Source organism: Pseudofrankia coriaricola, from assembly GCF_032027725.1.
Classification (GTDB): domain Bacteria; phylum Actinomycetota; class Actinomycetes; order Frankiales; family Frankiaceae; genus Pseudofrankia.
Window position 1 is genome coordinate 1 of sequence record NZ_JASNFO010000117.1, and the last position, 43,116, is coordinate 43,116.

A 43,116-nucleotide genomic window follows, 5' to 3' on the forward strand; every position below is an offset into this window, starting at 1 on the left:
TCTAGACCTGTCTTCCGCACGTCCGTGCGGTGAGACAGTTGCTTGATCCCTTGTTCGGACCACGTCGGGATGATCGCGATCCGTAGTGACGGGTCTGGGACTGTTCGTGGCTGTGTCGGTCGCCAGGGACTACGGGCCGCCGAGCGTCGAGAAGCCGCTCGGCGCGCTCCCCGTCGTGCGCGACTACCTGGACCGCCTCGGCCTCGTGGACACGATCGATCGGCTCGCCCCGATCCGCGACAAGGTCAACCGGGCCACCCACGGCGAGGTCATCGCCGCGCTGGTCGCCAACCGGCTGACCTCGCCGACCCCGCTGCTGCACGTCGCGACGTGGGCCCGGGAGTGGGCGGTCGAGGAGGTGTTCGGCGTCGCGCCGGACGTTCTGAACGACGACCGGGTCGGTCGGGCGCTTGACGCGCTCGCCCCGGTCTGCGAGGCCGTCGTCGGCTCGGTCGGCGCCGCGGCGATCGCCGCGTTCGGCCTCGACGTCTCCCGCGTCCACTGGGACATGACGTCGATCTCGCTGCACGGTGCCTACCCCGAGGTCGACGAGGACTACGCGACCCCGAAGTACGGCCGTCCCAAGGACCGCCGGCCCGACCTCAAGCAGGTCCAGACCGGCCTGGCGACCACCGGTGACGGCGGGATCCCGCTGGTGCACCGCGCCTACGACGGCGGCGCTGGCGAGGTCTCCCAGGTCACCGGCGCGATGCGCGCGCTGACCCAGCTCGCCGGCCCCAGGCGCTTCCTGCTGGTCGGGGACACGAAGCTCGTCTCCTACGGCAACCTGACCGCGCTGACGTCCACGCCCGGAGTCACGTTCCTCGCGCCGGCGCCGAAGGCGGTCGTGCCCGCGGACGTCCTGGCCAGCCAGGACTGGGCCACCGCCACGATCATCGACCACGTCGCGGCCCGGGACCGCGACAAGCCGATCCACGAGCGGGCGGCCTACCGCGCCCGCGAGGGCGTGACCACCCTGCGCGGGCCCCGCAAGAAGGACCCGCCGGTCACCGTGCGCACGGTGTTCGTCTGGTCGTCCGCGAACGCGCAGGCCGCGCAGGCCGCCCGCGCGCTCAAGCTCGCCCGCGCCCGCGACGACCTCGACACCCTCGCCCGCGCCGCCGGCAGCCACCACCTCTACCGCACCGAGGCGGCGGTGCAGGCCCGCCTGACCCTCCTCGCGACGAAGCACCGTGTCTCCCGCTACCTCGTCGCGGCCACCAGCGTCGACCCGGACACCGGGAAACCGGCCCTGGCCTGGCACTTCGACCAGGCCGCCCTGGACGCCGAGGCCACCATCGACGGCTGGTACGCCCTGCTGACCAACCTGGACCCCGAGATCGGTCCCGCCGAGGTCCTCGCCCGTTACAAGGGCCAGGAGGTCTCCGAACGGCGCTACGGCACGTTCAAGGGCCCGCTCGCGGTCACGCCGATGTTCCTGCACTCCAACCAGCGGATCCACGCCCTCATCCACGTGATCTGCCTGGCCCTGCTCATCTTCTGCCTGGTCGAGCGCCAAGCCCGGCTCGGCGCCGGCCCCGACGGGAAGATCCCCGGCCTCTACGCCGGCCGTCCCGCCCGCCCCACCGGAGCACTCGTCTTCGGCACGCTGAGCAGGCTGCGCCTCGTGCCCGCCCAAAGCGACCAGGTCGCCTACATCCCCCGCCCCTCGGCTCTGCACCAGCACCTCCTCGACATCCTCGGTGTCGACCCGACCCAGCCACCTTGATCAGAAACCAGGCCGGTCAACACATCGAAACCCCATGTGCGGAAGACAGGTCTAGACGGCGAGCTGGCCGGGCGCCGGGACGGAGGGGAGCACGCCAACTGCCCCCATCGACTCGTCAAGGAGGTTCGCGAGCCGGACCCGGCCCTCGGCAGCGACCCATACCGTCTGGGCGGCGTCCAGGCAGGCGAGCGCGGCGCCGGCGATCGCGACCGCGCGTGGATCGGCACTGTCGGAGGCCGCGGTGGGTGGACGTGGTGGCAGCCGGGGCGCCAGATGAGGAGCGAGCAGCTCCCGCCAGCGGGACTGCTTTTCCAGATGACGGGCCTTCAGGCTCGGCGTGTCCCGCAGCATCCGCAGGACAGCCAGCGTGCCGGTGGGGTCGTGGTCGTTGTGTTTCGCGATGACCTCGAAGGCACGACGCAGGGCTGTCCAGGCTGGCTCGTCGTCGGGGCGCTCGGCGAGGGCGGAGGCGAGTTGCTGACCGCCGTACTCGAGGTTGCCCAGGACTACGTCTTCCTTCGACCCGAAGTAGCGGAAGAAGCTGCGCTTGGAGATCCCTGCCTCCGTTGCGATCTCCTCAACACTCGTGCCGTCGTAGCCGCGTTCCACGAAGAGCCGCATCGCGATGGACATCAGATCGGCCTGCACCGCCCGGCGGGTGCGTTCCCGCAGGCCAGGCGAGAGCTCCTCCATGATCTACAGTGTAACCCAACGTCAAAACTGTCACCGGGTGCCAGGTTAGGCGTATGGTGCTCGTGGATACATCATGCGACCGGCGACGGCAGGAGCGGCCTGATGGCGGCAGACAGCAGGGTGTGGTTCGTGACGGGGTCGTCCCGCGGCTTCGGTCGTTCGTTCGTCGCGGCCGCGCTCGCTCGCGGCGACCGCGTCGCGGCGACCGCGTCGCGGCGACCGCCCGCGGCCTGGGCAGCCTGGCGGACCTGGTCGAGGCCAACAGCGAGGCGATCCTGCCGCTGCGGCTCGACGTGACCGACAAGGAAGCGGTGGGTGCGGCCGTGAAGGCCGCGTACGCCCATTTCGGACGTCTCGACATCGTCGTCAACAACGCTGGGTACGGCCTGGTCGGCGCCGTGGAGGAACTCGACGAGCAGGCTATTCGCGGCCAATTGGAAACGAACTTCTTCGGCGCGCTGTGGGTGACCCAGGCCGTGCTTCCTTATCTGCGGGAGCAGGGTTCCGGTCACATCGTGCAGATCTCCTCGGTCAGTGGCCTCGCGGCGTTTCCGACTCTAGGCGGCTACAACGCGTCCAAGTGGGCGCTGGAGGGGCTCAGCGAGGCGCTGGCTCAGGAGGTCGCGAGCTTTGGGATCGCGGTGACCCTCGTCGAGCCCGGCCTTTTCGGGACCGACTGGGCCGGCTCGTCCGCCGCTCATGCCACCCCGGATCCCGTGTACGACCAGATGCGCCAGGCCATGGTGGCGATGAATGGTCAGGCCGAGGTCGGCGACCCCGCTGCCGCCGCGGCGGCGCTGCTGAAGGTCGTCGACGCGGAGAACCCTCCGCTGCGGGTCCTGTTCGGTAGCCAGCCCGCCCAGGTCGTCAAGTACATCTATGAGCAGCGGCTGAAGACCTGGGCGGACTGGGAACCGGTCGCCCGGCAGGCCCAGGGTTCCTGAGATTGAGGGGGACACAAGAGCGATGACTGTTCGACCTGCATTATCCTGCGCGTTCCCGCCGAGCTCCCGGGTCGTCGAGTACGCGACGGCCGCCGAGGAACTCGGGTACCGGCGGATCTGGCTGTACGATTCCCCGGCCCTGTACGGCGACATCTGGATGGCGCTCGGCCGGCTCGCCGCGCAGACCACCCGGATCGGCCTTGGCACCGGGGTCGCGGTCCCGAGTCTGCGTCATCCGATGGTCACGGCCGCGGCGATCAGCACGGTCGAGGAAATCTCGCCCGGCCGGCTGGTGGTGGCATTCGGTACCGGCTGGACGGGCCGCATGACCATGGGGCAGAAGCCGATGAGATGGGCCGACCTGGCCGCCTACACCCGGCAGGTGCGCGGCCTGCTGGCCGGCGAGGTCGTCGACGTCGACGGCGGCGCCTGTCAGATGATGCATGCCCCGGGATATGGGGCGCCGCGGCCGGTCGAGGTGCCGATCTGGGTGGCGCCGGGCGGCCCCAAGGGATTCGCGGTGGCGCGGGACCTGGCCGACGGCGTCATCGTCTCGGAAGTCCCCAGTGAGCAGGACCGAGGCTGGAACAACTGTGCCCTGCTCATGTTCGGCACCGTGATCCGACCGGGCGAGGACCACACCAGCCACCGGCTGATCGAGGCGGCCGGCCCCTGCTACGCCACCAGCTTCCACTACGCCTGGCACTATGCCCCACAGGCCCTGCCCGGCAAGCCGGGCGGTGCCGAATGGCTGGCTCGCCTCGAGGCCGAGCGCCCGGCGCGGGAGCGTCACCTCGCTGCCCACCAGGGTCATCTGTGCACGGTGACCGAGCGGGACCGCCCGCTGGTCGACGCGGCTGGTCCGGCGATCCTGGGCTCGGGGTGGACCGGCGACGCCGCCACGATCGCGGCCCGCCTCGACGAGGCCGGTGATGCGGGCGTGACCGAGGTGGTCTACATGCCGGTCGGTCCCAACATCCCCGACGAGCTACAGGCATTTGCCCAGACAACGAAAACGTGAGCCGCCGGCCCCTTGGCGACCACACCAGGACTGTTGCGGCCGGCCGTCGCAGTGGTCTGCGCCGGCAACCAGGATGCTCCGTCATCCTCTGCTACGAATGCGGTCTCGTCCCGCCTTCCGATAGCGACCTGCCGAGATAGATGCATGCGCACGCTTCTCGTACACTGGGACACCTGGACCGGCGAGCGCGCGGAGGCGCGGCCGACGGGGACTGCGGGTGGAGGCGGAGATACTGAACCGTGCGCATGCAACTTTCGCCCCCGGCGGGCGGCGACGGTGAGCAGCCCGGCGGCTGGGCCGGGCTCGACGCGGTCCTGCGCCGGGCCGGCGCCGCACTCGACGGGCCGCCGGAGCTGGTCGCGCTGTGGATGTTCGTCGCCCGCGCTGGCCGCGCGCTGCGCGCCCTCTCGGAGCCGGGGCTGGCCGCCGTCGGGATCGACACCTCGGATTTCGCGATCCTCGCGGCACTGTGGTTTCGCGGCGAGCCGTTCCGCGCATCGCCCGGGGCGCTCGCCCACGACGTCGGCCTGTCCCAGAGCGGCACCGCCCGCGCGCTGCAGCGCCTCGAGCTGCGCGCCGCGATCCGCCGCCACGGCCACCCCGCCGACCGGCGGGCCACGATCGTGGAACTCACCGACGCCGGCGCCGCATTGGTCCACCGCCAGCTCGCCGAGATCTCCGCGACGTTCGCCGACTGCCTGGACGCCCCGGGCGGCACCCCGGAGGGTGACACGGTCGACCTGCGGCTCGTTGCCGCAGCCTTCGCCGCGTTCGCCGACCGCGTCGAGCACGCCGTCCGCGCGAAGACGGTGCCCACGCTGCCGGAGCCCGCTACCACGCCGAGGCACTGATCGCGGCCTCGCGGCCGGGAGATGAGGACACCCATGGGCCCGGCCGGGCGCGCGACGATCGTCGGCCTGCACAACACCCGCCAAGCCCGTCGGCGCCCGCGCCGCTGACCGGGCGTTCGCCACCGCCGGGCTCGCTCGCGCGGATGTCGACGTCGCCGAGCTCTACGACCCGTTCTCCTTCGAGGTCATCCGCCAGCTCGAGGCGTTCGGGTTCTGCAAGCCTGGGGAAGGCGGCTCCTCGACTGGTTCGAGCTCGACAACGTCTGCTGGGAGTCCGACTTCCCGCACTCCGACTCCAGCTGGCCGAACGCCCCCGAGGACGTCATCGCCAACCTCGGCCACCTCCCCGACGACACCATCAACAAGATCACCTATGAGAACGCGTTACGCCATTACCAGTTCGACCCGTTCGCGACCCGGCCCCGAGAGCAGTGCACCTCGGGGGCGCTGCGTGCCGGGGCGACCGACGTCGACGTTGTCACCCGCGTCGGCCGGGCCGCGGACGAGCGCGACCTTGCCGCCTGGAAACGGATGACCTCTCACGCCGGGCGGGCCTGACCGATGGCCTCATACCCCCTCGATGACGTCCGCGTCCTGGAACTGGCGACAGGGATCGCCGGGCCTTACTGCGGCAAGCTGTTCGCCGACGCCGGCGCCGACGTTGTCAAGCTCGAAGGCCCAGGCGGCGACCCGACCCGGTCCTGGTCGGCGTCCGGCGTGCATGCTGACGGCGACGGGGCGCTCTTCAGATTCCTGAACACGTCGAAACGCTCCGTCGCCGCCGGCATCGACAGCCCGCGCGGCCGGGCGCTCGCCGCCGCCGCCGACGTCATCGTCGTCGGCGGCGACCTGGCCGCGCAGCCCGCCGGCCCCGGCCCCGCCTTCGTACGCCAGCTGGCGGCGGACAGCCCGCGCGCCGTCGTGCTCGCGATCAGCCCCTGGGGGCTCGTTGGACCGTGGCCGGACGAGCACCGCCCGGCGAGCGAGTTCCTCTTACAGGCGCTGTGCGGGTCGATCGCGTGGCGCGGTGAGCCCGCCGGTCCGCCGATGCAGGCCGGCGGCCGGCTCGGTGAGTGGGCGTCCGGCGCCTATGCCGCCGTCGTCGGCCTCGCCGCGCTGCGTGGCGCCCACCTTCGGCCAGCACAACGACGAGGTCTATGGCGACCTGCTGGGTTTCATGGCCGACGAGATCGACAGATTGCGCGAGAGAATGCTGATCAGCGAACGGCCGGCTGGTGTCTGACGTGATGGCTGGACCCGCGCGGCGATGTTGGTCCCGGCCCCTCCCCGCTCCGTCGCCACCAACCTGATCTTCAGCGACACGATCTACCAGCTGTTCCGCCCCGACCTCGACGTGGCGGCCCGACTGCGAGGAGAACCGACCATGGCCATATCCGACGACCTGCCGGCGCTCGCGGTGCCGGCGCGTGAGATCCCGGTTCCGCGGTCGGTGAGCCCCCAGGCGCGGGCCATGCTGGCTATGGGGCGGACGGAGACACGCGAGTACCCCGCCCTGGATGACGCCGACGCATGGCGGGCGATGATCAAAGCCGCGGACGAGGCGGTCCTGTCCATGCTGCTCGGGCGGGCGTCGGGACTCCCGTCCGACGTGGAGGAGATCGAGGTCGCCGGGGTTCGGGTCTACACGATCAGGCCCCAGGACGTGCCCGTCGACGACCGGCGCGTATTCCTCGACGTTCACGGCGGTGCCCTGATTATGGGCGGTGGTGAGTGCTGCCGGGTCATGGGTGCCGGTACCGCCGCGCGCGTCGGCGCACCCGTCTGGGCGGTCGACTACCGGATGCCACCCGACCACCCGTACCCGGCGCCGCTGGACGACTGCGTCGCCGCCTACCGCGCGCTCCTGGAAGAGCATCGGCCGGATGAGATCATCGTGGGTGGGGCGTCGGCCGGCGGCAACCTGGCCGCCGCGCTCATCCTGAGAGCGCGCGACGAGGGACTGCCGTTACCGGCGGCCGCGGTGCTGAACACGCCGGAAGTCGACCTCACCGAGTCGGGAGACACCTTCCAGACCAACCTCGGCGTCGACACCGTCCTGCCTCGCAGTCTGATGCCCGCCAACCTTCTCTATGCCGGCGGGCACGATCTCGCCGACCCCTACCTGTCGCCCTTGTTCGGCGACTTCGCCAAGGGCTTTCCACCCACGCTGCTCGCCAGCGGGACACGCGACCTGTTTCTGTCGAACACGGTGCGCATGCACCGGGCCCTGCGAGCGGCGGGCGTGCCGGCCGAGCTGCACGTGCTCGAGGCCGCGCCGCACGCCGCCTTCCACGGAGCCGCGCCCGAGGACCGGGACCTCGACCGTGAGGTGCGCCGCTTCGTCGACCTCCACTGGGGCAGGCTGGCGTGACGGCGGTCCGGCCTCCTTCTGGAAAGCCGGACCCACACGGTCGCCACCCTCAGCGGCTCGAGCAATGACGCCGTCAGCGGAAGTTCGCCGCGTCGCCCTGGTCGGGGAGGTCGAGCAGGGCGGCGTAGTCGACGAACGCGCGTAGGGTGTTGCCACCGTCCACGGTAAGCAGTTGTCCGGTCACCCAGGAGGACTCGGGTCCGGCGAGGTAGCGGACGGCCTGGGCCTGGTCCTCGACCTCGCCGTGCCGGTTGAGGGCCTGGTTGGCCAGGAACTGGGCCATCATCGCCTGGTTCGTGAGGGCCTTGGCGGTGGTCGGGGTTCGGGTCATTCCCGGGCGGACCGCGTTGACCCGGATGTTGAGCCGGCCGAGTTCGTCGGCGGCGACCCTGACCAGCTGGTCCACCGCCGCCTTGCCGGCGGCGTAGGACGCGATGTACCGGGTGGAGAGGGTTGCCGCGGTCGAGGAGATCGCGACGAACGAGCCGCCGCCGGCGCGCACCATCGCCTGCCCGGCGTACTTGAGCAGCAGGTAGACCGGGCGGACGTTGCGGTCGATCTCCTGGCTGAACTGGTCGTCGCCGTACAGCAGCACCGGCCAGATGCCGCCGCCGCCGGGGACGACGACGGCGATGTGCAGCCTGCCGTCGTCGGAGGCCGCATCGACCGCTTCCCGAACCTGGGTGCCGTCGAGGGCATCGGCGACGTGGTGGGCGACTGTGAGCCCCTCCTCGGCCAGCGTCTTCGCGGCGCCGACGAGCTTGGACTCGGTTCGACCGACGATCGTGACCTGGGCTCCGTCCCGCACGAGCAGACGGGCGGAGCCCAGGCCGATGCCGCTGCCACCGCCGATCACGATGGCGTGCTGTCCGGCCAACGGCTTGCTCATTCCCGGCCTCCCTGGGCGGTGGTGGCCGGCGGGCGACCCGGGGGCGTCGGGGGCCCGGCCGGCGACTCTTCCGATGGTTTTCCGGTGCGGGGCGGTGGCCTGTATCGAGCCTGGCGAGGCCTACTCGAACGAGCCGCCGCCGTCCACGTGCAGGGTGAGCCCGGTGACGTAGCCGGCGTCCGGGCCGGCGAGGTAGACCGCCGCGCGGCCGATGTCGTGTTCGGGGTCGCCGACCCGTTTGACCGACAGGCCGGCGACCGCCTGCTCGAGCTCGCGTGGATGCTGGTCGAAGAATCGGCGCATGCTCTCGGATGAGGCGAACGGGGCGATGGCGTTGACGGTGATGCCGTGCTGTCCCCATTCCCGTGCGGCGGCCTTGGTCAGCCCGCCGACGGCCGCTTTCCCGGCGATGTAGGTGCCGAAGCCGGGCAGGCCCTGTAGTTCCGATCCGGAGCGCAGGTTGATGATCCGCCCGTCGCCCTTCAGGTGCGGGAAGGCGGCGCGCATGAACGACAGTGTCGCGCCCGGCCCGGTCGCCAGGGCCAGGGCAAGATCCTGGTCGGTGGCCTCTTCCAGGGGCACCCCTGACCGTGCCGCCATCGCGTTGTTGACGAGGATGTGCAGCCCGCCGAACCGTTCGACGGCCGCCGTCACGCAGGCATCCACCTGCTGGGAGTCGCGGATGTCGCAGGGGTAGGCGAGGGCCTGGGCGCCGCGTTCGGTGATTTCTTTGGCCACCCGTTCGGCGTTGTCGGCGTCCAGGTCCGCCACCGTGACGCGGGCGCCTTCGGACCCGAGCGCCAGCGCGATCCCGCGGCCGATGCCCTGGCCGGCTCCGGTCACGATCGCCACCCTGCCGTCGAGGACGCCCATCTGCATCTCCCCTTCCAATTCCCGGGCTCCGCCTCGCGCCGAGGCAAACCGCGGCTAAAATATACAATCTACACTATGGTTCATGGTGGAGCTCAGGCGCTGGCCCGTCTCACGGTTTGATCAGGCTGGAACACGATGCCTTCACCGTCTCGACATACTTCTTGTCCTTGAGGCCCACCAGCGCCGCGCACGGAACGTTCACGACGTGGTTGATCGGCCACTGCGTCGCCGGCAGGGCTCCCTCCACGCTGTGCGTGAAGCCGCTGTTGGCGCTCTCGAGGAAGGAGTCGACGGTCAGGTCTCTCCCGGTCTTCTCCAGCACACTCAGGAAGAGGTCGGCGGACCAGTACCCGGCCAGCGCGGGCAGGCTGAGCACCTGGTTCGGCCTGGACTGGCGGCTGATCGGTGTCGACATCTCCGCGCCCCAGGTCGACCTCGCCCGCCGCAGGGGCCTCATCGCGGTGGTCGCCAGCGCCGGGCGGCTCCCACTTGGTGACCAGTCCGTCGCTCGTGCCGAGAGGAGTGCGTGCCAGTTCCGCGGAATGATGAGCACGCCTCCGGGTCCTGGCCGCGGTCTGGTGCGGTTGACCGCGCGAGTAGATGGTACTAATAATACTAGCACTATGAGATGGGCGGTTGATCATTCTTCGCGGGAGGCATTGCCACTCCAGATCGTGGCGTGTGTACGCCGGGGCGTGGCTTCGGGGGAGCTTGCCGTCGGCGAGCAGCTGCCGCCGGCGGCCGAGCTGGCGGGGGCACTGTCGGTCGACCGCAACACGGTGTTGGCCGCCTACCGGCAGCTGCGCGACGACGGCGTGCTGGAGTTCCGTCGGGGCCGCGGGGCACGGGTCGCGTCCGCCGTCACGGAGCCGGCCCCGGTTACCGAGGCGGCCCAGACGCTCGTGGCTGTTGCCCGCCAGCACGGCCTGGGGCGCCACGACCTGCTTCGCCTCATCGAGAAGCTGACGTGACACATCGAGAGGATGGTGCCCAATGACGGCATCCGAGCTACCCGGCCAGGGCCGGTACTCGATCTACACCGGCCGAGTGACGAACTGGCCGCTGGTGGTGGCTCTCGGCGCCGCCCTGATGGTGCCGCTGCTGCTCCTTGGAAGCCTGTCGCACGGCAGCTGGCTCGACCCGGCCGGCCCCGCGACCCCGCTGCTGGTAGCCGCTGCCGCCGTGCTCATCAACGTGCTGACCGGATTGAGCGTCAGGACGGCGGCGGGACCCAACGGGATCTCGGTCCACTGCGGGGTGCTCGGATGGCCACGCCGCACCTACCGCCTGGAAGAGATCGAGCGCGCCGAGGTGATCGACCTGTTGCCGTCGCTGTGGCGCGTGTCCCTCGGCTTCTGGTGGACCCCTCGCCACATCTACTTCACGGTCCGGACCGGACCCGCCCTGCGGCTAGCCATGCACACCGGCCGACGCGTGACGATCACCGTACCGGACCCCCACGCCGCGGTCACGATCATCCGCGAGGCGAAGTCCGCGTGACAATTCGACTCGACGTCGAGTACGCCTTGCCCCACTCGGTCTCCGCGACAACGCACGGAAATGGGCGTGCTCGCTGGATGAGGACGAGCTGATCGAGCATTGGGCGCCAACCCCCGGGTCCGCCGAACCCAATAACAAGTCGGCACTTCACCGCCGTTCACCTCACGAACGTGTCACGGTGCCTTTCCAAGAATTGACGGAGTGACGTGGCCTGCCGTCCGATCACCGTCTCGATAGTGTCGTAGACATCGGCCGGGTCGACCAGCGAGCCGTTGATTGTCCGCTCGAAAGTGTTGCGGACACAGCTCATGTAAATGGGATCGTAGCCTGCCGCGACCATTTGCTCGTAGAAGATCCGCGGTTCCGCTGGCTCGTACCGCCAAGGCCGTCCCGTTACCTCACCGAGCAGGTCGGCGATCTCGGTGATCGACGCGGCCTCGGCGGCGAGGTCGTAGGCGCGTCCGTGGTGTGGCTTGGGATCGCGCAGCACCGTGGCCGCCACGGCGGCGATGTCGCCGATGTCCACCCAGTTCGGCCGCCCGTCGCCGACGAAGTGGGTGAGAACGCCGGGCGCCCCCAGGCTGAGCCGCAGATTCTGCATGAACCCGGATGGTCGTACGTGCGTGAAACCGAGCCCGGAGCGCTCGATGTACGCCTCGACGAGCTGATGCCAGATGAAGTGGGCGACGGTGGTGTCCTCGGCGGCGGAGACGCCGAGATGAACCACATGAGATACTCCCGCCCCATTCGCCGCATCGACGGCCGCCTTGGATTGGGCGAGCATCCGGACGTCATAACCGGTGAGAATAAATACCTTGTCAATCCCCTCAAAAATCGACTGGATAGCGTCCAGCCCGCCCGTCTCCGCGTCGTCCAGATCGAGATGACGCACCTCGATCCCGCGTTCCCGCAGCGGGCGTGCCGCCTCCTGTCGGCGGGTGGCGGCGACCAGACGAAGCAGCCCCGTCTGGTGATCGGGAACGAGTTCGTCGATGAGCGCCGAGCCGATCGCTCCGCTGGCTCCGATGACCAGAACTGCTGGTGGCGACATGTCCTCTCCCTTGGGTCGAGTCTTCGGCGTGCCGACCTGAAGGAAGGTAAAGCCTCACGTCAGCGTGAGGGTCAAGCGATTAGAATAGCGATCATGCGAATCGGTGAGTTGGCGCATCGCACCCGGGTGAGCGTCCGGGCCCTGCGCTACTACGAGGAACAAGGTCTCCTGGTGCCCGCCCGGGCCGCCAACGGCTACCGTGAATACCCCGAAGCGGCCGTCGATCTGGTCAGTTGCATCCAGTTGTTGTACGCGGCGGGTCTGTCCAGCGCCAAGGTCGCCAAAGTGCTTCCCGCCGCATGCCGCGAAACCAGAGGCATGGTCGTCGTGTCCGCCGAGGTCAACGGGGAACTGCAAGGAGTGCGCGCCCGCCTGGCGGAGGAGATCGAGGAGCGCCAGGCGTCGCTGCGCCTGCTCGACGAGGTCATGGCGGCCGCATGCCAGGTCGGCGCCCGGAAGGCCGCGGCTTAACGGCCGCTGCGTTCAGGCCGCTGTAGCGGCCCGGGCGTTGAGGCCCTGGAGTCCTAGCTCTGAGATGCCGGACTGATCACATGGCAGGACGGGAGTATCGAGCCGAGCGCAGTGGGCCGATGTCACGCATGGATGACCCTTTCAAGATGATCTTCCGGCGGTCGATGCGGGTCGAGGTCCGGACGGTGTTCGACAAGCCCGTCAGGACGCGACGTGGATATCGACGACGCGTCCTTCGGGGTCGTGCAGAATGTGGTCTCCTGGCTCGAGAAAGAGATCCATCTCGCCCTGGCTTACGGTGAGGCCCAGGCGGATCATGCCGGTCTCACCTCGACTGCCCGCGGGATACAGTTCGAGAACAGCACCCCCACTCAAGGTGGCGGCATAGTGTTCCGGACCGGAACCATGACGCTCCCGCTCGAACGCGAGCCCCAGGCTTCGGTAGAAGTCGCGACAGGCGGACACGTCAGCACAGTAGAGAACGATAAGAATGATCTGGGCGCCCGCCATCCGCCCATGATATTTCCTCTACGAGGTCCCGCCACCCAAGCCTGGTCGGGTCGGGTCGGGTCGGGTCGGGTCGGACTAAGCGTCCCCGCCGGGGGCGACGCACCAGGGGTTCTCCTCGTAACGGATGTGGTACTTCGCCGCGATCGGGTTGATCTTCGCCGGATCGAGTGCGCCGTTCGTGAGAACGGTCGGGCCGGCCTCGAACAGGTCCTCAAGGTACTTCTCCCAGCCTCCGGGCGAGGAGATCTGCAGGACCCGCGGCGGTGGCGTCGACACGCGGCGCAGGGCATGCGGGACGCCCTGGGGAAGCAGGGTGAACATGCCACGCGTCGCGGTGTAGGACCGGTCGTCGAAGTCGACGCCGAGCTCACCGTCGAGCACGTAGATGCACTCGTCCGCCCCAAGATGGACGTGCCGGGGGATGTCGACGGCGACCGAGACCTCCAGCAGGGAGAACCGTCCGCCGGTGTCCTCCGTCCTCGCTTTGACCGCGAAGGCGGGCGGCAGCGGGAACCGCCCAGGGCGGATCTGGCCCTCGTCGAGCATGATGAAGCGACCGTCAGACATGATCAGCGACCTCCAGCTATGAGGTAGTTCTGGAACAGTCTGTTCCGAAGATATGGAACAGACTGCCCCACAGTTGGCAGGTATGCAAGTGGCTGATGGCCGCGTCGGCCTCAGGTCAGCCCGGGGCAGCCTTCGGCTCGGCTCCCGGCAGGCCGACGGGTGAAGAAGGGGAGGTCGCGGAGGGTGACCAGTAAGGCCGGACGTCCGTCGGGTGCGGGAACATCGGATCCGCGGGTGCTGCGCAGCCGCGCCGCCGCGCTCTCGGCGGCCCGCGCGATCCTCCTCGAGGGCGGGTCGGAGGCTGTCACCCACGTCGCCGTCGCCGCCCGCAGCGGGGTCGGACGCACAACGCTGTACCGGCACTGGCCGGACACCATCGCGCTGCTGCGGGACGTGCTCCGGGAGCAGATGGAGATCGATCACAGCGTTCCCATGGGCGACCTGCGCGACGACCTGGTCCGCGAACTGGAGGTCGTGCGCGACCAGCTGCATCAGCCCCCGCTCGAGCGGACGATGCGGACGATGATCGAGCGTGCGCCCACCCATCCCGCCTACAGCGAGCTCAAGGAGTTCCTCTATCGGGAAGGCACGCGTGTCCTCGCCGAGGTGGTGCGGACCGGTATCGCGCGGGGCGAGCTTGCCCGGCAGCTTGACCCGGACCGAGCCGTCGACCAGCTGGCCGGACCACTGATCTATCGGCGACTGCTGGCCGGACGGACGTTCACCGCCGACTACGTCCGGGATCTCGTCGACGACTTCCTCCGGGCCCACAGCCCCCGGCCGTGAACGGGCGCGCTTCGCTGCGGCATGCCCGAGACGAGGGGCGGCGAGCGCGCGGTCAGCCGCGGAAGTACGTTCGCAGGTCACCGACGAGGACGTCGGGGCGTTCCATCGCGGCGAAGTGTCCGCCGTCCGGGAACTCCGACCAGTGCACGATGGCGGAGTTGTCGCGTTCGGCGAACGTCCGGATCGTCGTGAAATCGTCGGCGAAGACCGCCACGCCGGTCCGCGAGGGGTTCACCTCGGGCTCGCGTGCCGCCCTGGCCTCCTCGAAGTGGTAGCGACCCGCGGTCGCCTGGGTGTTCGTGAACCAGTACAGCGAGACCTGGGTGAGGATCTGCTCGCGGCTCACCAGGCTGGTGCCGTTGCCGAAGTTGTTGAACAGCTCGCTCCAGGCCAGCTGCCCGACCGGTGAGTCGGCCATGGCCACCGCCACGGTCTGCGGGCGGGTCGCGTTGATCTGGTTGTAGCCGCCGACGGACTGGAACCACTTGAGGTGCTCGAGCGCGGCGTAGTCCTTCGGCTCGAGCTTCGCGAACTCCGCCGGGTCGCCGGAAGGGAACGAGAACAGCTGCAGCACATGCAGGCCGAGGAAGCCCTCCGGCTGCAGGAGACCCAGCTCGCGAGAGATCATCGCGCCGGCGTCGCTGCCGTGCACGCCGTACGACTCGTACCCGAGCCGCCGCATCAGCCTGTCGACCGTCTGGGCCACCCGCCGCATGGTCCAGTCGCGGCCGACGAGCGGCGTGCTGTAGCCGAAACCGGGGATCGACGGCACCACGACCGAGAACGCGTCGTCGGCGCTGCCACCGTGAGCGACCGGGTCGGTGAGCTGGTCGATCATGTCCAGGTAGTCGACGAACGAGCCCGGGTAGGTGTGCAGAAGCAGCAGCGGGGTCGCGTTCTCCTCCTTCGACGGTACGTGGACGAAGTGCACGGTCTGGCCGTCGATCTCGGTCAGGTAGTGCGGGAACGCGTTCATCCGGGCTTCCTGGGCGCGCCAGTCGAACTTCGTCACCCAGTACTCGACCATCTCGGCGAGATAGCTGTTCGGGACGCCGTACTCCCAGTCGTCGGTGGGAGCGGGCTGCGGCAGCCGGGTGCGGGCCAGGCGCTCGCCGAGGTCGTCAAGGTCGGCCTGCGGAACCTCGACGCGGAACGGGCGGATGTCGTTCGTGGTCTTCGTCATGGCCCCAACCTAGAAGCCGTATAGGAACACCTGGTTCCTATATATGAGACGATCTCCGGCGTGCTCGAAACATCGTCCCGGCTGCTCGCGCTGCTGGCACTCCTGCAGTCTCGACCGACCTGGACGGGATCGGAGCTGGCGGACCGACTCACGGTCACCACCCGCACCGTCCGCAACGACATCGACCGGTTGCGCGACCTCGGCTATCCCGTGGACGCGGTCCGCGGGCCCGCCGGCTACTACCAGCTCGGCGTCGGGGCGAAGCTGCCGCCGTTGCTGCTGAGCGACGAGGAGGCGGTGGCCGTCGCGATCGGCCTGCGCGCGGGCCGCGGTGTCAGCGGGATCGAGGACAGCAGCGCGCGGGCGTTGAGGAAGCTCGAGCAGGTACTTCCGCATCGGCTGCGGCGTCAGGTGAGCGCTCTGCACGAGGCGACGTCGGAGGGCCCGACGAACACCGGCAGCAACGTTCCGGACCCGGTCGTGGACTCGGCGGTGCTCGCGACGATCGCCGCGTGCATCCGGGACCACGAGCTGCTTCGCTTCGACTACACCGCCCCCGCCCGCGCGGACGAGTCGCCGCGGCGCAACGACGCGTCGGCGCCCTTCGGAGACTGGCCAGTCCTCGTCGAGCCATACCGGCTGGTGAGCTGGGAACGGCACTGGTACCTCGTTGCCCGCGGCCCGGAGACGGGCGCGTGGCACACCTACCGCGTCGACTGGATCGCGCTCCGGATGACGACCGGACGCCGGTTCACGCCGTCCGAACTGCCCGGCGGCGACTACCCGAGCTTCGTGCTGCGCGACGTCGCCCACGCCGGGTGGAAGGTACACGTGCGGATCACCGTCCACGCACCGGCGAGCGAGGTGCTCTCGCGGATCAACCCGACCGTCGGCGTGGTGGAGGCGACCGACGACTCCACCTGTGTCCTCGTGACAGGAGGAGACAGCATGGAGATCATCGCGGTCTACATCGGCATGCTCGGCTGCGACTTCACGGTCACCGAACCACCCGACCTCATCGAGCACCTCCGCGCGCTCGGCAACCGCTACCTCGGGGCCATCCAACCCCAACCCCAGGCTAGATCCTCCGAAACGCCGAGCTCCCGCCGGCGCTGACACCCCTGTGTTGTCAACCGGCCCGAGTCCAGACGCGCCGCGTCCACATCCTCGGCGTGACCGCCCGGCGGGCCATCGTTCAGGAGAACTTCGCCGCCGGCCGGCCAGGTGGCGCGGACACTATGGTCCAAGTGTCGTAGACGAGGCCGGCTGGGACGCGGTCGACGCGCTCGTCCGGTTCCTCGGCGACACTCCCACACGATCGAGGTGCCCAACGATGTCGGCGCCGCGCGGTCGGCGATCGTGGGTCAGATTTGGGGCCGACGGCGGCGGAGCCCAAGTGCGACGACGACGGCGGCGATCAGGACGATCACGGAGGTAGCGCGGTAGCCGGCTGCCATGGCGTCTGTGAAGGCATTGACGGCTTGGGTGTAGATCGTTGGTCCGAGCTGTTGTGCGGCGCCGAGTGTCTGGGAGGTGGAGTCGGCGTGTTCTTGCAGGGAGGTCGGCAGGTTGTTGGCGAAGTGGCTGGTGAGGATGGTGCCGACGACGGCGACTCCGAGGGCGGCGCCGATTTCGCGGGTAGCGCTGTTGAGTCCGGATCCCATGCCGGCGCGGGCTGGTGGGAGCGAGGTCATGATGCCTGTGGAGAGGGTTGGCACGCTGAGTCCCATGCCGGTTGAGATGGCCAGGAGCGCCAGGCCGTAGGGCGGGTAGGGAGTTGCGGAGGTGACGTAGGACAGCGCCGCGAGACCGGCGGCGAGGAGGATCATGCCGCCGGTGACGACAGTGCGGGTGCCGATTCGTCTGGCGATGGCGACGCTGCGGCGACTGATGGCGATCATGCCGATGGGGAGCGGCAGGATGGCCAGGCCGGTGACCAATGGGGAGTATCCCTTGGCGTACTGGAGGTATTGGGCGTTGACGAAGAACAGCGCGAACAGGCCGAAGAAGACGGCTGCGACGCCGATCGTCCCGGTCCGTAGCTTGGCGATGGCGAAGACCCGCGGATCGAGGAGCGGGTGCGTGCCTCGCAGGGCGTGAGTGAGGAACAGCGCGAACAGCAGCGTCGCGGCGGCGAATGAGCCGAGTACGAGCGCAGAGGTCCAGCCGTGGTCCGGGCCTTCGATGATGCCGAAGAGGAGCGCGAAGACGGTCGCGGTGAGAAGGGCCGTACCGACCAGGTCGAGGCTGGCGCGGTGCCGTTCACCGCGCGGCGCGACGCGCACCACCGCGACAGCGAGCAGCAATGCGAGTGGTCCGATGACCAGGAACAGTCCCTGCCAGGGCAGCCATTGCAGGACGAGGCCGCCGCCGAGGGTGCCGAGGGCGCCGGCGGCGCCGGTGGCAGCGGTCCAGGTCGCGATGGCGTGGGGTTTGCGTTCGGGCGGCGTGACCTGCATGAGCAGCGACAAGGTGGCCGGCATGACCAGGGCAGCGCCGAGCCCAGTCACCACCCGCCCGGCCAGCAGCATCGTGACATTCGGCGCAGCAGCCGAGAACAAGCAGCCGACCGCGAAGACTCCCAGTCCGGCGAGGAGCACGCCCTTGCGACCGATCCGGTCACCGAGCGCTCCGGCAGGGATGAGGAGGCAGCCGAACACCAGAATGTAGGCGTCGACGATCCACAACAGTTCCGTGGAGTTCGGGTGCAGGTCGCTGCCCGACAACTTCGGCAGGGCCAGGTTGATCGCGGCGACCATCGCGACCACCACCACCACACACGACGACATCAGCGCGGGCATCGCCCGCGACGGCGCCGAGCGCGCGGCGTCGGGAGTGTCGACAGACATCACAAAGGACTCCTTGGTCAGGCCAGGGCCACGCAGCGGTGGGCGTGGGAATCAGGCGGCCTGCCAAGAGGGCAGGCCGCCGCTCCGTGGGACGGACGGAGACAGGGAGGGTTCTAAAGTCCGTGCCGGCGATCGCCGAGCACGGTCTGGGAGACGCGGGCCTCCATCGCGGCGGAGAACACGCCACCAGCGGCGTAGTGGTCCTCCACCGCGCGTTCGACGTCCTCCTGTACCAGGTCGGCGTTGATGGCGATCGCCGCCGCAGACCCGGCGCCGGCCGAGGTAATCACCTGGGCACGCGGATCGACCACGTTGCCGGCGGCCCACACACCGAAGGTGTTGGTCCGGCCGGTGGCATCGACGGCGGCGAAGCCGGCCGCATTGACCTCGCAGCCCAGACCGGCCAGCAGACCATCGGCGTGCGGCAGGTTGCCGGGCCGGACGAACACCGCCGTCCGCGCAATCACCCGACCATCGACCAGCTCGACACCGACCAACCGGTCGGCCTCGACCACCAGCCGCGCGGCCTCACCGCTCACGACCCGAATCCCGCGTGCCTCCAACTGGACGCGTTCGGCTGAGGTCAGGTTGCAGGTGTGGACGAAGAAGACCACATCGTCGGACCACTGCCGCACCAGTTGCGCGTGCTGTACAGACCCGGGCTGGGTGCCCAGCACCCCGATGGGCTGGTCCCGGACCTCCCACCCGTGGCAGTACGGGCAGTGCAAGAGATCCCGGCCCCACCGCTCGCGGACTCCGGGGATCGGCGGCAGTTCGTCGCGGACACCGGTCGCGACCAGGATCCGCCGCGCCTTGAACACCCGGCCGCCGGCCAGGCGAACGAAGAACCCGGCGTCGATCCCCACCACCCGATCCTTGACCAACTCCACGCCGTAGTAGGTCACCTCGGCCCGTCCCGCGGCCAACAGGTCGGCCGGCGGCACTCCGTCGCGGGACAGGAACCCCTGCATGCGGGCCGCGGGAGCGTTGCGTGGCGCTCCGGCATCGATCACGGCGACCCGGCGCCGCGCCCGGCCCAGCACCAGCGCCGCACTCAAGCCGGCCGCTCCGCCGCCGACCACCACCACGTCATAGACCGTTGTCTCCATAGCGATCACCTCCACCCCGAGGGTTCGCCTACGGCTCGGATTTGACAACTTCTGTTGCCATTTCCGGGAACGCGTACTGGACTGGCTGGTATGGAGAACTCGCCAGCAATCACGGCCGCGCTGGCCGAAGTCGGTCCCCGCCTCAAGCGGGCGCGAGCCCAACGGGGCATCACCTTGACCGAACTGGCCGCGGCGACCGGGATCTCCAAGAGCACTCTGTCCCGGCTGGAAGCCGGCCAACGCCGGCCCAGCCTGGAACTGCTCCTACCGATCGCGCAAGCCCATCAGGTACCCCTGGACGAGTTGGTCGGCGCGCCCGAGGTCGGCGACCCCCGAGTCCGGTTCACTCCACGGCACCGCCACGGCCGCATCGTCGTCCCGCTCACCCGGCAACCAGGCGGCCCGCATGCCTGGAAAGTGATCATCCCGCCCGAACCGATCGAACCCGAACTTCGCACCCACGAGGGCCACGAATGGCTCTACGTGCTGTCCGGACACATGCGACTGATCCTGGCCGACCACGACATCACCATGGGCCCCGGCGAAGTCGCCGAGTTCGACACCCGGCTGCCGCACTGGTTCGGACCCGCAGGCGATGCGCCCGTCGAAATCCTCAGCCTGTTCGGCCCGCAAGGCGAACGCATCCACGTCCGCGCCACCCATCGCAAGATCGACAACGTGCGACCACCGTCAACCAATCGCAGCCGTACTGGTGGTCGCCGCACCATGTAGCGCACGAGCCTGCCGGAAGCACCGACGATGCAGACCCGCCTCATCGTCACGTCTGCGCCGGGCGCCGCGCCGCGACACCCTTCGTCAGCAGCCACATCGTCAGGCCGAGCTCACCAACGACAGCGGGGCAAGAAGGACCGCGCTCGCCGGACCGCCGTAGTCCGTGACAAGCAGGCCGGCGAGGCTGTCGACGGCGTAGCCGACGCCTGCGGCGACAAGCACGACGGCGAGCGCGCGCGGGACATACCGCGACCGGTACAGCAGCAGACCCGAGCGCGATCAGATGGACACCGAAGACGACGAGTGCCAACTGGAAGACGGCGTCGCGTCGGCGCGCGACCTCGACCCGCGCGGCCCTTGCCCGCCGCCCCTGGGCGATCGGCCTCATGGACTCGCGGACCAACCCGGCCCCGCCACCCTCCGCCACCACGACGCGTTGATCGGGAACCTACGCGGCGCAGGCTTCTCCCTTGCGAGCGCCGCCTCCGCGATCGCCGTTCTGGACAGCTACATCTACGGTTTCGCGCTCCAGGCACTCAGCCTGCCGTTCGAGACTCCCGCCGAGGTCGAGAACGTCGCTGCGCCGATGCTGAGCCAACTGACCGCGGACTATCCCCATCTCACTGAGATGATCAGTGGACCACGCCCTCAGGCCCGGCTACTCCTTCGAGCACGAGTTCGAGATCGGACTCGACCTGATCCTGGGTGTCCTCGACCTCGGCGCCAACGTCATCAAGGTGGAGCCGCCCGAGGGAGAGGCGACGCCACCGGCCGCCCAGGAACAACCGGGCACGCCATCATCCGCATCGACGCGGACCGGATCATCAGCTGGGGACTCGATCAACCCGATCAGCTAGAAAAAAGCAGGCGCGCCTTTCCCGCCGGGCGCAGCGCACGACCACACCACAACTGATGTTCCAGAACATTCCAATTCGCCCAGAACGGACAAGGGAAAGGGATGGCACGCCGTAGCTGCGCATGACACCGCGACGAGACCCCGTCCGGCGGAACGCAGCCCCGCTCCCCGCCCGAAGCGGACAGGACTGGGTCGTGCTGGCTGGACCGGTCCCGGGTGTGATCGACGCCCTCGGGGGTTCGAGCTCGACACACGAGCAGTCCCTCGATCTGACCGATGAGCACAGCCGCAAGCTCGGCGTCCAGGCCAGTGTCAACGCCAGCCTGTCCCAGCTCCCTGAGGCCAGTCAACGCCGCTACCTGGAATGAGCTGGACGGGGCAGACCTCAGGAACGCACTCCTGGTCCAGGCGAGTGGCGTGTGCGCGATCGCTCCCTGCACAATTGGGGGACCGCTGATGGTCAGCGCCTCCCGACGCCCGCAAGGAGCACCTCATCACCGGCATCGTCGTCCCCGAAGCGGACGGACCCACCGTCGTCGGGGGCCGTGCCGTCGGAGGCGGTGCCGTCGGGCGGTCACCGCTTGTGGTTCTCGTGCATGGAGCGCGCGACCAGGCGTCGAGCTTCGACCGCGTCGCCGAGGCCTTGGGCGGAATAGACGTCATCTCGTACGACCGCCGCGGCTGGGGCGAGAGTCCGGCCTGGGATGGCGCGCACGCCGGAATCGCCGGTCACACCGACGATCTCCTTGCCATTGTCGGGGATCGGCCCGCGACGGTCGTCGGGCACAGTTGGGGCGGCCACGTCGCGGTGGCGGCGGCCATTCGCCGGCCCGACCTCATCATGTCCGTCGGCCTCTGGGAGACGGCCATCCAGTGGGCGCCCTGGTGGCCGGTGGAGCATCGGCAACTCATCATCGACGCGGTCGAGCGGGTGAAAAGGAAGCCGCCGGGAACGCCCCAACAAGACCGCGAGAGAACGCTGTTCGTGGCGGAGGCGACGGAGATGATGTCCCCGCCGTACGACTTGGCCCGCCTGAAGGTCGGGTGCATCGCGGGCTATGGGACGGGCCCCTATCCCCTTTTCGGACCCGGCGTGCGAGCCTTCGCCGAACTCATGGGGGTCGAGTTGTTCGAGCTGCCCGACGCCACCCATATGGCCCATCGCGAGAATCCGGAAGATTTCGCGCGGTTCGTGCGGCGTGCGATCGCGCTGGGCCAGCCGACCGGAGCTTCCTGACTGCCGCGGCGTCCCGCCAGCATTCGCCTGGGTAGGTTCCAGGCCAACGTCGCCGTGTCACGTACGGTTCAGCAGTCCTTTGATCACATGGAAGGATCGTCGTCTTTGCGTTGCGCTGGGTTGTCTGGCGATCTGGTCAGGTCTCCAGGTCAGTGGGGATACCGATGGGCAGCCAGCGGATGCGGTCGCGGACGTCCGGCGGCGCGTCCGCGAACTCGCGTTCGATGACGGTCCGGGGTTGCTGGAAGTGCTTCCATCCCTCGTAGTGCACGGGTACGGCGGTGTGCGGTCGCACGGCGCCGAGCAGGTCGACGGCGTCGCGGGCGGTCATGGTGTAGCGCAGCGGCCCGGTGACCGGGAAGCGCACACCGCCGAGGTGCACCAGCGCTAGCCCGACCGGCAGCCGGTCGGCGACCTGCCGGACGCCTCCGTAGAGGACGGTGTCGCCGGAGATCCACAACACACCGTGCCGCTGTCCGTCCCAGCGCAGGGCGAAGCCGACGACGTCGCCGACGATGGGGTGGCTTAGCGGCGGTCCGTGCCGGCAGGGGGTGGCGGTGACCTCGATGGACGGTCGGCCTTGACCCTCCAATGTGGTCGATGCCCATGGGCTCAGCCCTCGCGCACCGCCGCCGAGCCGCGCCGCCCCGGACACCGTGGTGACGACCGTGCCCGCCGAAGGCAGGAGCTTCCGACCGGCATCGTCGAGGTTGTCGCCGTGGTGGTCGTGGGTGAGCAGCACCGCGTCGATGGGCCCGAGCGCGTCGGCCGGGATGGCCGGGTCGGCCAGCTTGCGGGACGAGGTCCCCCAGCCGAACGCGTACGTGCGTCCGGCCGGGTCGAACGTCGGATCGGTCAGCAGCCGCCAGCCCGCGAACTCGATGAGCACGGTCGGTCCGCCGATGTGGGTGACACGGACAGGGCTCATGACCGTGCGTGCCGCAGGGCCCAGTCGAGGACGTAGTCGGCGATCTCCTCCCAGCCCTTCTGGGCGGGCAGCAGGTGCGCGTACCCGTCGTACTCCTTGATCTCGGTGATGGTGTTGGACTTGTAGTGCTTGGCGTTCGACTGCTGGATGGCCGGCGGCATGATGTGGTCCTCGCTGCCGGAGATGAACAGCAGCGGTGCGCGGTCGTCGTTGTGGTAGTTGACCCAGGTGTCCTGGTGGCCGGGCTGGAAGTTGGCCAGGACGCTGCCCCAGAGGATCCCGCCGTTGGCGGGGATGTGGTAGCGCTCGTAGAGGGCGCGGGACTCCTCCTCGGTGAACGTGTTGGTGAACGCGTACGTCCACTGCTCGAGCGAGAGCCCGACGGACTTGTGCCGGTTGGCCGGGCTCTTGAGCACCGGGAACGTGGACTTCACCTGGGACAGCGGCGTAACTCGGACACCCTCGGTGGGCGCCGAGTTGAGCGCGACGCCCGCGGCGCCGCGGCCGTGGTCGAGCAGGACCTGGGTGAACGCGCCACCGGCCGAGTGACCCATGATGATCGGCGCTCGGTCAAGGCCGTCGATGATCCCTTCGATCTTCTCGATGATCGCGGGAACGGTGACGTCAACGATGATCTCCGGGTCGGCCCGCAGGGCCTCCACCTCCACCTCGAAGCCCGGGTATCCCGGGGCGATCACCCGGTACCCCTTCGCCTCGTAGTGCGTGATCCAGTGCTCCCAGCTGCGCGGTGTCACCCAGAAGCCGTGGACGAGAACGATCGTGTCGGGCGTGGTCATGGGTTCCCCTAGGGTGTGCCAAGGAAGGCGAGCAGGTCTTCAGAGAGGTGCTGCTTGTGGGTGTCGGCGATGCCGTGCGGCGCGCCGGGGTACACGGTGAGCGTCGCGTCCTTGATCCGGTCGGCGGACGCCTTTCCGCCGACCTCGAACGGGAAGCCGGTCTCGGACTCCACCCCGGCGACCCGGATGACCCGGATGACCCGGAGGTCGGTGGCGGCGCCGGCGGCGTGCTCGAGCAGCGCGGTCTTGCCGATGCCGGCGTCACCTTGGAGCAGAGAACGCCGCTGAGCCCCGACGCGTACGGCCACGACGAGTTCATCGAGGCGTTCGCGCTCCTTCATCCGCCCCCTGAGCACGGCTCCCCCTCGGTAACACTTCGATGGGAACCCTAGGAGCGGAGCGCGCCGGTGACGGGGCTGTGCGTGCACCGTTGTCGGCTCACCGTGCACACCAGGCGGCGCACATGGGATTTGTTCTCGACACAGCGGACCTGCCGCCGGGCGAGCGGATCGACGCGGTCTACGCGGCGATGATGGCGGCGTCCGTCCCGTCGTACGTGACCCACGAGAACCCGGACGGCGATATCCGCACTCGCCTTGAGCTCTGGGACCTCGGCGCCGCCAACATCTTCACCGCCCGATCCTCCGGCCTCCGGCTGCTCCGCACGGCGAAGCAGGCCAAGCAGGACGCCGCGCCCGTGGTCGCGCTCTCCGTCCAACTACTCGCAGACGGCCACCACGAGCAGCTCGGCCACCGGCAGATCGTGCGGCCCGGTGCGCTGATGATGGTCGACCTTTCGTCGTCGTACGACTTCTCCTGGACCGGCGTGGGCGGCGCCGGCTGCATCCAGATTCCGTTCGACCAGGTCGGCCTCCCAGTAGACGTCATCCGCCGCGCGGCGGCCAACCTGCGCTGCAGCCCGCTGTACGGCCTGGTAACCGACCACGTCGCCCACCTGGTCCGGGACGCCCCCAGCCTCAGCGCCGACCCGGCCGCCTCCACGCTCGGCCGCGGCAGCATCGAGCTGGCCCGCGCCCTCCTGGCATCCGCCGCGCACGCCGAGCCGCACGCCCGCGCCGTGCTCGCCGAAACGCTGCTCACCCAGATCCGCGCCTACTGCCGCCAGCACCTTGCCGACTCCGACCTGCGGCCGGCCGTCATCGCGGCCACCCACAACATCTCCCTGCGCTACCTGTACAAGATCTGCGCCCAGGCCGACTTCAGCCTCGAACAGTGGATCATCGGCGAGCGGCTGCGGGGCGCCCGAGAGGAACTGATGCGGCCGGAGAGCCGCCACCGCACGATCGCGATGGTCGCCCGACGCTGGGGCTTCAGCGACCCCACCCACTTCACCCGCCGGTTCCGCGGCACGTACGGCCTCACCCCGCGCGAGTGGCAGCGCATTTCCGCGGAACAGCACCGAGCCGCGAGCGGGCAAAGCTCCGAGTAGAGTCCTGCTCTGACCTTTTGCCCTGGAACCGGCTGCCCTGATCAACGCCAACGGCGAACTCCAACCGCACACCCGCTGACGGTCGAGAAGAGCGGTCAGGCGGACTGGCCGCGGGCAGCCTCCCCGGTCTCAGGGCCTCCACAAGTAGGGGGTCGTCGTACTCACCTTGACCAGGCCTGAGCGCTCGAGGATCGGCCGGGAGTACTCGGTCGAGTCGCTGTGGATGAGTGTCTTGCCAAGGGCCAGCGCGGATCGGGCGCGGGCGGCCGTCAGCGCACGATAGATGCCGCGGCCGCGCCATTCCTCGAGCGTGGCGCCGCCCCAGATCCCCGCGAAGTCGCTGTCCGCGACTGGTTCGAGCCGGCCGGCGCTGACGATCCGTCCCTCGGATTCTGCAACCCACAGCTCCATCCCGTCGCCGCGCGCCAGCCTGCGCAGCAGCACGTCGGCCATCTCGTCGGAGACGGGCTCACCGAAGGTCTTGTCCTGCATCGCGCTCATGGCGCGAACGTCCCGCTCCTCGCTGATCCGCCGCAGCGTGACGCCGTCGGGCAACGGCACGTCAGCCACCAGGGTCGCGACCTCGCCGATCATGATCGACTCGGGCTCGTCAGGGCTGAACCCGTGGGCGACCAGGGATTCGGGCAGGCCGGGTGCCCGGTCGTGACCGCGCGTCTTCCACTCCACCCTCTTGATCGAGGTGTCGGCCCGATAGTGCGCCAGTGCCGCCGACACCAGCCCGCTGATCTCGTGCGCGTTCGCGTCACCGAGGTCGCGGTAGGTGACGAAGCCCCGCCCGCCGGCGAACGTCACCAGGCGGAGCGGCCCAAGCCGGGTGACCGAGACCGCGCCCGGCGTCTCGGCATCGGTACGTAACTGCTCGTCGTAGGCCCGGAGGAGCTCGGCTTTATCCAACACTCCCGTCATCCTCATGACCTGCTGCAGAACCGGCAACTCGATTTCGCATCGAGGTGATACTCAGCGCGCTTACCGCCGACTACAACCCCGCCTCGGTGAACACCGCGGCCGGCGTCTACCACCGGCAGGGCCTCACCTGCGTGGCGTGCCGCCGCGACGCGTCCGTCCGATTCTCCGACGGCCTCGACATCGTCGAGGCCGGCCCGAGCGACGCGCCTCTGGCGTCCCGACACGGCCGGCCCGCCCAGCCAGGAGGCGGAGGCCAGCGGCAACGTCCTGACCCGCACACCCGACTGGCGGCACGCGGCTACGGGCGCCAGGCGGTCGAGTGCAGCCACGCCGCCAGCGTCATGGCCTTCGGGTGCAGGGCGCGCAGGGCCGGCAGGTCGGGGCGTTCCATCGCGCCGGAATCGAACCAGTCGAACATCTTCGCGACCTCCTCGTCGAAGGCACGCAGCTGCTCGAGCGGGGTCTGGTGGAAACGTGCCGGAATCCCGGCCGCTTCGCCGAACCGTTCGGCCATTCCCGCGGCGGAGAGGTCGTCGCCCGCGATCACGAGGGTCTGACCGATAAACGTCTCGGGCTGGTCGAACGCCAATGCCGCAAACTCGCCGATATCGGGGATCGAGATCAGCGGCAGCTGGCTGGTCGGGCGCAGGGCCAGGGCGACGATCAGCCCGCCGTCGGCCAGGACGGGCCGGGTGACGGTCGTGAAGTTCTCCATGAAGAACACCGGCCGAAGCACGGTGGCCGGCAGGCCAAGACCCCGGATATGCGCTTCGATGCGCCCCTTGCTCTCCAGGTGGGGAATTCCGGTGTTCTGGTCGGCGCCGGCGACCGAGCTGTACACGAAGTGCGCGACGCCGGCTTCCGCCGCGAGGTCGGCGACGGCCTTTCCGCGCCGTACCTCGGCCTCGACATCCTCCAGGCTCACGGTGCCCGAGGTCACGCTGGTCAGCATCAGGAAGACGCCGCCCACGCCGCCCATGGCCGCGCGCATCGATGCCAGGTCGTCCAGATCGCCGGCGACGAGCCGCGCCCCCGCCGCGCGTAGTTCCCGCGCGGCGGGCCGGTCGGGGTCACGTACCAGCGCGTGCACAGTCCGCCCGCGCCCCAGCAGCGCCCGGGCCACCGCGCCGCCCTGCTGGCCGGTCGCGCCGATGACAAGAACCGATTCTTTGTGATCATCCATGGAACGTCACGCTAGCGACGGTCACGGCCGACAACCTGGTGGCAATGTTGCTACTCAGGACAGGCCCGCCGGGGCATTGGGTGCCGCCCAGCCCGGCTGGCCTCCTCGATAGAAGGGTTGTCCGCCGCACGTCGAGCAGGCTGTGTTCTTGCGACGTTCTTACGACCGCGAGCGCGCTCAACGATCAGGCGGCGGGGCCGGTTGGACGAGGCCGTGGTCGAAGGCGAAGACGACGGCGGCGGCCCGGTCGCGCAGGCTGAGCTTGGCGAAGAGGTGGCCGATGTGGGTCTTGACGGTTCCCTCGCCGAGGACGAGCTCGCGGGCGATCTCCTGGTTGGTCGCGCCGCGGCCGATCAGCGCCAGGACCTGCCGCTCACGGGCGGTCAGGACGTTCAGCGCGGCACCCTGGACCGGGACGAGGCCGGGGGCAGCCCGGTAGGTGGTGAGCACGTGCCCGGTCACGGCCGGGTCGAGCCACGCGCCGCCGGCCGCGACGGTGCGCACCGCGCGCTGCAGGTCCTCGGCGGGCACGCCCTTGAGCAGGAAACCGGACGCGCCGGCGCGCAGCGCCGCCGCCAGGATCTCCTCGTCCTCGAACGTGGTCAGCACCAGGACGGGCGGCGGGTCGGCGAGCCGGCGCAGCGCCGCCGTGGCGGCGACACCGTCCACGACCGGCATCCGGACGTCCATCAGCACTACGTCCGGTCTGCAATGAGCGACGGCCGCGGCCACGCCCGCGCCGTCCGAGCACTCACCAACGATCTCGAAGCCGAACCTGGCCCGCAGGATGCCCTTCAGACCCACCCGGACGAGTTCCTGGTCGTCGACGAGCAGCACTCGGATCATGGCGTGGCCAGCGCGTCTGCCGTGGCCGGCGACGCCGTCGGCCGAGCCGCCGCTGGCCTGGACGACGCCAGTTCGGGCGCCGCAGGCTTGGACGATGCCAGTTCGGGCGCCGCAGGCTTGGACGATGCCGGTTCGGCCGTCGGCTCTGCCGGCTCCGGCCCCGGCCCGGGCTCCAGTGGCGTCGGCGACGCTGGCTCCGCCGGCTTCGAGCGTGGCCGCGATGGCGCCCGCGAGGACGTCGTTGACCGCGTCGGCGCTGGCACGGCGACCTGACCGCCGGTGCCAGCCGGCAGTGGGATCTCGGCATGTACTCGCCAGCCGGAGCCGCCCGGCCCGGCGGCGCAGGTGCCGCCGAGCGCCTCTGCCCGCTGCCGCATCCCGACCAGGCCCAGCCCGCCGCGGGCGCCCGCGACGCGGGTCGTCATGGCCTGCGTCATCGCCGCCGCGGCCGTGGTGGTGCCCGTGGCGGCTGCCGCGGCGGCGGTATCGCTGACCAGCGTGGTGTCGCGGACAGGCGGGTGAGTGTCGATGGTGAGTGACAACCGGCCGTGGGTGACGGCCAGCCGGGCCGTTGACGCGGCGCCGGGCGCGTGCCGGACGCTGTTCGTCAGCGCCTCCTGCAGGATGCGGTAGACGGCCAGCCCGGTGGTGCTCGGCAGGCCCGCAAGGTCGCCGGTGACTTCCAGGGCCACCGGCGCCCCGGCGGCGCGGTACCCCTCGACCAGGTCAGGAATCCCGGTGGCGTCGGGCAGCGGGACGTGCGATGGGCCGGTGGCACGGTCACGCATCAGCCCGACCACCTGGCGCACCTCGGTGAGGGCGGCCCGGCCGAGCCGCTCGGCCTCCGCCAGCGCGCGGGCCGCCTCCGCCGGGTCCTCCTCGACGGCGAGACGGGCGCTGGAGATGTGCAGCAGGGAGACGGTCAGCGAGTGCGCCACGACGTCGTGCACCTCGCGGGCGATCCGGTTGCGTTCCTCGGCGACCGCCCGTTCGGCCAGCCCGGCCTGAGCCTGCCGCAGTTGCTCGGCGAGGGTGTGCTCGCGGCGAGCGAGCCAGCAGCAGAAGGTCGCGAAGGTGGTGCCGGCGGCCCACGCGCCCCACCCAGGGTCGGGGGAGGTCAGTGCCTGCACCCCGAACAGCGCGAGGGCGCCGGCCCAGAACGGCAGCCAGACCGCCGGTGCCGCGATGGCCACCAGCCAGCCCGCGAGGACCACCAGCGCGAACCAGCCAACATTCGACGAGGAGCCGGCGCAGACCACGGCCGCGCCGGCGGCGGCGGCGACCGCCGCCGCCGGCGCGCGCAGCCGGTGGCCGGGCCGCACGAGCAGCACGGCGACGACGGCGATCCCGGCCGCCACGAGCCGCGCGGCGTCGGCCCCGCGCCAGCCAACCCCCTGCCAGGCCACCCCGACGAGCGTGAACAGCGCGAAGGCGACCGGCGGTCCCCACCGGGCGGCCCACGGGCCCAGCGCGTTCATGGGGCGCATGGTACGGCGATCGCCAGCCGGAATCAGGCTCACGGCAAACTACCGCGAGGTCAGCGAGCTGCGGCGGGCGGAGACAGCCAGGGCGACCAGCGCCAGCGCGACGACGGCCACGAGCGGGCCGGTGGCGTCGCCGATGCCGAGCCACGGCTCGCGCACCGCTTTCGTAACCAGGGTCAGCGGCAGCGGGCCGGCGATCACGCGCAGCGCCGAGCCCATCACGGCCGGCGGTGGCCCGCCGGCGCCGAGCAGGAACGACGGGAAGAAGAGCAGCAGCCCCACCGCCTGCGCCGAGCGGGCCGAGGGCAGCAGCGTGCCCAGCAGGACGCCGATGCTGACGAAGGCGACCGCGCCGGCGGCCAGCCCGACGGCCACCCGCCACCAGCTGTGCGGGGTCGGCACGCCATAGACAGGGGCGGCGACGGCCAGCAGCACGGCACCGGCCAGCGCGATGGCCACGAGCCCGGCAACCAGCTGCGCGGCGGCGAACGACCAGCGGCTGAAGCCGGCGGCGGCGAACCGGCGCAGCACCCCGCGCTCCCGGTAGGACGCGATGTGCACCGGCAGCATGACCAGCCCGGCGGCGGCGATCACGACCGTCAGATAGGACGCGACATACCAGTGCGCCGGATCCGTCCCGCCGAAATCCTCGTCCGGCGAGCGTCCGAACGAGCCGCCGATGATCAGCATTGTTACGACCGGGAAGGCGAACACGAAGAACATCGTCATCGGGTCACGGACGGTCAGCCGCAGCTCGGCGCGGATCAGCCGGCGCACGGCCCCGCGCCCGGCCGCCTCGCCGGCGTCCGTCGCCGTGGCTGTACCCGCCGTCGCCGTCGTGGTGGTGGTCGGTGCGGTGGCTGGCGTCGTCACCGCGTCGGTGGCGGTGGCGAGCGAGGGCTCCATGGTGGCGGTCATTGCTGGGCTCCGATCAGTTCCGCGGTGAAGGGGCCGGCATGGTAGGCGGGAGTGGCTGACGTGGCGGTCGGTGCGGTGGTGGAGGTGTCGTCGTCGCGCAGCAGTCGGAGCAGCGCGGCCTCGAGATCGGGCAGTTCCACCCGCAGATCGGCGGGGATCCGGCCGCGGCGCACGAGCTCGGCGCCGACGTGGGCGATCACCGGCCGGTCGCCGTGCACCCGGACCTGGTCGCCATGCACCGAGACGTCCCGAACGCCCGGCAGCGCGCGCATGGCCCGAACCAGCTCGCCGGCCTCGCCCGCGTCGCCGATCCCGCTCGCGTCGCCGCGGTCGCCCGGCGGCCAGCCGAACTGGACCCGCGCCCAGCCCGCGTGTCGGTCCACCAGCCGCGCGGGCGGCCCGGCGTCCAGCACCCGCCCGCGGCGCATGGCCACCACCCGGTCGCACAGCGCCTCGGCCTCGTCGAGCTCGTGGGTCACCAGCAGCACGGTGGTGCCCTCGTCGCGTAGCTGCCGGACCGCCGACCACACGCCGCGCCGGGCGGCCGGGTCCAGACCCTGGGTGAGCTCGTCCAGGATCACCAGCCGCGGCCGGTTCAGCAGTGCCAGGACCAGGAACAGCCGCTGTCGTTCGCCGCCGCTGAGCGAGGCGAACGCCGATCGGCGGCGCTCCGCCAGCCCGAACTGGTCAAGCAGCTCGCCGGCCGGCCGGGCGCGGCCGGTGGCGAACAGTTCGACCGCCTCGTGCACCCGGAGCCGGTCGGGCAGCGCCGAGTCCTGCAGCTGGCTGCCGACCCAGCGGCGGACCCGGTCCGCGTGGCGCACCGGGTCCAGGCCGAGAACCCGTACCGTCCCGGCATCCGGGCGCCGCAGCCCCTGGACGCACTCCACCGTCGTGGTCTTGCCGGCACCGTTGGCGCCGATCAGACCGACCACCTCGCCGGCCGCCACATCGAGATCCACGTCGTCGACGACGACCCGCTCGCCGTAAGCCTTGCGCAGGCCGCGCACCATCACCACTGGAAGATCTGTCATGCCGCCAATGGTTCGCCGCTGCGGCCACCGGCACATCGACCCACGGGCAGAACCGCGGCTCTGCCCACGGGCAGAAAACCAGGCCACGGCTCTCCCGTCCCCGAGGGAGGGCCATCGCCCGCGGGCGGGCTCCTGGAGTCTCTGGTGGCCGGGCCGGCGTTCCGGCGCTGGGGAGCGACCCGGCTGCTCGCCGTTGGCTGCGTCGACACGGTGCTGCTGGTGCTGCTGGTGCTGCCGGTGCTGCCGGTGCTGCCGGTCGCGCTCGGCGCCGGCGCCCTCCCATTGCGGCCGGCGCTGTCGCCGCGGGCGCCGGCGCAGGCGTGCCGAGGCGCCTCCGTGGGTGGGGTGCCCCCGGACCCACGGAGGCGCTTTCCGGCCGAGGTCAGCTAGACGTCGCGACCAACCCGGTAGGTGAGGTGGACGAGATTGTCACCGATGGTCCGGGCCTGGACGAGGCGCAGGCCTTTCTGGTCGCCGGTCTCACCGAAGAGACGCTCGCCGGCCCCGAGCACCACCGGGAAGACGGACAGCCGCAGCTCGTCGACCAGGTCGTGCTCGATCAGCGTGCGCCCGAGCTGATAGCTGGCGTAGACGAGGATCTCCCCGTCCAGCGCATCCTTCAGCTTCGAGACCTGGTCCACCACGTCGCCCCCGAGGACGGTCGCGTTGCTCCACCTGGGCTCGTCGACGGTCGAGGACACGACGTACTTGGGCAGGCCGTTCAGCCGGTCGGCGAAGTCGCCGCTGCGCGACAGCCACCGCGCGGCGAACCACTCGTCACTGCGCCGACCGAGCAGAAGGGCCTCGGCGCCCAGCGCCTCCTCGAACGAGATCGTGAACCACGCATCGAGGTCCTTGCCCCCGAACTGGTTGAACCAGCCGCCCAGCCGGAAGCCCTCCTGGCCGTCCGGGTCCTGGACGACTCCGTCCAGTGAGGCGTTCGTGCTGATAATGATCTTTCCCATCGCGTCTCTCCGGTGTCGGGTTGTGTTGTCACCTGCCACCGATGTAGACACCGCGACGTCGAAAAGGGGGCGTCGGCGGGCCGCCCCCTTTGCCCCCGGGCCGGTGTCCATACAGGCGAGCGACGAGACGCGAAGGGAAGTGATCCGAGGGTGTTGGATGTGGCCGCCGACTTGATCTCCAGAGCGCGGGCCGGGGACGGCGACGCGTTCCGGCAGCTGACCGAGCCGTACCGCCGGGAGCTGCTGGTGCACTGCTACCGGATGCTCGGGTCGTTCCAGGACGCCGAGGACGTCCTGCAGGACGCGCTGCTGGCCGCCTGGCAAGGCTTCGCCGGGTTCGAAGGACGCGCCTCGCCGCGAACCTGGCTCTACCGGATCGCGACGAACCGGTGCCTCAACGCGCGCAGGTCGGCCAGCCGACGCCTGGCCAAGGAGTGGGACGTGCCCAATGTCGGACCGCCCGAGCCGACCCGGCTCGGCGAAGTCGTATGGCTCGAGCCAATGCCCGACGCCCTGTTCGAGAGCGCGGTCGACGCGCCGCTGGGCCCGGAGGCCTGCTACGAGCAGAACGAAGCCATCTCTTTGGCCTTCGTGACCGCCCTTCAGGTCCTGCCGCCCCGTCAGCTCGCCGTGCTCATCCTGCGCGACGTCCTCGGATTCCACGCGAACGAGGTGGCCGAGATGCTCGACTCGAGCGTCGAATCGGTCAAGAGCGCGCTCAAGCGCGCTCGCGCCGGCCTGGAGCAGCGACGGATGGCTAACGACGACCGCGAACCACCGCCCGCCTCCGACTCCCCCGCCGAGAACGCGATCGTGGCGAAATTCGCGCAGGCGTGGGAATCCGCCGATCTCGACGCGCTGGTGGACCTTCTGACCGACGACGTGTTCATGTCGATGCCGCCGATGCCCTTCGAGTACGAGGGCCGAGACGTCGTGGCCCGCTTCTGCGCCAGTATTTTCAGCGCGGGTCGCCGGTTCGACCTCGTCCCGACGCGAGCCAACGGTCAGCCAGCGTTCGGAGCCTACCTGCGCTCTCCCAACGGCATCAGCCACGGGACCGGCCTCTACCTCCTCACCCTCACCGGCGATCGGATCTGCGCCCTGACCCGCTTCGACAACAGCGTGCTCCCGTCGTTCGGGCTACGGCGATCGATCCCCAGCCGATAGCCGGCATCCCAACGATCGACTTCCGCACTGACGACGCTCGGCCGGGTCGGGCGCTGAACCGAGCGCGGCGCGCGTTGCCACGGGACGGCGGGAGACCAAGGCGGCTCCGGAGCACCAGGGGGCGACTGCCGCCTCAGGACACCGGTCCAGGCGCCGCGCGCAAACGCCTTCGCCGAACGCTGGCTCCGCCGGTCGGGTCGAGCGACCCGGGGGCGCGCAGCCGCACCATGATCGGCTGCGCGCGGGAATGCCGTGCGACTCGGTCACACGCACGTGTCGTATGGGTGTGACCGAGTCTGGTCAGCGGGCGCGGCGTGCGCTGAACGTCGCGGCGCTGTGGGTCGGTCGCGACCTGGGTCGCTCGGCGGTCGACGGGGCGGCCTCGTGATCGGGTGAGTTGGTACGAGCCGTGGCCATCGGCGGTCGAGACGCCGTGGCCCGCCCGGCGCGGTGGCCGTGGTTGCCGGCGGGGCGGCGTCCACGCCGTCTGCCTGTTCGAGGTGTCGGCTCGGTGCCGCGGTCTCCGCCAACCGGCATGCGTTGGGCTGGACTGGTTCTGGTCTCCGCCTGGATCGCGACCGCGGGGCTGGTGAGCGACCGAGCGCCGGGGGCGAGCGTGGAGAGTATCGGGTGATCGGCGGATGCGACCCGTGTGGTCGTCGGCCTGATGCCGGCGGCGCGGGCCAGCTGCGTGACCTCACGGATCTGCTCCGTGGTCGCCAGGGTGATGACGGTGCCGCTGTTGCCGGCGCGCGCGGTGCGCCCGGAACGGTGCAGGTATGCCTTGTGGTCGGCCGGCGGGTCGGCGTGGATCACGAGGGCCACGTTGTCGACATGGATGCCGCGGGCGGCGATGTCCGTGGCGACCAGCGCCGAGGCCCGGCCTGTCTGGAAGTCGTCGAGGTTGCGGGTACGGGCGTTCTGGCTCAGGTTGCCGTGCAGCTCGACCGTGGGCACGCCGGCGCGGTTGAGGTGGCGGGCCAGAGCCTTGGCGCCGTGCTTCGTGCGGGTGAACACGACCGTGCGGCCTGGTGCGCTGGACAGGTCGACGAGCACGGGGAGCCGGCTGTCCCGCTCGACGTGCAGCAGATGGTGCGCCATGGTGCCCACCGGGGACTGGGCGGAGTCGGCCTCGTGTACCGCGGGTTTGCTGAGGTACTGGCGCACCAGGGTGTCGATGGCCTTGTCCAGGGTGGCCGAGAACAGCATTCGCTGCCCGCCGGCCGGGGTCTGGCCGATCAGCCGGCGTACGGCGGGAAGGAACCCCAGGTCGGCCATGTGGTCGGCCTCGTCCAGCACGGTGACCTTTACCTGGGCCAGCGAGCAGTGCCCCTGCGCGAGGAGATCCTCGAGCCGGCCGGGGCAGGCCACGACGATGTCGACGCCCCGCCGGATCGCGGCCACCTGCGGGTTCTGACCGACGCCGCCGAACACGGTGCACGAGGTGAGGCCGGCCGCGGCGGCGAGCGGCCGCAGAGCCGTGTCGATCTGCGCGGCGAGCTCGCGGGTGGGCGCCAGAATCAGTGCGCGCGGAGCCCCTGCTCGGGCCCGGGGCCCGCCGGACAGCCGCGCGACCACGGGCAGGAGGAACGCGAGCGTCTTGCCGGACCCCGTGCGGCCGCGGCCGAGGACGTCACGTCCAGCGAGCGCGTCCGGCAGCGTCGCCCGCTGGATGGGGGTGGGGATCTCGATGGCGAGACGGGTGAGAACGTCGGTCAGGCGCGCAGGCACGCCAAGATCGGTGAACGAAGACAAGAAAAAATCGCTATCTGTGTGGATGTCCCGCCGACAACCGGATCCGAGGATCTCGACCGGTTACGCGCGGAGCCGAGGCCCGATGCTGAGCAGCGGGTGCTACGACGCGCGGACAACTCGCGGCAGGAGCTCGACGAGCTGATGCAGTCAGCATAGCTGGTCCGTGCGCCGCATCGGTGCTGACCAGTGCGGTGAGGCCCGCCGCACAGCACCCGCTCGATGGTCAGAACCCGACCGTCCAGGTCGCAGCGGCGCAGGCAGGCCAGTTCACCCCGGCGGGCACCGGAATCGGCCGCAAGCCGCACCAACAGCAAATTTTGCTCGGCGGTGAACAGCGCCCGCGCAGGCCCGGCGCGGTCCAGGCGGGCGCCTACCACGTGTTCGGCGGCGGCGACCTGGGCCTCGGCGGTGCGCAGAAGCTGGCAGACCTCGGCGAGGGTGTGGTGGCGTCGCGGTACCGGCCGCCGTGGGCCCTTCACGCCGGCAAGTGGGTTGCTAGGCAGAAGCTCTTCGTCGACTGCCCAGGACACCGCCGAACGCAGGGCAAGCCAGCGGCCGGACACCGTCGGCACCGACAGGCCCTCCTGCTGCCAGCGCCGGATCGCCGCCCGCACATATCCGGGCGTGAGCGCGGCCAGTCGTCGCCGCGCCAGCCGGTCGGCCAGCGGCGTCTGGACCACATGCCGGTGTGAGGCCAGGGTCACAGGTCACCAGGCGTGCGACGCGGTGAGGTCGGGGATCATGACGGGCCGTGGTGTCACGGTCGTGTTCCTGGTGCGCAGGCTGCTCGCAATGGCCGGTGTGGGTGGTCGGCCCCACGAGATAGAGGTCGAGATCGCCGTCCCGCGCCACCAGGTGGCGATAGTGCGTCGCGGGGTCGCCCGGCCGCGGATAGCTGGCCGTCGGCGACATAGCATCGCCCACATGCTCGACCCAGGCGCCCGCGTTCCTGTCTTCGCCCTCCCGGACCAGGACGGGAGGTTGGTCGCCTCGACTGCGCTTGCGGGGCACTGGGCGTTGTTGTGGTGGTATCCCAAGGCCGGGTCGCCCGGCTGCACCATCGAAGGTCAGGAACTACGAGACCAGGCCGAGCAGTTTCAGGCAGCCGGCTGTCTCATTGTGGGCCTGTCGTTCGACACACCTGAAGAGAACAAGGCTTGGGCCGAGGAACAGGGCTTCGAGTTCCCGCTGCTTTCGGATGTGGACCACAGCGTGGGGCGCCTGTTCGCGGTCGAGCGGGACCCAGACGACCAGTACGCCGCCTTTCCGCTTCGAGTGTCATACCTGGTCGATCCCGATGGCGTCGTCCGCAAGACATATGTCGTCGCCGGTGTCCAGGAGCATGCCGTCTCTGTACTGTCCACTCTCGCCGAGCTGGGCCGGGCATGAGTGAGGACGTGCCCGCGGGGGTCGTTCCGTTCCTGCCCGCCGGCCACCGAGCGTATCGAGCACACCGACCGGCGTGGCCGCTGCGCACGACCGCCGCGAGTCGGCCCACCGATCCGGCATTCGATGCAGCCGATCTTGCTGACCAGGTAGCCCGGGTCGCGCGTGGCGGCGCGCGAGCCGCGGTGCTGGGCATTAACGACGGCCTCGTCACCAACATCTGCCTCATTCTGGGCATGGCCGGCGCGCACGCGTCGCCCGGCACCGTCCGTCTGGCCGGGTTCGCCAGCCTGCTCGCCGGCGCGCTGTCGATGGCTGCGGGTGAATGGGTCTCCGTACGCAGTCAGGCCGAACTCTACGGTGGCCTGCTTGTCAAGATCCGGCAACTGGTCACGCGTAACCCACGATTGATGCTCGACGAGCTCTCATCACGCCTAGAGGCCGCGGGATTCGCCCGGGCAACCGCGCAATCCGCGCCAGCAGAGCTCGCGCTGGACGAGGAGCGGTTTCTTGCCTTCACCGCTCAGATCGTGTTTGGCATCAGTCCCGCCGGGCTCGGCTCGCCACTGACCGCCGCGACCACATCGCTCGCCTACTTCGCCGGGGGAGCCCTCATACCGCTCGCGCCCTGGTGGTTCCTGCGCGGCGTCCCCGCCGTATCCGTGTCCATCGCCCTGACCGCCATCGCCAGCATCCTCGTCGGGGCCGGCATCGCCCGCTCCAGCGATCACTCGATGAGGCGTGGGGCGCTGCGCCAGCTGGCTATCATCCTGGCCGCAGCGGCAGCCACCTACAGCATCGGAAAGCTGTTCGGCTCAACAGTGAGTTGACCGACGAGGAGACGCGCGCCGAGATGGAGGCGAGCGTGCCGCTGAAGTACGTCAACGCCTTCTTCCACTTCTACGTCGACGGCGCTCTCGACGAGTCGCAGTCGTTGTCGTCGGCGGTCGGATGCCAGCGTTCCTGGTGGACCGCCTGGCGAAGCGGGCGCCGGTTCGCCCAGCCGTGGCGCTCGAGGTCGGGGATGGATTCGTGGTGGGTTACCGGTCCGAGGCACAGCCACGCGACGGGTCGGATGTCCGCGGGGATGGCGAGCAGGTCGCGGACGAACGCTTCCCGGTAGAAGGAGACCCATCCCACGCCGAGACCCTCGGCCGTGGCCGCGAGCCACAGGTTCTGGATCGCCAGGCAGACGGAGTAAAGACCTGCGTCGGCGATGGCGTGTCGGCCCAGGACCGCCGGCGCCCCGCGTCGCTGGTCGTAGGTCACGACCAGCGACAGGGACGACTCCATCACCCCGTCGATCTTTATCCGGCTGAAGCGGGCGGCCCGTTGTTCGGCAAGCGACGCGGCGAAGACCTCCCGCTCGCACCGAACGTGGGCGTGAAAGGCCCGCCGTGTGCGCCGGTCGGTGACGAGGATGAAGTCCCAGGGCTGGCTGAGTCCGACACTCGGCGCGGCGTGTGCGGCCTCGAGCACCCGCTCGAGGATCTCGCTGGGGATCGGCGCGCCAGTGAACTGGCCGCGCACGTCGCGGCGCTGGTGGATCACGTCGTACAGATGCGTAGGCATGGCAGGCTCCCGCTGTCCGGCCGCCCCAGGGCGGCACCCGCGCGGGGCCGGTCTTCGGACTCCCGGATCGACGCCGACCGTCCGCCTTCCCGGACTGTTAGGTCCAGTGGCCGCGCTGAGCGCGTGGACGGGGACTCCCCGGTTACCGCGGCGGGCCCGTGCCGGACTTCCACCGGCTTCCCGATTCTCCCCGGTCACCCGGGGCACCCCGCAAACGATGCCGCCGTGCACGCTATCAGGGCCTGGTGCCCGCCGCCGGGCTCGTTGGCCGGTCTGGACGAGGCCCACACCAGAGCCCGATGATCCCGGTTTGGCCGGCGTCCCCCGATCGTCCGCCGTCGTCCACCGGCTTGGCTGCCACGCTGGCTGCCACGGAACTCCGGGCGGGGCCTGTCAGCTCGGCTGCCGGTCGGCGAAGCTCTGGGCCGTCGCCGACCGCGGGTTAGCATGGCCGCTTGTCATCGAGCTAGCGGCAAATCGTGCCGAAGATCAACAAGGAGTGCGGTTGAGTACGACGGCAAACAAGAACATGGTGTTCAGTTTCTTCGAGAACCTGTCGGTGGGGCGCATCAAAGCCGCCATGGACCTGATGGACGAGAAGGCTACGTGGTTGGTGTCCGGAAAGCCGGAGCACATCCCGCTGGCGGGCACATACACCAAGCAGAAGCTCGTCGATCTGCTCGGCTTGGTAGGAACGGTCATGCCGGCTGGGATAGAAATGACCATCACCAGTGGAACAGCGGAAGGAGATCGGGTCGTCGTCGAAGCCGAGGTGCGCGGGGTGTCGCCGGCCGGAAAGACGTACGACAACCGGATCTGCTTTGTCGTCGAAGTGCGCGGCAGCACGATTCAGTCCGTGCGCGAATACTACGACACGATTCACACCAACGATGTCCTGTTCGACAGGACGTACTCCAACGAGGCCCTCGTGGAGAATTAGCTCCTCATCCGTATGGCCGGCCGTTCAGGAGTCGCAGGGGCGCCGGGTCCGCCGATACGGGGGCCAGCCGGCCAGAGCCGGGTGAGCTGGTGCGGGGTGAGGGGCTGGGCGTAGACGGCACGGAAGACCTTCCCCACGGTGTCGGTGTCAACGGTGTCGGCGAGCATGACGAACCAGTCGATGCCGACGGGGCAGGCCCACAGGTAGCTCGAACTCGACCCGACGCAGGTCGGGGAGCCCGGGTGTCCCACTCCCGGCTCCGGTAACCGTTGCGACGATTCACCCGATCGGGCGAGATCTCACCGTATTCCGCTCCGCACAGCGCGTCCGCCTCCGCGGACATCAGGGAATCCGCGAACCTTTTCACCAGCGCGCCCAGCAGATCCGGACTCGCCATCATCAGTTCCTTGCCGACGAGTTCCGCGTCGGGCACAGTCGGTCGCACGGCCATCGCAGTGTTCCTCCGTCTTCGAGTTCTTTGGTCGGTTCTCGAAGAGGATCACGCGGTGGCCGTCCCAGTTCGCGGACCGCTACTCCAGCAAGTCACTGGTCGATCACATCCCGTACACCACGTCCGTCGCCGCTGCGCCACCAGGTGGGTCGGCCGCGCATGCCGTGGTGCCAGGCATCGGTCTGCTGGCGCAGTGCGGCGAGGCGGTCGTTGTCCCGCGAAAGAAGCCCGCGTCACGGAGTCCGAGTCCGAGTCTCAGGTAAGCGGATCGAGGCGCTGCGGCGTATAGGGGGTGTGAAGCAGCTGGAGTTCAGGGAGTTCTACCAAGCCAGCCAGGACGCATGCCTGCGGGCAGTCTTGGCGAGCGTGGCTGATCGGCAGCTGGCCGAGGACCTGGTCGCCGAGGCGTTCACTCGGGCCTGGATGGCGTGGCCGAAAGTCAGCCGCCATCCGGCGCCGCGCGCATGGATCGTGCGTACGGCGCTCAACACCCGGGTCTCGTGGTGGCGTCGGCGGCGACGGGAAGTAGCGCTGGACGGTGTTCCCGACGTCGCGGCCAGCACGGTCAGTGACCCCGGTCTGGACCCCCAACTGCTGGCCGTGCTGCGTCAACTGCCGCGGCGGCAGCGGGAAGTGATCGCGTACCGGGTCTTCCTCGACCTCGACACCGGCACCACGGCCAAGGTGCTCGGGATCGCCCCGGGAACCGTCGCCGCCCATCTGTCGCGGGCCGTTGCGACACTGCGCGGCCACCTTGTTACCGCAGACAACCCGGAGGTTGGGCAATGAGCGACCGCGACATGGACGTACTGGACGCGCTGAAGGATTCGCTGGACGGCATCACCATGGACACCCCGGTCGAGCAGATCGAGGCCGCGGGCCGGGCGCGCCGGCGTCGGCGCCGCATCGTGGGCATGACGGCGGGCGTCGCGGCAGCCGCGGGGCTTGCGCTCGGCGTCCCGATGTACGGCAGCCCGTCGACCGCGCCGCCGACGGCGGGCGACAGCACCGGGGCGGGCGCCGTGCACATCCGTACGGTGGCATACACCGTGGACACCGTGAGCGACGGCACGGTTCATGTGACGTGGGACAAGGAGATGTACATCAAGGACCACGCGGGCCTGGAGGCCGCGCTGCGCCAGGCCGGATTCCCGGTGCTCATCAAGGAGGGCGAGTTCTGCAAGGGCCCGCAGGACGACGGAACACTCGACCCGAGCGGCTCAGGGCCCGGGGTCAGGGACGTCATGAAGGGCGAGCGGGGAGACGATGGGAGGGTCACCTTCGTCTTCACCCCCTCGGCGATGCCGGCCGGGACTCAGCTGTTCATCGGCTACCTGAACGAGGCCCAACTGGCCGCCACGAACGGGAATCCGGGATCCGTCGAGCGCCTGGTGCCCACGGGAGTACCGCTGACGTGCACCACGGACGCGCCGCCCGCGCACGTCGTTCGTGGCGGGTCCGAGGGCGACGGCGCGCGCAAGTAGCGGAACGTCGCGTCGGCCGGAGCGAGCAGGGCGAGGGGCAGCCGGCGCAGGCCGCGGCGAAAGCGCGTAGGTCGGCCGCGGGCCGGTACGCCTGTGGACTATGCCTCCCGGACCTGCCGGATCGGCTAGGCCGATCCGGCACCGGACTCCAGACGTCGGCCCGCTGATCGTCCCGGGCGGGCGTCCGAGCCGGTCAGGTAAGCCGCAGCCCGCCGTCGCAGGGCAGGACCACGCCGGTGATGAAGCTGTTCTCCAGGACCGCGACAATCGCCGCGGCGACGTCATCGGGTCGGCCATTGCGCCGGACCGGAGTCCGACGTGCGAACTGGTCGAACGCGGCCCGTCGGGCGTCTTCTGGCATTTCGTCCCACCAGCCGGTCTCGATGACGCCGGGGGACACGGCGTTGACTCGCCGTGGGGCCAGCTCGACAGCGAGTGGTCGCACCGCGGCCTCCAGAGCGCCGTTGACCGCGGCCAAGCCCGCGGTCCCCGGCAGCGCGGCCTGCGCCGAACCCGCGGTCACCAACGTGATCGAGCCGTCCTCGGCGAGTGTCGGTAGCGCCAGCGCCACGGCCCGCAGATGGGCGACCGGCTTCCCCAGAAACGCCCCGGCGAGGTCGGTGTCGGCGAGCTCCGCCGCCGGACCGGCCCCGCCACGCCGGGTGACTGTGACGACCAGGTCGCTGATCGGTCCCGCCTCGCTGAAGAACCGCCGCAACGCGCCGACGTCCTCGGCATCCACCTCAAGTCCCCTGGCCGTACCGCCCAGTTCCTTGACCGCGGCCTCGAGTCGGTCGCGGTTGCGCCCGCCGAGGGTGACCTGCACGCCCCGGCCAGCGAGCAGCCGCGCCGTGGCGAAACCGATCCCGGCGCTGCCGCCGAGGACGGCGACGTGACGATCTTGCATGGTGCTGCTCGCGGACATCGCGAACCTCCGTTTCCGAACGACCCGTTCGCAAACGCTACACCAGATACCGAACGGACCGTTCGGTTACGATGCGGAGGTGAGCGAACAACCCGTCCGCCAGCCAGGGCGGCCGCGAAGCGAGCGAGCGCGGATGGCGGTCCTGGAGGCGACCCTGGCGCTGGCGGGCGAGGTGGGACCGGCCGGGCTCTCCATGGAGGCCATCGCGAAGCGGGCCGGCGTCAGCAAGGAGACGCTGTACCGCTGGTGGCGATCCAAGACCGAGGTGATCCTCGACGCGATGGCCGAACGCGGGCAGGAGACCATCCCGCTCCCCGACAACGGCACCCTGCCAAGCGACTTGCGGGCCTTCCTGCGGTCCACCGTCGAGTCCGCCGACCACACCACCGTGCGTCTCCTGCGTGCCGTCGCGGCGGCGGCAGCCACGGACCAGGCCGTGGCCCATGACGTCCGGGACCGGTTCCTCGTCACCAGACGGGCCGCCCTGGGAACTCTCCTGGACCGGGCCGTAGCCCGGGGCGAGATCCCCGATGAGCACACGACGCCGCTGCTCGACTTCGTCTACGGCTCTCTGTGGTACCGGCTGATCTTTGACGTCGGTCCACTCGACCACACCTGGGCCGACGAAACAGTCGCGGCAATCACGGCGATCTTGTAACGGCTGCCCGAGCGCCTGCCTGAT

At 70.1% G+C, this 43,116-nt stretch carries 51 protein-coding genes, 3 pseudogenes and 1 riboswitch; of the genes and pseudogenes, 28 read left to right on the plus strand and 26 right to left on the minus strand.

The window, feature by feature from the left end; translation table 11 throughout:
* The first annotated feature begins 106 nt into the window (after positions 1–106).
* Positions 107–1,729 (plus strand): IS1634 family transposase, encoded by a 1,623-nt coding sequence (locus tag QOZ89_RS41710; RefSeq protein WP_312626674.1) that lies wholly within the window; start codon positions 107–109, stop codon positions 1,727–1,729.
* Positions 1,730–1,780: 51 nt separating this feature from the next.
* On the opposite strand, the gene QOZ89_RS41715 is transcribed toward QOZ89_RS41710, so the two are convergent.
* Positions 1,781–2,422, minus strand: coding sequence for a TetR/AcrR family transcriptional regulator (locus QOZ89_RS41715; protein WP_071049854.1), 642 nt, complete (start codon positions 2,420–2,422; stop codon positions 1,781–1,783).
* A 122-nt stretch (positions 2,423–2,544) separates the two neighbouring features.
* On the opposite strand from QOZ89_RS41715, the gene QOZ89_RS41720 reads away from it, so the two are divergent.
* From QOZ89_RS41720 to QOZ89_RS41745, 7 genes and pseudogenes are all read left to right on the plus strand, one after another.
* The gene (locus QOZ89_RS41720; protein WP_312629715.1) at positions 2,545–3,366 is read left to right on the plus strand and encodes an SDR family NAD(P)-dependent oxidoreductase; all 822 of its coding nucleotides are present in this window, start codon (positions 2,545–2,547) and stop codon (positions 3,364–3,366) included.
* Positions 3,367–3,388: 22 nt separating this feature from the next.
* The gene (locus QOZ89_RS41725) at positions 3,389–4,387 is read left to right on the plus strand and encodes an LLM class flavin-dependent oxidoreductase (RefSeq protein WP_071049856.1); all 999 of its coding nucleotides are present in this window, start codon (positions 3,389–3,391) and stop codon (positions 4,385–4,387) included.
* Between the two features lie 239 nt (positions 4,388–4,626).
* Entirely contained in the window at positions 4,627–5,238 is a 612-nt protein-coding gene (locus QOZ89_RS41730) for a MarR family winged helix-turn-helix transcriptional regulator (RefSeq protein ID WP_131804055.1), read from the plus strand.
* A gap of 148 nt (positions 5,239–5,386) precedes the next feature.
* Positions 5,387–5,449 (plus strand): annotated as a pseudogene (locus QOZ89_RS48490) (hypothetical protein); the annotation flags it as partial.
* Between the two features lie 2 nt (positions 5,450–5,451).
* Complete coding sequence (locus tag QOZ89_RS41735; RefSeq protein ID WP_491677149.1) at positions 5,452–5,796, plus strand: amidohydrolase family protein; 345 nt, start codon at positions 5,452–5,454, stop codon at positions 5,794–5,796.
* A 3-nt stretch (positions 5,797–5,799) separates the two neighbouring features.
* Positions 5,800–6,486 (plus strand): CoA transferase, encoded by a 687-nt coding sequence (locus tag QOZ89_RS41740; protein ID WP_071049858.1) that lies wholly within the window; start codon positions 5,800–5,802, stop codon positions 6,484–6,486.
* A 136-nt stretch (positions 6,487–6,622) separates the two neighbouring features.
* Positions 6,623–7,609 (plus strand): alpha/beta hydrolase, encoded by a 987-nt coding sequence (locus QOZ89_RS41745; RefSeq protein WP_071049891.1) that lies wholly within the window; start codon positions 6,623–6,625, stop codon positions 7,607–7,609.
* A 73-nt stretch (positions 7,610–7,682) separates the two neighbouring features.
* Here the strand turns inward: QOZ89_RS41745 and QOZ89_RS41750 are convergent, their stop codons facing one another.
* From QOZ89_RS41750 to QOZ89_RS41760, 3 genes are all read right to left on the minus strand, one after another.
* Positions 7,683–8,498 carry an SDR family NAD(P)-dependent oxidoreductase gene (locus QOZ89_RS41750; protein WP_083418895.1) on the minus strand — a complete coding sequence of 272 codons (816 nt, stop codon included), beginning with the start codon at positions 8,496–8,498 and terminating at the stop codon, positions 7,683–7,685.
* 120 nt (positions 8,499–8,618) lie between these two features.
* A complete protein-coding gene (locus QOZ89_RS41755) occupies positions 8,619–9,371 on the minus strand; it encodes an SDR family NAD(P)-dependent oxidoreductase (protein WP_071049893.1) in 753 nt (250 codons plus the stop codon).
* Positions 9,372–9,480: 109 nt separating this feature from the next.
* Positions 9,481–9,786: a hypothetical protein gene (locus QOZ89_RS41760; RefSeq protein ID WP_071049859.1), complete on the minus strand. Its 306-nt coding sequence runs from the start codon at positions 9,784–9,786 to the stop codon at positions 9,481–9,483.
* A 208-nt stretch (positions 9,787–9,994) separates the two neighbouring features.
* On the opposite strand from QOZ89_RS41760, the gene QOZ89_RS41765 reads away from it, so the two are divergent.
* Both QOZ89_RS41765 and QOZ89_RS41770 read left to right on the plus strand, forming a co-directional pair.
* Positions 9,995–10,342 carry a GntR family transcriptional regulator gene (locus QOZ89_RS41765; protein ID WP_198543309.1) on the plus strand — a complete coding sequence of 116 codons (348 nt, stop codon included), beginning with the start codon at positions 9,995–9,997 and terminating at the stop codon, positions 10,340–10,342.
* A gap of 22 nt (positions 10,343–10,364) precedes the next feature.
* Positions 10,365–10,871, plus strand: a complete 507-nt coding sequence (locus QOZ89_RS41770; RefSeq protein ID WP_312629721.1) for a hypothetical protein — start codon at positions 10,365–10,367, stop codon at positions 10,869–10,871.
* 157 nt (positions 10,872–11,028) lie between these two features.
* Here the strand turns inward: QOZ89_RS41770 and QOZ89_RS41775 are convergent, their stop codons facing one another.
* Complete coding sequence (locus tag QOZ89_RS41775; RefSeq protein ID WP_312629723.1) at positions 11,029–11,922, minus strand: NmrA family NAD(P)-binding protein; 894 nt, start codon at positions 11,920–11,922, stop codon at positions 11,029–11,031.
* Positions 11,923–12,015: 93 nt separating this feature from the next.
* Between QOZ89_RS41775 and QOZ89_RS41780 the strand changes: the two genes are divergently transcribed.
* Positions 12,016–12,393, plus strand: a complete 378-nt coding sequence (locus QOZ89_RS41780) for a MerR family transcriptional regulator (protein WP_071049863.1) — start codon at positions 12,016–12,018, stop codon at positions 12,391–12,393.
* A 201-nt stretch (positions 12,394–12,594) separates the two neighbouring features.
* Here the strand turns inward: QOZ89_RS41780 and QOZ89_RS41785 are convergent, their stop codons facing one another.
* Together QOZ89_RS41785 and QOZ89_RS41790 are read right to left on the minus strand one after the other, a co-directional pair.
* Entirely contained in the window at positions 12,595–12,903 is a 309-nt protein-coding gene (locus QOZ89_RS41785) for a VOC family protein (RefSeq protein WP_312629725.1), read from the minus strand.
* Positions 12,904–12,978: 75 nt separating this feature from the next.
* Positions 12,979–13,470, minus strand: coding sequence for a cupin domain-containing protein (locus QOZ89_RS41790; RefSeq protein ID WP_071049865.1), 492 nt, complete (start codon positions 13,468–13,470; stop codon positions 12,979–12,981).
* Between the two features lie 183 nt (positions 13,471–13,653).
* Here QOZ89_RS41790 and QOZ89_RS41795 point away from each other — a divergent pair, with 183 nt between their 5' ends.
* Positions 13,654–14,256 (plus strand): TetR/AcrR family transcriptional regulator, encoded by a 603-nt coding sequence (locus tag QOZ89_RS41795; protein WP_071049866.1) that lies wholly within the window; start codon positions 13,654–13,656, stop codon positions 14,254–14,256.
* 52 nt (positions 14,257–14,308) lie between these two features.
* Here QOZ89_RS41795 and QOZ89_RS41800 read toward each other — a convergent pair whose 3' ends face one another.
* Positions 14,309–15,439, minus strand: coding sequence for an epoxide hydrolase family protein (locus QOZ89_RS41800; RefSeq protein WP_071049867.1), 1,131 nt, complete (start codon positions 15,437–15,439; stop codon positions 14,309–14,311).
* Between the two features lie 60 nt (positions 15,440–15,499).
* On the opposite strand from QOZ89_RS41800, the gene QOZ89_RS41805 reads away from it, so the two are divergent.
* Complete coding sequence (locus tag QOZ89_RS41805) at positions 15,500–16,555, plus strand: helix-turn-helix transcriptional regulator (RefSeq protein ID WP_312629731.1); 1,056 nt, start codon at positions 15,500–15,502, stop codon at positions 16,553–16,555.
* A 248-nt stretch (positions 16,556–16,803) separates the two neighbouring features.
* Here the strand turns inward: QOZ89_RS41805 and QOZ89_RS41810 are convergent, their stop codons facing one another.
* A complete protein-coding gene (locus tag QOZ89_RS41810) occupies positions 16,804–18,288 on the minus strand; it encodes an MFS transporter (protein WP_312629739.1) in 1,485 nt (494 codons plus the stop codon).
* A 113-nt stretch (positions 18,289–18,401) separates the two neighbouring features.
* Positions 18,402–19,397 (minus strand): NAD(P)/FAD-dependent oxidoreductase, encoded by a 996-nt coding sequence (locus QOZ89_RS41815; protein WP_071049870.1) that lies wholly within the window; start codon positions 19,395–19,397, stop codon positions 18,402–18,404.
* Positions 19,398–19,487: 90 nt separating this feature from the next.
* Here QOZ89_RS41815 and QOZ89_RS41820 point away from each other — a divergent pair, with 90 nt between their 5' ends.
* A complete protein-coding gene (locus tag QOZ89_RS41820) occupies positions 19,488–20,129 on the plus strand; it encodes a helix-turn-helix domain-containing protein (RefSeq protein WP_083418896.1) in 642 nt (213 codons plus the stop codon).
* Between the two features lie 99 nt (positions 20,130–20,228).
* Here the strand turns inward: QOZ89_RS41820 and QOZ89_RS41825 are convergent, their stop codons facing one another.
* Complete coding sequence (locus QOZ89_RS41825; protein WP_083418897.1) at positions 20,229–20,396, minus strand: DUF4386 family protein; 168 nt, start codon at positions 20,394–20,396, stop codon at positions 20,229–20,231.
* 16 nt (positions 20,397–20,412) lie between these two features.
* Here QOZ89_RS41825 and QOZ89_RS47955 point away from each other — a divergent pair.
* The 4 genes and pseudogenes from QOZ89_RS47955 to QOZ89_RS41840 form a co-directional block, all read left to right on the plus strand.
* Positions 20,413–20,706: pseudogene (locus QOZ89_RS47955) on the plus strand (TetR/AcrR family transcriptional regulator C-terminal domain-containing protein); the annotation flags it as partial.
* 58 nt (positions 20,707–20,764) lie between these two features.
* Positions 20,765–20,986, plus strand: a complete 222-nt coding sequence (locus QOZ89_RS48495; protein WP_071049871.1) for a hypothetical protein — start codon at positions 20,765–20,767, stop codon at positions 20,984–20,986.
* A 193-nt stretch (positions 20,987–21,179) separates the two neighbouring features.
* Positions 21,180–21,353 (plus strand): hypothetical protein, encoded by a 174-nt coding sequence (locus QOZ89_RS41835; protein ID WP_157910535.1) that lies wholly within the window; start codon positions 21,180–21,182, stop codon positions 21,351–21,353.
* A 215-nt stretch (positions 21,354–21,568) separates the two neighbouring features.
* Complete coding sequence (locus QOZ89_RS41840) at positions 21,569–22,222, plus strand: alpha/beta fold hydrolase (protein ID WP_071049872.1); 654 nt, start codon at positions 21,569–21,571, stop codon at positions 22,220–22,222.
* 136 nt (positions 22,223–22,358) lie between these two features.
* Here the strand turns inward: QOZ89_RS41840 and QOZ89_RS41845 are convergent, their stop codons facing one another.
* Genes QOZ89_RS41845 through QOZ89_RS41855 form a run of 3 tightly spaced genes read right to left on the minus strand, consistent with a single transcriptional unit; the run spans position 22,359 to position 24,303 of the window.
* On the minus strand, positions 22,359–23,150 hold the full coding sequence (locus QOZ89_RS41845) for an MBL fold metallo-hydrolase (RefSeq protein WP_071049873.1): 792 nt from the start codon (positions 23,148–23,150) through the stop codon (positions 22,359–22,361).
* A complete protein-coding gene (locus tag QOZ89_RS41850) occupies positions 23,147–23,947 on the minus strand; it encodes an alpha/beta hydrolase (protein WP_071049874.1) in 801 nt (266 codons plus the stop codon). Before QOZ89_RS41850 ends, QOZ89_RS41845 begins: the two co-directional genes overlap by 4 nt.
* Positions 23,948–23,955: 8 nt before the next feature.
* The gene (locus QOZ89_RS41855) at positions 23,956–24,303 is read right to left on the minus strand and encodes an AAA family ATPase (protein WP_198543312.1); all 348 of its coding nucleotides are present in this window, start codon (positions 24,301–24,303) and stop codon (positions 23,956–23,958) included.
* Between the two features lie 107 nt (positions 24,304–24,410).
* On the opposite strand from QOZ89_RS41855, the gene QOZ89_RS41860 reads away from it, so the two are divergent.
* A complete protein-coding gene (locus QOZ89_RS41860) occupies positions 24,411–25,397 on the plus strand; it encodes a helix-turn-helix domain-containing protein (protein WP_071049876.1) in 987 nt (328 codons plus the stop codon).
* A 129-nt stretch (positions 25,398–25,526) separates the two neighbouring features.
* Here the strand turns inward: QOZ89_RS41860 and QOZ89_RS41865 are convergent, their stop codons facing one another.
* The 6 genes from QOZ89_RS41865 to QOZ89_RS41890 all read right to left on the minus strand — a co-directional run bounded on the left by QOZ89_RS41865 (position 25,527) and on the right by QOZ89_RS41890 (position 31,789).
* The gene (locus QOZ89_RS41865) at positions 25,527–26,324 is read right to left on the minus strand and encodes a GNAT family N-acetyltransferase (RefSeq protein WP_116271585.1); all 798 of its coding nucleotides are present in this window, start codon (positions 26,322–26,324) and stop codon (positions 25,527–25,529) included.
* 298 nt (positions 26,325–26,622) lie between these two features.
* Entirely contained in the window at positions 26,623–27,507 is an 885-nt protein-coding gene (locus tag QOZ89_RS41870) for an NmrA/HSCARG family protein (RefSeq protein ID WP_071049878.1), read from the minus strand.
* Positions 27,508–27,684: 177 nt separating this feature from the next.
* Positions 27,685–28,353 carry a response regulator gene (locus QOZ89_RS41875; RefSeq protein WP_198543313.1) on the minus strand — a complete coding sequence of 223 codons (669 nt, stop codon included), beginning with the start codon at positions 28,351–28,353 and terminating at the stop codon, positions 27,685–27,687.
* Positions 28,350–29,831 carry a sensor histidine kinase gene (locus tag QOZ89_RS41880; RefSeq protein ID WP_071049879.1) on the minus strand — a complete coding sequence of 494 codons (1,482 nt, stop codon included), beginning with the start codon at positions 29,829–29,831 and terminating at the stop codon, positions 28,350–28,352. Before QOZ89_RS41880 ends, QOZ89_RS41875 begins: the two co-directional genes overlap by 4 nt.
* Positions 29,832–29,879: 48 nt before the next feature.
* Complete coding sequence (locus QOZ89_RS41885) at positions 29,880–30,755, minus strand: ABC transporter permease (RefSeq protein WP_083418900.1); 876 nt, start codon at positions 30,753–30,755, stop codon at positions 29,880–29,882.
* Positions 30,752–31,789, minus strand: a complete 1,038-nt coding sequence (locus QOZ89_RS41890) for an ABC transporter ATP-binding protein (protein WP_071049880.1) — start codon at positions 31,787–31,789, stop codon at positions 30,752–30,754. Before QOZ89_RS41890 ends, QOZ89_RS41885 begins: the two co-directional genes overlap by 4 nt.
* Before the next feature lie 144 nt (positions 31,790–31,933).
* Here QOZ89_RS41890 and QOZ89_RS41895 point away from each other — a divergent pair, with 144 nt between their 5' ends.
* Positions 31,934–32,179 carry a hypothetical protein gene (locus QOZ89_RS41895; RefSeq protein ID WP_312624665.1) on the plus strand — a complete coding sequence of 82 codons (246 nt, stop codon included), beginning with the start codon at positions 31,934–31,936 and terminating at the stop codon, positions 32,177–32,179.
* On the opposite strand, the gene QOZ89_RS41900 is transcribed toward QOZ89_RS41895, so the two are convergent.
* The gene (locus QOZ89_RS41900; RefSeq protein ID WP_071049882.1) at positions 32,176–32,754 is read right to left on the minus strand and encodes a dihydrofolate reductase family protein; all 579 of its coding nucleotides are present in this window, start codon (positions 32,752–32,754) and stop codon (positions 32,176–32,178) included. The genes QOZ89_RS41895 and QOZ89_RS41900 overlap by 4 nt on opposite strands.
* Positions 32,755–32,913: 159 nt before the next feature.
* Here QOZ89_RS41900 and QOZ89_RS41905 point away from each other — a divergent pair, with 159 nt between their 5' ends.
* Entirely contained in the window at positions 32,914–33,921 is a 1,008-nt protein-coding gene (locus QOZ89_RS41905; RefSeq protein ID WP_312624663.1) for a sigma-70 family RNA polymerase sigma factor, read from the plus strand.
* Positions 33,922–34,221: 300 nt separating this feature from the next.
* Here QOZ89_RS41905 and QOZ89_RS41910 read toward each other — a convergent pair whose 3' ends face one another.
* Complete coding sequence (locus QOZ89_RS41910; RefSeq protein WP_312624661.1) at positions 34,222–35,652, minus strand: DEAD/DEAH box helicase; 1,431 nt, start codon at positions 35,650–35,652, stop codon at positions 34,222–34,224.
* 215 nt (positions 35,653–35,867) lie between these two features.
* Between QOZ89_RS41910 and QOZ89_RS41915 the strand changes: the two genes are divergently transcribed.
* Genes QOZ89_RS41915 through QOZ89_RS41925 form a run of 3 tightly spaced genes read left to right on the plus strand, consistent with a single transcriptional unit; the run spans position 35,868 to position 37,892 of the window.
* Positions 35,868–36,368, plus strand: coding sequence for a hypothetical protein (locus tag QOZ89_RS41915; RefSeq protein WP_312624659.1), 501 nt, complete (start codon positions 35,868–35,870; stop codon positions 36,366–36,368).
* A gap of 49 nt (positions 36,369–36,417) precedes the next feature.
* The gene (locus tag QOZ89_RS41920; RefSeq protein WP_157910537.1) at positions 36,418–37,065 is read left to right on the plus strand and encodes a peroxiredoxin; all 648 of its coding nucleotides are present in this window, start codon (positions 36,418–36,420) and stop codon (positions 37,063–37,065) included.
* Entirely contained in the window at positions 37,062–37,892 is an 831-nt protein-coding gene (locus QOZ89_RS41925) for a VIT1/CCC1 transporter family protein (protein WP_312624657.1), read from the plus strand. Before QOZ89_RS41920 ends, QOZ89_RS41925 begins: the two co-directional genes overlap by 4 nt.
* A 70-nt stretch (positions 37,893–37,962) precedes the next feature.
* Here the strand turns inward: QOZ89_RS41925 and bluB are convergent, their stop codons facing one another.
* Positions 37,963–38,634 carry a 5,6-dimethylbenzimidazole synthase gene (gene bluB / locus QOZ89_RS41930; RefSeq protein WP_071049887.1) on the minus strand — a complete coding sequence of 224 codons (672 nt, stop codon included), beginning with the start codon at positions 38,632–38,634 and terminating at the stop codon, positions 37,963–37,965.
* A 28-nt stretch (positions 38,635–38,662) separates the two neighbouring features.
* Positions 38,663–38,860, minus strand: a riboswitch (cobalamin riboswitch).
* Between the two features lie 279 nt (positions 38,861–39,139).
* Here bluB and QOZ89_RS41935 point away from each other — a divergent pair.
* On the plus strand, positions 39,140–39,574 hold the full coding sequence (locus tag QOZ89_RS41935) for a nuclear transport factor 2 family protein (RefSeq protein WP_157910538.1): 435 nt from the start codon (positions 39,140–39,142) through the stop codon (positions 39,572–39,574).
* On the opposite strand, the gene QOZ89_RS41940 is transcribed toward QOZ89_RS41935, so the two are convergent.
* Positions 39,571–39,825 (minus strand): hypothetical protein, encoded by a 255-nt coding sequence (locus tag QOZ89_RS41940; RefSeq protein WP_071049889.1) that lies wholly within the window; start codon positions 39,823–39,825, stop codon positions 39,571–39,573. The two genes, QOZ89_RS41935 and QOZ89_RS41940, sit on opposite strands and share 4 nt — an antisense overlap.
* Positions 39,810–40,025, minus strand: a pseudogene (locus tag QOZ89_RS41945) (transposase); the annotation flags it as partial. The gene QOZ89_RS41940 and the pseudogene QOZ89_RS41945, both read right to left, overlap by 16 nt.
* Before the next feature lie 294 nt (positions 40,026–40,319).
* Between QOZ89_RS41945 and QOZ89_RS41950 the strand changes: the two are divergent.
* Positions 40,320–40,814 (plus strand): sigma-70 family RNA polymerase sigma factor, encoded by a 495-nt coding sequence (locus QOZ89_RS41950; RefSeq protein ID WP_198543314.1) that lies wholly within the window; start codon positions 40,320–40,322, stop codon positions 40,812–40,814.
* The gene (locus QOZ89_RS41955) at positions 40,811–41,509 is read left to right on the plus strand and encodes a hypothetical protein (RefSeq protein WP_312624652.1); all 699 of its coding nucleotides are present in this window, start codon (positions 40,811–40,813) and stop codon (positions 41,507–41,509) included. Before QOZ89_RS41950 ends, QOZ89_RS41955 begins: the two co-directional genes overlap by 4 nt.
* Positions 41,510–41,702: 193 nt before the next feature.
* Here the strand turns inward: QOZ89_RS41955 and QOZ89_RS41960 are convergent, their stop codons facing one another.
* A complete protein-coding gene (locus QOZ89_RS41960; protein WP_312624651.1) occupies positions 41,703–42,434 on the minus strand; it encodes an SDR family oxidoreductase in 732 nt (243 codons plus the stop codon).
* A gap of 133 nt (positions 42,435–42,567) precedes the next feature.
* Here QOZ89_RS41960 and QOZ89_RS41965 point away from each other — a divergent pair, with 133 nt between their 5' ends.
* Positions 42,568–43,092 carry a TetR/AcrR family transcriptional regulator gene (locus tag QOZ89_RS41965; protein WP_312624649.1) on the plus strand — a complete coding sequence of 175 codons (525 nt, stop codon included), beginning with the start codon at positions 42,568–42,570 and terminating at the stop codon, positions 43,090–43,092.
* The last annotated feature ends 24 nt before the right edge of the window (positions 43,093–43,116 follow it).

Bases quoted from the DNA above. Each gene is read 5' to 3' on its own strand.
- QOZ89_RS41715 (WP_071049854.1), bottom strand. From the start codon at position 2,422: ATGGAGGAGCTCTCGCCTGGCCTGCGGGAACGCACCCGCCGGGCGGTG.
- QOZ89_RS41775 (WP_312629723.1), bottom strand. From the start codon at position 11,922: ATGTCGCCACCAGCAGTTCTGGTCATCGGAGCCAGCGGAGCGATCGGC.
- QOZ89_RS41850 (WP_071049874.1), bottom strand. From the start codon at position 23,947: ATGACCACGCCCGACACGATCGTTCTCGTCCACGGCTTCTGGGTGACA.
- QOZ89_RS41800 (WP_071049867.1), bottom strand. From the start codon at position 15,439: ATGACGAAGACCACGAACGACATCCGCCCGTTCCGCGTCGAGGTTCCG.
- QOZ89_RS41845 (WP_071049873.1), bottom strand. From the start codon at position 23,150: ATGAGCCCTGTCCGTGTCACCCACATCGGCGGACCGACCGTGCTCATC.
- QOZ89_RS41755 (WP_071049893.1), bottom strand. From the start codon at position 9,371: ATGGGCGTCCTCGACGGCAGGGTGGCGATCGTGACCGGAGCCGGCCAG.
- QOZ89_RS41870 (WP_071049878.1), bottom strand. From the start codon at position 27,507: ATGGATGATCACAAAGAATCGGTTCTTGTCATCGGCGCGACCGGCCAG.
- QOZ89_RS41890 (WP_071049880.1), bottom strand. From the start codon at position 31,789: ATGACAGATCTTCCAGTGGTGATGGTGCGCGGCCTGCGCAAGGCTTAC.
- QOZ89_RS41965 (WP_312624649.1), top strand. From the start codon at position 42,568: ATGGCGGTCCTGGAGGCGACCCTGGCGCTGGCGGGCGAGGTGGGACCG.
- QOZ89_RS41740 (WP_071049858.1), top strand. From the start codon at position 5,800: ATGGCCTCATACCCCCTCGATGACGTCCGCGTCCTGGAACTGGCGACA.
- QOZ89_RS41920 (WP_157910537.1), top strand. From the start codon at position 36,418: ATGACGGGCCGTGGTGTCACGGTCGTGTTCCTGGTGCGCAGGCTGCTC.
- QOZ89_RS41900 (WP_071049882.1), bottom strand. From the start codon at position 32,754: ATGGGAAAGATCATTATCAGCACGAACGCCTCACTGGACGGAGTCGTC.
- QOZ89_RS41770 (WP_312629721.1), top strand. From the start codon at position 10,365: ATGACGGCATCCGAGCTACCCGGCCAGGGCCGGTACTCGATCTACACC.
- QOZ89_RS41955 (WP_312624652.1), top strand. From the start codon at position 40,811: ATGAGCGACCGCGACATGGACGTACTGGACGCGCTGAAGGATTCGCTG.
- QOZ89_RS41960 (WP_312624651.1), bottom strand. From the start codon at position 42,434: ATGTCCGCGAGCAGCACCATGCAAGATCGTCACGTCGCCGTCCTCGGC.
- bluB (WP_071049887.1), bottom strand. From the start codon at position 38,634: ATGCCTACGCATCTGTACGACGTGATCCACCAGCGCCGCGACGTGCGC.
- QOZ89_RS41750 (WP_083418895.1), bottom strand. From the start codon at position 8,498: ATGAGCAAGCCGTTGGCCGGACAGCACGCCATCGTGATCGGCGGTGGC.
- QOZ89_RS41885 (WP_083418900.1), bottom strand. From the start codon at position 30,755: ATGACCGCCACCATGGAGCCCTCGCTCGCCACCGCCACCGACGCGGTG.
- QOZ89_RS41875 (WP_198543313.1), bottom strand. From the start codon at position 28,353: ATGATCCGAGTGCTGCTCGTCGACGACCAGGAACTCGTCCGGGTGGGT.
- QOZ89_RS41820 (WP_083418896.1), top strand. From the start codon at position 19,488: ATGGAGAACTCGCCAGCAATCACGGCCGCGCTGGCCGAAGTCGGTCCC.
- QOZ89_RS41745 (WP_071049891.1), top strand. From the start codon at position 6,623: ATGGCCATATCCGACGACCTGCCGGCGCTCGCGGTGCCGGCGCGTGAG.
- QOZ89_RS41785 (WP_312629725.1), bottom strand. From the start codon at position 12,903: ATGGCGGGCGCCCAGATCATTCTTATCGTTCTCTACTGTGCTGACGTG.
- QOZ89_RS41860 (WP_071049876.1), top strand. From the start codon at position 24,411: ATGGGATTTGTTCTCGACACAGCGGACCTGCCGCCGGGCGAGCGGATC.
- QOZ89_RS41790 (WP_071049865.1), bottom strand. From the start codon at position 13,470: ATGTCTGACGGTCGCTTCATCATGCTCGACGAGGGCCAGATCCGCCCT.
- QOZ89_RS41880 (WP_071049879.1), bottom strand. From the start codon at position 29,831: ATGAACGCGCTGGGCCCGTGGGCCGCCCGGTGGGGACCGCCGGTCGCC.
- QOZ89_RS41780 (WP_071049863.1), top strand. From the start codon at position 12,016: ATGCGAATCGGTGAGTTGGCGCATCGCACCCGGGTGAGCGTCCGGGCC.
- QOZ89_RS41810 (WP_312629739.1), bottom strand. From the start codon at position 18,288: ATGTCTGTCGACACTCCCGACGCCGCGCGCTCGGCGCCGTCGCGGGCG.
- QOZ89_RS41725 (WP_071049856.1), top strand. From the start codon at position 3,389: ATGACTGTTCGACCTGCATTATCCTGCGCGTTCCCGCCGAGCTCCCGG.
- QOZ89_RS41760 (WP_071049859.1), bottom strand. From the start codon at position 9,786: ATGTCGACACCGATCAGCCGCCAGTCCAGGCCGAACCAGGTGCTCAGC.
- QOZ89_RS41865 (WP_116271585.1), bottom strand. From the start codon at position 26,324: ATGACGGGAGTGTTGGATAAAGCCGAGCTCCTCCGGGCCTACGACGAG.
- QOZ89_RS41765 (WP_198543309.1), top strand. From the start codon at position 9,995: ATGAGATGGGCGGTTGATCATTCTTCGCGGGAGGCATTGCCACTCCAG.
- QOZ89_RS41815 (WP_071049870.1), bottom strand. From the start codon at position 19,397: ATGGAGACAACGGTCTATGACGTGGTGGTGGTCGGCGGCGGAGCGGCC.
- QOZ89_RS41925 (WP_312624657.1), top strand. From the start codon at position 37,062: ATGAGTGAGGACGTGCCCGCGGGGGTCGTTCCGTTCCTGCCCGCCGGC.